The organism is Mesorhizobium sp. M0106, from assembly GCF_040322715.1.
Lineage (GTDB): Bacteria > Pseudomonadota > Alphaproteobacteria > Rhizobiales > Rhizobiaceae > Mesorhizobium.
Genome location: NZ_JAMYUA010000003.1, coordinates 280,789 through 336,746 on the forward strand (window position 1 = coordinate 280,789; position 55,958 = coordinate 336,746).

Sequence of the window (55,958 nt, forward strand, 5' to 3'; positions counted from 1 at the left end):
ATCCCGGCACTGCTGAAGACGCGCTTCAACACCAACGAGATCCTGACCAGCCTGATGCTGGTCTATGTCGCCCAGCTCTTCCTCGATTGGCTCGTACGCGGGCCGTGGCGCGATCCGCAGGGCCATGGTTTCCCGCAGACCATCCAGTTCAACGACTCGGCGATACTGCCGGAACTCCTCCCGGAATCCGGCCGGGCAAACTGGGGATTTGTCTTCGCGCTGATCGCGGCGATACTGATCTGGATCCTGATGAGCCGTATGCTGAAAGGTTTCGAGGTCCGCGTGCTCGGCTCAAGCCCGAGGGCAGGGCGCTTCGCCGGGTTTGGCCTTAACCGCATGGTCTTCTTTGCCTTCCTGCTGTCGGGCGCACTGGCCGGACTTGCAGGGATTTCGGAGGTCTCGGGAGCCATCGGACAATTGCAGCCGGTGATCTCGCCCGGCTACGGATTTACCGCTATCATCGTGGCATTTCTCGGCCGGCTCAATCCGCTCGGCATCGTCGCCGCAGGCCTTGTGCTGGCGCTGACCTATCTGGGCGGCGAGGCAGTGCAAAGCGCGCTCGGCATCTCCGACAAGGTGGCGCGCGTGTTCCAGGGCATGCTTTTGTTCTTCGTGCTCGGCTGCGACACGCTCATCCATTACCGCATTCGCCTGACCGGCTTTTCCGCGCCGAAGCTCGAGGCAGGGCCGAAGCTGGAGGAAGCCCGCTGATGGACATCACCGTCAACATCCTCTTGACCATCGCGACGGCGGCGACGCCGCTGCTGATCGCGGCGATCGGCGAACTAGTGGTCGAACGTTCGGGTGTGCTCAATCTCGGCGTCGAAGGAATGATGATCATGGGTGCCGTCGGCGGTTTCGGCGCCGGCTATCTCACCGGCTCGCCTTGGATAGGGCTGTTGGCGGCAATCACCATGGGGGCAGTGTTCTCGCTGCTGTTCGCCGTCATGACGCTGTCGCTGGCCACCAATCAGGTGGCCACCGGCCTGTCGCTGACACTGCTCGGCCTCGGCCTTTCCGGCATGATGGGAACGAATTTTGTCGGCCAGCCCGGCGAAAGGCTGCCAAACCTCGATATTCCCGGCCTGACCGCAATCCCGGTCGTTGGCAGGCTGCTGTTCGGCCAGGATCCAATCTTCTACATCTCGATCGCGCTGACCGCCGCCGTCATGTGGTTCCTGTTCAAGACCCGCACCGGGCTCACGCTGCGCTCGATCGGCGACAGCCATGCATCCGCCCATGCGCTTGGCATCCACGTCATCCGCTACCGCTATCTCTCAGTGATTTTCGGCGGCGCTTGTGCCGGCCTCGCCGGCGGTCACCTATCGCTGGTCTACACACCGCAATGGGTGGAGAACATGACCGCCGGCCGCGGCTGGATCGCGCTGGCTCTGGTCGTCTTCGCCTCCTGGCGGCCATGGCGGGTGCTGGCCGGCGCCTATATTTTCGGCGCGATCTGGGTTGGCCAGCTTCACGTCCAAGCCATAAATCTGCAGGACTTCGTCGACGCGCCCTGGTTGCTCTACAAGTTAATTGCGTTCTTAAAATCGTTTCCCTCGCAACTGCTTTCTTCGCTGCCCTATCTGGCAACCGTCGTGGTTCTCGTTCTAATCTCGCGCAACAAGCGTTTGACGATGATGAACACGCCGGCCTCCTTGGGCCAGCCATTCGTTCCGGATCGTTGACAACAAAAAGACGGAAGCTCCAAGGCTTAACTCAGAGAGGTAACACAATGAAAAAACTGCTTATTGCCCTGATGGCGGCGACGGCCGCATTGTCGCTGGCGGCATCAGCCGAGGCGGCGGACAAGCTGAAGGCGTGCTGGGTCTACACCGGCCCGATCGGCGATTTCGGCTACTCCTACCAGCACGACCAAGGCCGCCTCGAGGTGGAAAAGGCACTCGGCGACAAGGTCGAGACCGCCTATCTCGAAAACGTCTCCGAAGGCCCCGATGCCGACCGCGCCTTCGAGCGCCTGGCGCGCGAGGGATGCAAGATCATTTTCGGCACGTCCTTCGGCTTCATGGACCCGGAAGTAAAGATCGCCAAGAAATTCCCCAAGGTGATGTTCGAGCACGCCACCGGCTACAAGACGGCCGAAAATCTCGGCATCTACAATGCGCGTTTCTACGAAGGCCGCTACGTGCTTGGCCAGATCGCCGCCAAGCAATCGAAGTCGGGCGTCGCCGGCTACATCGTTTCCTTCCCGATCCCGGAAGTGGTGATGGGCATAAATTCCTTTATGCTCGGCGCACAGTCGATCAACCCGAACTTCAAGGCGAAGATCGTGTGGGTGAACTCCTGGTTCGATCCGGGCAAGGAGGCCGATGCTGCCAAGGCATTGTTCGACCAGGGCGCCGATATCATCGTCCAGCACACCGACTCGACCGCTGCCTTGCAGGTGGCGGAGGAGCGCAAGCTGCACGGCTTCGGGCAGTCCTCCGACATGATCAAGTTCGCGCCGCACGCGCAGCTGACCGCGCTGACCGACGAGTGGGGTCCCTACTACATCAGCCGCGTCCAGGCGGCGCTCGACGGCACCTGGAAGCCCGACAATGTCTGGCTCGGCATTAAGGACGGCGCCGTCAAGCTGGCGCCGTTCACCAACATGCCCGACGACGTCAAGGCGATGGCCGAAGCCACCACCAAGAAGATCGCCGACGGCTGGAACCCCTTCACCGGGCCGATCGCCAAGCAGGACGGCACACCTTGGCTGAAGGAGGGCGAGGTCGCCGACGACGCGACGTTGCTCGGCATGAATTTCTACGTGAAGGGCGTCGACGACAAGCTGCCGCAGTAGGTGGTCGGAAACATATCGAACGAAAGGGCGCCACGCGGCGCCCTTTTCATTTTGGACGGAATATCAGACTGCTGAGCCGTAAAGGTCGTAAGCGTCGGCGCGCTCGATCTTGACCGTGACGATGTCGCCGGCGCGCAGTGGCCGCCGCGACTGGATATGGACCGAACCGTCGATTTCGGGCGCGTCGTATTTGGTCCGGCCCTTGGCCGAATTGCCATGCGCCTCGTCGATCAGGACCGGCAGGCGCTTGCCAATTTTCTTGGTTAGCTGCGTTGCCGAAATCTTCTGTTGGCGCTGCATGAAGCGGTGCCAGCGGGCTTCCTTGATCTCCTGCGGCACTTGCTCGAGGCCGAGCTCGTTGGAGCGGGCGCCTCTGACCGGCTCGTATTTGAAACAGCCGGCGCGGTCGATCTTGGCCTCGTCCAGCCAGTCGAGCAGCATCTCGAAATCGTCGTCCGTCTCGCCGGGGAAGCCGACGATGAAGGTGGAGCGGATGGCAAGGTCCGGGCAGACGTCGCGCCAGCCGCGAATGCGCTCGAGCGTCTTTTCGCCATGAGCGGGCCGGCGCATGTTCTTCAGCACCTGCGGCGAGGCGTGCTGGAATGGGATATCGAGATAGGGAAGAATCTTGCCCTCGGCCATCAGTGGAATGACGTCCGCGACATGCGGGTAGGGATAGACATAGTGCATGCGCACCCAGACACCGAGCTTACCCAGTTCTTCCGATAGATCGAGGAATTTCGCCCGCACTTCGCGATCGCCGAACATGCTGGTCTGGTATTTGATGTCGATGCCGTAGGCGCTGGTATCCTGCGAGATGACGAGGATCTCCTTGACCCCGGCCTTGGCCAGCTTCTCGGCTTCGCGCAACACGTCGGCGGCCGGCCGCGATACCAGGTCGCCACGCAGCGCCGGAATGATGCAGAAGGTGCAGCGGTTGTTGCAGCCTTCCGAAATCTTGAGATACGCATAGTGGCGCGGCGTGAGCTTGACCCCTTGCGGCGGCAAAAGGTCGATGTGGGGATCATGGCTCGGGGGGGCAGCCTCATGCACCGCCGCCATCACGCTTTCATAAGCTTGTGGTCCGGTGATGGCGAGGACGTTCGGATGTCTTTCACGGATGACGTCCGGCTCGGCGCCGAGGCAGCCGGTGACGATAACTTTGCCATTCTCCGAAAGTGCGGAGCCGATGGCGTTGAGCGATTCGTCGCGAGCCGAATCGAGGAAGCCACAGGTGTTGACGACGACCAGGTCGGCGCCGTCGTGCTTGCGGGCGATCTCGTAGCCTTCGGCGCGCAGGCGGGTGATAATGCGCTCGGAATCCACAAGGGCTTTCGGGCATCCAAGGCTGACGAAACTGACGCGAGGGGCGGACATCTAAGCTTTTCCGGATTTTCAGGATTGGCGGCGCAGTATCACACTTGTCGCGGCATTGGTATGGGCAGCGGCTGCGGCGAAACGCAACCGCCAGCGTCGCCGAAGGCTCGCCGAAGCTGAAAGGCCGGCCGATGAGAATTCGAGTCGGCGTGTCAGCTCACCGCACTGCTGACATGCGGCAAGACTTCCACCGCGCCCCGGTAGATCATATCGAGTGCGACATAAAAGATGATCAAAAGGCCGATATAGGCGATCCAGCGATGGCGGTGCAGCAGCTTGGCGATGAAGCTCGCGGCAAGGCCCATCAGCGCGATCGACAGGACGAGGCCTATCACCAGCACCTGGAAGTGATCGCGCGCCGCGCCGGCGACCGCCAGTACGTTGTCGAGCGACATCGACACGTCGGCGATGACGATCTGCAATGCCGCCTGACCCAAGGTCTTCTTGCGCGCCTTGCCGGCCACCATATCATCGCTGTTGATATCGGAATTGGACAGCGCTTCGGTCGCCTCCACCTCGTCGGCATACGACGTGCGCAGCTCGCGATACATTTTCCAGCACACCCACAGCAGCAAGATGCCGCCGGCCAGCAGCAGGCCGACAATCTGTAACAGGGTGACGGTGATCGCAGCAAAACCGATACGCAGCACCGTCGCCGCCACCACGCCGATGAGAATCGCTCTCTTGCGCTGCTCGACCGGCAAGCCCGCCGCGGCCAAGCCGATGACGATGGCGTTATCGCCTGCAAGCACGAGGTCGATGGCGATGACCTGGAGCAGGGCAGAGAAGCCCGCGGCAGTGAAAATTTCCATCGACTGGAAGTCCCTTGCTGGTTGGCCGACCGTTCGCGTCGAATGCCTGGAGGGCCTAACGTGTATGGTTCCTGCGCGTCAAGGGACTGGTTGGAACAAGGTCGGCAAACCGCCCGTTATTGCGGCAATATACAGAGTTTGCGACGATCGGCCCGAACACCGGCAAAATGCGGCCACAGGTCGCGAATGCCTAGTTATAGAGATTGTATTTGGGCCAGTCGCTTTCCGGAATTTCATCACCGATCCGATAGCGGAGCTGCAGGACTTCCATATGGTCCGGCGCTGTTTCGCATTTGAATTTCAGCCGGTACCACTGTCCCTTGCTGCGAAACGCAGCACCCGGGCTCTTGATCGCATCGGCGCCCATTTCGGGCGTCGCAAAAGCGTAGGCGACGACACGATCGGCTTTGTATTTGTGGTCGTCGCGGGTAATCCGGTCGAGAATTTCGGCGTCGCATCGCTGCTCCAGCCGGGTTTGCGGATCGAGTTTCAGCAGGCCGGCGCGCAATGCGCTGTCCATTGCGCTGGCCGGCCAAGCCACTATCGTCCATGCGAGGACCGCAGAAAATAGTTTATTCATGGGCGGGAGAAGCATCATATTCGGGCGGAGAAATCAACCCGACGAAGCGCGGCTGCGCGGCGGGTGACAGTCTTCGCTTTGTGGCAGGTTGTTGATTACGCAATAGTATCACCGGTACTTTGGTATCGTTGCCACGATCAGCACCTGTTGCATTTCAGCGACGCGAGAGGTGGTGCGCTGCATGGGGCAAAGCGGCGGTCGCCCCGAAGCGGACCGGCCTGTTAAACCCAGGCAGTCGAGAATCCGACGAGCGGAAAACTCGACGTCCATGCCTGCAGGATTGAAGACGGATATGGCGGAGGGAGTGGGATTCGAACCCACGGTGGGCTTGCACCCACGCCGGTTTTCAAGACCGGTGCCTTAAACCGCTCGGCCATCCCTCCAAGGTGATTTTTCAATCACTTAGGATATCGCGAGAGGAGCGGGTTCGAGTTGTCGGTACCGGATTGGCACCAGGACGTTCCCCGACCGGTTCGCGCTCCATTCCTGTAAAGCCGCATTCAGCGCCAAGTCAACCGTGGCGGCCGCACCTTTCGGCGCGATCCAGGGCGGTGAGCAGCGTCATGGCGAGCTGTGTTTGTGCTGAGTGTGGAAAATCGTTTTTAAAACCCGCACGGACTATTAATCGTTGAGCGCTGATATGTTGGGCGCGTTAGGCACATGTAAGTAAATCGTATTCTGGAGTTGATTTTGGCCGTACTTGGCGCTCTCCCGCCCGGTCTTCGCTGTAGACCAGTCCGCGAAACCGACTGGGAGGGAGTGGTTGATTGCCTGTGCAGGGGCTTTCCGGCGCGTAATCGGAGTTACTGGATACACGCTCTGACCCGCTTGTCGCAGCGGCCTGTGGTTGCCGAGTTCCCACAATATGGCTTTGCTTTGGAGCATGCCGGTCGGATCGTCGGCGTCGTGCTCACCCTTTATGCTCGCTATCACGGGTCGGAGAGCGAGGAAATTCGCTGCAATCTTTCAAGCTGGTCAGTCGATGCAGATTTCCGTCCCTATGGCGCCATGTTGGTTGCGGCGGTTCTCAAGCGGAAGGACGTGACCTACACGAACATTTCGCCTGCACAAGCGACATTGAAAGCCAACCGGGCGCTCGGCTTTCGGCTCTTCTCCAGCGGACAATTTACCTTCTTGCCGGCTTTAAGTTCGGCGCAGCGGTCATGTCGCGTGGTCGAAGTGCGTCCCGATCTCCCGGAATTGGCGATGCTGCCCGAGAGTGAGAGATACATACTCTCGGAACACGCCGCGCTGGGCTGCCTGTCGTTGATCTGCATTTGCGACGGAGTAGCGTTCCCCCTGGTGTTGATGCCGCGCCGAATGTTGCACGGTGTTATCCGATGCCATCAGGTCATCTATTGCCGCTCGCTTGCGGATTTGGGCCGCTGCGCCGGCGCGATGGGGCGCTTTCTCTTGCGAAGCGGAATCCTGGTTTGCTTTGTCGACGCCAAGGAGCCGATTCCAGGCTTGGTGGGATGGTACCGCCCCAACAAGGGGCTGAAATACTTCAAAGGTCCCAGACCACCCGCACCTGGAGATCTGACGTTCACCGAACTTGTGATCTTCGGTCCCTGAATCTGCGCTCGCAGCCACGCCAAGCCAGGGGCAAAGTGCGCCACCAACGAGCGTTTCTGATCGATAAGCGATGATTTTCATGCCGATCAGCGAAGCGGTCCGTGCCACAATCTCGCCCGGTTCCGACCACAATCGGTTAATACGGTGATAAACAATTCCTGCGCACAAAAAGGATTGGGGTAGGGCGTCGCCGGCGTTTCTGGAGTGGGTGCTTTGGCATCGCTGACGTTCATGCTGCGGTGCCTTCGTCGATGCTATAGGGGACAATCAAAATATGCAGACCACGGCGCGCCCGCGTCTTCGTCGCGCTTCCGCTTTCGCGCTGTTGGCCTTGTCGGCAGCCTTTCTTGCAGCATGTGCCGGGCCGCAGCAAAAGGCGATGGTCAACAAGAAACCTCGCTCCAAGGAATATTTTTCCGAAGCCGAATACGGCGTGAAAGCCAGCCCGCGCGTCATGTTCAAGACGTCTCGCGGACGCGACCAGCTCGGCAAGCCCTATCAGGTGCGCGGCAAGTGGTATTATCCGAAGGAAGACAAACGTTACGCCAAGGTTGGCCTCGCATCCTGGTACGGTGAGGCCTTCCACGGCCGGTTGACCGCCAACGGCGAAGTCTACGACATGGCAGATCTGACGGCGGCGCATCCGACCATGCCGCTGCCGAGCTATGCGCGGGTCACCAACATGAAGACCGGCAGCTCGGTGATCGTGCGCGTCAACGACCGCGGACCCTATCATGATGGACGCATCATCGATGTGTCGAAGCGCGCTGCTGAAATGCTCGATTATGCCAACATCGGTACGGCCGAGGTGAAGGTCGAATATGTCGGCCGTGCGCCGCTCGAAGGCAATGACGGGCAGTATCTTATGGCTTCGTATCGTCCAGGCAACAGGGCGCCGGATCCGTCGGACGGCCTGCCCAGCGATGTCATGGTCGCGATGAATGGGCCGTCGCCAAGCCTGCCGGTGAGCGCTGCTGCCGTGCCGTTCCCCGGTCAGCTGACGAATTCCGGGCAGGGATCCGATGCAGGGCCTGTCACGGCAGTGCAAGCATCTGCTTTGGGAGACATTGTACTGCCCGATTTCGGCCCGATCGTGCCGGAGCGCCCGGAGATCAACCTGCCGGCGCAATCGCCGTTCACCGTGGCGTCGCTGTCTTACGCGGACGAGCGCGTGCAACGCGCCTCCAACGCGTTTGCCGAGCTGGATGGCGCCGGCATGTCGCCCGCCGAAATTCTTCAATCGTGGAAGCGGCAAGCTCCTCCAACCGGGTCGCCCACGGACTATGTCGCGGCGGGTTCGTTCGAGAATGCCGCCGAAGCGGAGCGTGTGGCGGCCCAGCTTTCCAGCTTCGGCAAGACCGAGATCCAGCGCTCGGAACTTGAAGGCAAGGACTGGTACTCGGTCAACCTCTTTGCCGACGGTCGTGGCAGCCTGGACGAGATGCTGCAGGCAGCGTGGTCGCATGGTGCGCCGGATGCGCTTGCTGTACGCAACTGAGCTCGGGCTGCCTGGTTTTTTCGTGCGCGATTGATACGCCAGGCAAAAGCCTGATAGCTTCTGCCAACTTGCAAAAGCGCCGGCTCACTGGTCGAACCTGATGAAATCTTTTCACCCTTTCACCGGGCTTATGGCGCTCGGCCTGCTGCTGCTCTCGCTTGCGCAGGCCTCAGCTCAGCTTTTCGAGACCAAGGCCGCGCAGGCCTTCATGATCGATGCCGAAACCGGAACCGTGCTGTTTTCCAAGGACGCCGACAGGTTGATCCCGCCGGCCTCGCTGGCCAAGCTGATGACGATGGAAGTGGTTTTCGACGCCATCAAATCAGGGCGCATGACGCTCGATGACACCTTCGTGGTGAGCGAGAACGCCTGGCGCAAAGGCGGCGCTCCTTCGGGGACATCGACCATGTTCGCCAAGCTCAAGTCGACGATCCGGCTGGAAGACCTGATCCAGGGCGTGACCGTGCAGGCGGCCAATGACGGCTGTATCGTCATCGCTGAAGGGATGGCCGGGTCCGAAGCAAACTTCGCGGCGCAGATGACCGAGCGTGCCCGCCAGATCGGCTTGCAGAAATCGACTTTCGTCAATTCCACCGGTCTGCCGGCCGATGGGCAGCAAACGAGCGTTCGCGAACTCGCGCTTCTGGCGCTGCATATCTGGCGCAACTACCCGGATCTCTACCGCTATTACGGCCAGAAGGATTTTACCTGGAACAAGATTTCCCAGAGGAACCGCAATCCGCTACTGGCCATGGACATAGGCGCCGACGGGCTCGCGGTCGGTGCCAGCGAGCAATCCGGGTTCGGCATTGTCGGCTCGGTCAGCCACAACGGCACAAGGGTAATCGCGGCGATGAGCGGCCTGGCAAACGACCGTGAGCGTGCTGAGGAAGCGCGAAAGCTGCTCGACTGGGGCGTTCGCTCCTTCGAGAAGACTGAAGTATTCGCCAAGGACGAAGTGGTTGGCGAAGCCCAGGTCTTTGGCGGCGCCAAGTCCGGTGTCGCGTTAAAGGCAAAAGGACCGGTGCAGATCTTCCTGCCGATCACCAACCGCGACAAGCTCACCGCCAGGATCGTCTATGACGGACCGGTGGCAGCGCCGGTGGAGGAGGGGCAGCCGGTGGGTACGCTGCGCGTCTGGATCGGCGATACGCTGAGCCAGGAGACGCCGCTGTTTGCCGCCGAGTCGATCGGTGTCGGTTCGCTGCCGCAGCGCGCGCTCGATGCCGCCAAGGAACTGGCCGTCGGCTGGCTGCGTTAGCACCGTCGCGGTGGACCTTTTTTCCCGCCGGGACTATACGGTCCCCGAAGTATGGACAAAGGCTTTGGCGCGCGGATTTTTCATCACTTTTGAAGGCGGCGAAGGAGCAGGCAAGTCGACGCAGATCGAGCGGCTGGCAAAGAAGATGCGCGCCAAGAAATACGATGTGCTGGTGACGCGTGAGCCGGGTGGCTCGCCGGGCGCGGAGGCGGTCAGGCATGTCCTGCTTTCAGGCGCAGCCGAGCCGTTCGGCCCCAAGATGGAAGCGCTGCTTTTCGCCGCTGCGCGTTCCGACCATGTCGAACAGGTCATCCGGCCGGCAGTCGAGCGCGGTTCGGTCGTGCTTTGCGATCGTTTCATGGATTCCTCGCGCGTCTACCAGGGCGTCACCGGCGGCCTCGACCCGGCATTTATGGACGCATTGGAGAAGGTCGCCATCAACGGCATGGTGCCGGACATGACACTGATCTTCGACATCGACCCCGCCGAGGGCCTGAGGCGCGCTACCGCCCGGCGGGGCAGCAGTGACGGACCGGACCGCTTCGAGAAAGAAACATTGGCCATCCACCAACGCCGGCGCGAGGCGTTTCTCGCGATCGCCTCAGCTGAACCCGAACGCTGCGTTGTCGTCGATGCCTCAGCCGACCTAGATGCGGTGGAGGATGTCGTTACCGCCGCGGTCTTCGCGGCTCTCGAGAGGATGATGCCGGCGCAAAGAAGGCAGGCGGCGCCAGCATGATTTTCGAACGCATCGCGCCCGAACAGCACGATACGCTGGACGGGGTGCCCGAGCCATCCGAGACGCCGCGTCTTGTCGGTCACCTGCAGGCGGCCAACATGCTCGCCACCGCTTACCGCTCGGGAAAGCTGCCGCACGCACTGATCTTTGCCGGACCGGTTGGCATCGGCAAGGCGACGCTGGCCTTTCACCTGGCGCATCATCTGTTGAAGCACCCGGCCTTCGAGCAGGCGCCGGAGAGCCTTGCCGTTCCAGATCCGGCTTCGTCGCTGTTTCGACAGATCGCCACCGGCGCGCATCCTTCGGTGCTGCATCTTACACGCCCGGCGAACGACAAGACCAAGAGCTTCAAGACAGTGGTGACGGTCGACGAAATCCGCAAGGTCAGCCGTTTTCTGTCGCTGACCTCGCACGACGGCAGCTACCGGGTGGTTATCGTCGATCCCGCCGACGACATGAACACCAATGCTGCCAATGCCTTGCTGAAGAATCTTGAAGAGCCACCCGCGCGCACCTTGTTCATCCTCATCGTCCATGCGCCGGGCAGTCTGCTGCCGACGATCCGGTCGCGCTGCCAGATGGTGCGGTTGGCGCCGCTAGATGCCGAGAGCTTGATGACGGTTCTGGAAGGCATCGAGCCGCCGCCACCGGAGGATCCTGGGGCGCGCGCGGCGCTGGCGGAGCGGGCAGGGGGCAGCGCGCGCAATGCGATCCTGTTGACGCAGTATGGAGGGCTCGAAATCGCCGCCACCCTCGACGCCCTGGTGATGTCCAAGAAGATAGATGTCGCAGGCGCCTACCGTCTTGCCGAGGCGGTCGCCGGCCGCGACCAGGCGATCCCGTTCGAGATATTCAATCGCCGCGCGCTTGATCTGCTGTCGGCCGGCGCCAGCCAGGCCGCGCTCGCCGGCGATCTCGCGCGGGCCAAAACGCTGTCGGATACTTGGCACGAGGCTTTGAACGCTATATCTGAAACCGAGACCTACAATCTCGACAAAAAGCAGCACGCCCTGACCATGATCGACCGCCTGAATTCTGCAATGCGAATGTGACGGCCGCCGGCGTGGCTTTGAAGCCCCTGAGTATTGATCCCAATCAATCGCAGGAACTTCGAAGCCACCACATTGGCGTCGGATGGCAATTGCCGTTTCGATGCGATATCTCACCGCGACATCTTTCATTCAGACATTCATGACGGCTCATCCATGGCACGCGAAAAATACTACGTCACGACGGCTATTTCCTATCCGAACGGCAAACCGCATATCGGCCATGCCTACGAGTTGATTGCCACCGACGCGCTGGCCCGCTTCCAGCGGCTCGACGGTAAGGACGTGCTCTTTCTCACCGGCACCGACGAGCACGGCATCAAGATGCTGCAGACGGCGAAGAGAGAAGGTATTTCAGCGCGCGATCTGGCAGACCGCAACTCGGCCGATTTCGAGCGCATGGCCGTCGCGCTCAATGCCTCCAACGACGATTTCATCCGCACCACGGAAAAGCGGCACTACAAGGCCTCGCAGGCGATCTGGAAGGCGATGGCCGCCAATGGCGACGTCTATAAAGGCGGCTATGCCGGCTGGTACTCGGTGCGTGACGAAGCCTATTACGGCGAAGAAGAGACCGAGGTGCGTAGCGACAATGTCCGCTACGGGCCGCAGGGGACGCCGGTCGAATGGGTCGAGGAAGAGAGCTACTTCTTCCGGCTGTCGGCTTATCAGGACAGGCTCCTTGCACTTTACGAAAACCAGCCCGATTTCGTCGGTCCTGCCGAGAGGCGCAATGAGGTGATGAGCTTCGTCAGGTCCGGCCTGAAGGACCTATCGATCTCGCGCACCACGTTCGACTGGGGCATCCCGGTGCCGGGCGACGAGAAGCATGTGATGTATGTCTGGGTCGACGCCTTGACCAACTACATCACCGCCGCCGGCTATCCGGATCCGGCCAATGAGAGATGGTCGTTCTGGCCGGCAAACGCGCACGTCATCGGCAAGGACATCGTCCGCTTCCACGCGGTCTACTGGCCGGCTTTCCTGATGTCGGCTGGCATCGAATTGCCGAAGCGCGTGTTCGCGCATGGTTTTTTGTTCAACCGCGGCGAGAAAATGTCGAAGTCGGTCGGCAACGTCATCGACCCGTTCGCGATGATCGAGCACTACGGCCTCGACCAGGTGCGCTATTTCTTGCTGCGCGAAGTGCCGTTCGGCCAGGACGGCAGCTACAGCCATGATGCGATCGTCAACCGCACCAATGCCGACCTTGCCAATGGCCTCGGCAATCTGGCGCAGCGCTCGCTGAAGATGGTCGCCAAGAACTGCAGCGGCGCGGTGCCAAAGCGCGGCGAACTGACCGAAGCCGACAGCGCCATCCTCGACCAAGCGGTGGGGGCACTCGCCGTCGCGCGAAAGGCGATGGCGGATCAGGGCATCCATTTGGCGCTGGCGGCGATCTTCGGAGTGGTGGCCGAAGCTGACCGCTATTTCGCCTCTCAGCAACCCTGGGCGCTAAGCAAAAGCGATCCGGACCGTATGAAGACAGTTCTGTGGACGACGATCGAAGTCGTCCGGCGCGTGACGCTGCTCTGCCAGCCCTTTGTTCCGGGGTCGGCTGCAAAGCTGCTCGACCTGCTGGCGGTGCCGGCAAACAACCGTGACTTTGCGCATGTCCACGCCGACTATGCGCTGGTGCCCGGCACGGCATTGCCCGCGCCGGAGGCGGTCTTTCCGCGTTACGAAAAGCAGGACGCGAACGCCTGATGCTGGTCGACAGTCACTGCCACCTCGACTTTCCGGATTTCGCCGAAGAGCGGGCGGCCATTGTCGCCCGCGCCCTAGCGGCCGGCATCGGCCGAATGGTGACGATCTCGACGAGGGTTAGGCGATTTAACCAAGTGCTTGAGATTGCAGAGACTTTCGATGAGGTCTATTGCTCGGTCGGCACCCACCCGCATAATGCGGCCGAAGAGCTTGATGTCACTGTCGATGATCTGGTGCGGCTCTCTGCTCATCGCAAAGTGGTGGCGATCGGCGAGGCCGGACTCGACTATTTCTACGATCATGCGCCGCGCGACGCACAGGCGCAGGGCTTTCGCACCCACATCGCCGCGGCGCGCGTGACCGGTCTGCCGCTGGTCATCCATTCGCGCGACGCCGACGACGACATGGCTGATATCCTCGAAGAAGAAACGGGGAAGGGCGCCTTCCCCTTCATCCTGCACTGTTTTTCGTCGGGGCGCCGGCTGGCCGAGATCGGCGTGGCGCTTGGCGGCTACGTCTCGTTTTCCGGCATCCTCACCTTCAAAAACTCCGCCGAGCTGCGCGCCGTCGCCGCCGATGTGCCGCGCGACCGTCTGCTGGTCGAAACCGACGCGCCATACCTTGCGCCGATCCCGTTTCGCGGCAAGCGTAATGAGCCCGCCTATGTCGCGCATACAGCCAAGGTGCTGGCCGAGACGATCGGCTTCAGCGAGGCCGAGATCGCTAATATCACCACGGATAATTTCTTCCGGCTGTTCAGGAAAATGCCGCGCCCGAGCGCGCCGGGCGCCTGACGCATGAGCGACCGGTTACGTCTTACCGTCCTCGGCTGCGGCTCATCGCCGGGCACGCCACGCATCACCGGCGACTGGGGCAATTGCGATCCCGCGAACCCCCGGAACCGGCGCACGCGCACCGCAGCGCTTGTCGAGCGGATCGCGGCGAGTGGCGCCCGGACCACGGTCGTCATCGACACCGGCCCGGATTTCCGCGAGCAGATGCTGCTGGCATCGGTCAAGCGCATCGATGCGGTGGTCTATACACATCCGCATGCCGACCATATCCACGGCATCGACGATTTGCGCGGCTTCGTGCTCGAGCAGCGCCACCGGATCGACATCCATGCGGATCAGGCTACCATGCTGCGCCTACGCGAGGCGTTCCGCTACTGTTTCGAAACACCGAAAGGCAGTTCGTATCCGCCGATCGTCAACGCCCATATCATCGACCACCACAGGCCGGTGGTGATCGCAGGCGAGGGCGGCGCCCTCACCCTCGAACCGCTGCTGCAGCTCCATGGCGACATCACCTCGCTGGGTTTCCGCATCGGCGGGCTGGCTTATTGCCCTGACGTCAGCGACTTTCCGGAGGCGACCGCCAAGCGTTTGCGCGGGCTGGACATGCTGGTCATCGACGCGCTGCAATACACCGTCCATCCGAGCCATCTGTCGCTTGGCCAGGCGCTTGGCTGGATCGAAAGACTGGCGCCGAAGAACGCGGTGCTGACGCATATGCATGTGCCACTCGACTACGCTACGGTAATGGCCGAGACGCCGGCCAACGTCGAGCCTGCTTATGACGGCATGACGATCGAAATCCCTTACGAATCAGCGTGAAAGACTAAGTTTTTACGTCCTGGGTTCCCGAGTTGGATCTCGCGAGGTGCTAGCTTCACGTCACATCCAATCGGCCATGCCAGTTCCATAATCTATCTTATGCGACTACGCCTATAGCATCCGATGGCGGCGAGATCAGGCCGGTCACTCTTAGACATTCGCAACAGCGCTGTGGGGCAACGGGCATGCTAGGGTTGCGAATCATGAAGGCGCTTCCGCTGCTTGCAAGTCTTGCCCTCACCCTCGCCTGCGCGCTCACTGGCGCGCGAGCGCAGGACCTTGATCGTGAGCCAGGCGAGAACGACCTGGCTTTCGCCAAACGTGTTGTTGGATTCGCCGACAATGCTGATCCGCACACCACAGCCGTGAGCTGGAACGGCCTCCAGACACTCTTCGTCGATTACCAGACCGCTGAGGACTATCCGGAACGCCCGCTCGTCGCGCTGCAACGGCTAGCCGACAACAGATATCGCGCAATCCAGGTCACGATCGGTGAACAAGAGGGCGACACACCGGACATGGCGCTCGGCCTCGCCAACGCCGATCACGACCCGGCAAAGGAACTGATCGTGATACTTTCCTGGGCTCAGATGCACTACGATGTCGAAGGGACGCTCTACGAAGTTCGCATCTTCGATGGCCCCAAGCCAGGCCAGAAGGCGCTGACTCAATTGAAAGCGAGCCGGAAGTTCGATGCCACATGCGACTGCCATTGGCGCGACGGCGCAACGAAGCACTTCCGCTTCAAGACGATCGCGGCGGTCAAGGCTGAACTGAAGCGCCTGGGCTATTAGCCGCCGGCGAGGGCTCGCTTCCCGGATGTTGCCCTCGCCATCTCGCCTATGCTGACCCGCAATCGTCCCCAGCGCCGGTACAGGCACAGTCTGGGTCGCTCGTCAGAACTCCATATCACCGAAGTCACCGCCATTGTCGGAGCTGGCATCGCCTGCCTGATCGGCTTCGTCAGGCTGCGGCGTCGGCTGTCCAGCTGTCTTCGCTTCGCTGCCGCCAAACATGCCTGCGATCGCGTTGCCGAGCAGCACGCCGCCGGCCACGCCCATCGCGGTCTGCGCAGCGCCGGCAAGAAAACCACCGCCTGCCCGCTGTGGCGTGTCCTGCGGCCCTTCAGTTGCAACGGAGGCGGTGCGCCCTACCCGCGGAACCGAGCCTGAGCGCCTGCCGCCGCTGCGGCCGAAGAAGCCGCTGAGCGGTCCACCGCCGGCCGGCTGCCGCGCCTGCTCCTCCAGTTCTTCTATGCGCGCCTGAGCTGCGTTCAGGGCCTGCTCCTGCACCACGATCGTCTGGGCCATGTAATATGGCGCCCCAGGCTGCTGGGTGATCTGGTTCTGGATGAAGCGCTCTGCTTCGGCATCGCGCGGCGGCGCTTGGCGCTCGGCGCTTGCCAACTTCTCGAAGAGCTGTCCGATCGCTTGCCGATCGTTTCTGTCCATGATGTCCAACTCCGGTCTTGGTTCAACGCCGGCTATTCGCGCTCGCCAGTGAAGTTCAACAGCAGTTGGAAGATGTTGATGAAGTTCAGATAGAGCGAGAATGCCCCGAAGACAGCGAGTTTCTGCTGTGATTCCGCGCCGAAGTTTTCCGCATACTGCTCCTTGATCGTCTGGGTATCCCAGGCGGTGAGGCCGATGAAGACGGCAATGCCGATCACCGAGATCGCGAATTGGAGCGCGGTCGAGCCCAGGAAGATATTGACGATGCTGGCGATCACCACGCCGATCAGGCCCATGATCAGGAACGACGAAAACTGCGTCAGGTCGCGTTTGGTCGTGTACCCGTAAAGGCTGGTTGCGCCGAACATGGTGGCGGCGATGAAGAAGGTGCGTGCGATGCTGGTGCCGGTAAAGACCAGGAACACGGAAGCCAGCGACAGGCCCATGACCGCGCAGAATGCCCAGAACATCGCCTGGGCGCCGGCTGCCGACATCGCCTGCATCCGAAACGAGAACAAGAGCACAAAGGCCAGCGGGGCCAGCATCACCACCCATTTCAGCGGTGTGGAGAAGATCGGCACGTAAAGAGCGGGCGTGGAAGCCACCACGAACGCGATCACGCCCGTAACGACGAGGCCAAGGCCCATATAGTTATAGACGCGCAGCATGTGCCGGCGCAGGCCTTCATCGTAGACGGCTCCGGCTCGGGCTCCGGCCCCGATATATCCGAGATTGTTCATGTGGTTCTCCTTCTTGCAGGTCGATCAGTAAAGCGTTTTGGCGAGCGCTTCGGCCGTGCGATCGAGACCGCCGACATCGCTGCGTCCGACGACCGCGTAGGCGACCTCGCCGATCTGGAAATAAGCCGAGGAAACTTCGCCCGAGGGAACGACGGTCGGCTTGACGACGTCGAATGTTCCGGGCCTGATCGCGAACAACGAGACCAGCCCCATCTCTTTCGTCTCGACAGCCATCTCGACGCTCGGTCCGAATTGCGATGGATAGATCTGCACGTCACGGACCGTCCAGTCCGCTGGCAGCGATGGCATCACGATCGCCGTCGCGGCGCGGATTTCGTCGGCATTGTAGCCGGGTGCTTCGGGTTGCGACGACATCGCCTCACGCACGAGCGTCGTGCGGTGCGCCCGGACCGCGTCCTCCACATAGGCCGGCGGATGGGTCGAAGCGACGACTTCCGTCACCGATATCGGTCCGATGAGCCCGTTCGCAAGCCAGCCGGCAGCGACGAAGACAGCGACTGCCGCAGCTCGCTGCAAAGCACCAAGGACGCGGCCGCGCGCCAATCCCCGCTCCAGCCGCCGTGCAGCATCGGCCGTCGCGGGCCGCGCCATGCCTTTCGATCCGGCAAGCGCCACGCGCAATTCGTCACGCATCCGTAAGTCGGACATCACCCGCGCGGCCGCGTCCGGGCGGGCCGAAAGGAACGCCTCGACCTCGATGCGACGAGCCACGTCCAGCTGATCGTCGACATAGGCGTCGAGATCGGCGTCGGTCACGGGATCGCGCAGTTGGTTCATGATCCACCTCCGACGATCTTCAGATGGCCTTTCGCGCGTGCCGGCACCGCGTCCTCCATCTCGCGCAGGGCCGCACGCGCCCTGCCGATGCGCGACATCAGCGTGCCAAGCGGCACGCCACTCACCTCAGCGGCCTGGCTGTAGCTAAGCCCCTCGATGGCGACGAGATGCAACGCCGAACGCTGCTCCTCCGGCAATTCGAAAAACGCTTCGCGCACCTGCGCCAGACGGACCGAATGTTCCTGCGGCGCCGGGACATTCGCCTCGGCGAGATAGCCGGCCTGTTCGATGCGCATTGCTTCGGATTTGCGGGACCGCAGACCGTCGATGAATGCATTATGGACGATCGACAGCAGCCATACGCGAAGATTTCCGCCGGAGCGGAAGCTGCCGCGTCGCTCATAGGCACGCACCAGCGCATCATGCACCAGATCCTCTGCATCGGCGCTGTCGCGCGTCAGCGAGCGTGCATAGCGGCGCAGCGAACCGAGCTGTCCCAGAATATCGAAGCGTGGCATCGGCCGTTTCATGTCCTGTTTACGGAGCAGGTCGGGATGTTAATCCCGCTCTCCCCGAAATTTTCTTACGGCTCGCCGCGTTCTCGTCCTGGGAGGTATCGGGCCCGCTCTCGCCCGCCAGATAGTATCGGCCGCCTTCGAGGCAAACCGGCGCCGAGTTGGCGCATATGAAACTGCTGGCAAAGCACGGCCGGTTTGCGTATCACTCCGCCGCCAACGGAACCTTATCGATGTTCGAAAATCTCCAGCCCGCGCCTGCCGACAAGATCCTGGCCTTGATCGGCCTCTATCGCGCCGACCCGCGTCCCGACAAGGTCGATCTTGGGGTCGGCGTCTATAAGGATCGCGACGGCAAGACGCCGGTGATGCGCGCGGTGCGCGAAGCCGAAAAGCGGCTGCTGCAGGGCCAGGATACCAAGACCTATCTCGGCCTTGCCGGCGATACCGCCTTCAACGCGGCGATGGCCAGGTTGGTGTTCGGCCCAGCCGCCGACATGACGCGCATTCGTGCGGCGCAGGCGCCAGGCGGCTCCGGCGCGCTGCGGCTGGTAGCAGAGCTGCTGAAAAGGACCCGCACCGACGCGATGGTCTGGCTGTCGGATCCGACATGGCCGAACCACATGCCGGTGATGCGCGCCGCTGGCCTGCAGACACGCGAATATCCCTATTTCGACGCTGCTTCTGGTGCGGTTCGCTTCGACGACATGCTGAATGCATTGAGAACCGCGAATCCTGGCGACGTCGTATTGTTGCATGGCTGCTGCCATAACCCGACAGGCGCCAATCTAGACATCTCGCAATGGGCTGCCATTGCCGATCTTGTCGTTGAGCGCGGCCTGCTGCCCTTTGTCGACATCGCCTATCAGGGCTTTGGCGAGGGACTTGATGCGGATGCCGCCGGCTTGCGCCTTCTGGCGGCAAAAGTTCCGGAAATGGTCGTTGCCTCCAGCTGCTCGAAGAACTTTGCCGTCTATCGCGACCGAGTCGGTGCAGCGCTGATCATGGCGAAAGGTGGCGCGCAGGCGGATTTGGCGATGGGCCAGATGCTGTCGGCGGCGCGCGCCATGTATTCGATGCCGCCGGACCACGGCGCGGCGGCGGTGCGCATCGTGCTTGAAGACCCCGTATTGCGTTCCGACTGGGAGGCAGAGCTTGAAGAGATGCGGCTGCGCATGCTGCGGCTGCGCGTCCAGTTCGCCGAGGCGCTGCGGCGGCAGTCCAACTCCGACCGTTTCGATTTCGTCGCCAGCCATCGCGGCATGTTTTCCCGGCTTGGCCTGTCGGAAGCGCAAGTCGAGCGGCTGCGCGCCGAGCATGCCATCTATATGGTCGGCGACAGCCGCATCAACGTTGCCGGCCTGCCCGAGGACGGCATGGATGCGCTCGCCAAGGCGATAGTCTCCGTGCTCGACTGATGCTTTTGCTAACTAGGATCTTCCGGAAACCGGCTTCCACTTTCGTATCATGGTCTGGCGGCCCGTCTGTGGACAAGGCGCCCTCACCGGCTGAAGCCGTTGGCCGCACAGCCGTGTACAGGATAGCGTTTCCCAGATGAAACCCTCGAAAGACATTTCCCGACTGATCGAGATCATGGCAGCGCTGCGGGCGCCGGAAACCGGCTGCCCGTGGGATATCGAGCAGGACTTTTCGACAATCGCGCCGTACACGATCGAGGAAGCCTACGAAGTGGCGGACGCCATTGCGCGCGGCGATCTGGACGATCTGCGGGATGAACTCGGCGATCTCCTGCTGCAAGTGGTCTACCACGCGCAAATGGCCGAGGAGGCCGGCGAATTTTCATTCGGCGATGTGGTCCTGGCCATCACCACAAAACTGATCCGCCGCCACCCCCATGTCTTCGGCGACGACAAGGCGCGCAGCGCCGGCATGGCCAAGGGCATGTGGGAAAAGATCAAGGCAGAGGAAAAGGCGGAGAAGCGCAGTGCGCGCCTCGCCCGAGGGCTCGACCCGGAAGACCATGGCAAGGGCTTTCTCGACAGTGTGCCGGTCGCCCTGCCCGCACTGACCCGAGCGCTCAAGCTGCAGGAAAAGGCCGCCCGCGTCGGCTTCGACTGGAGCGAGGCGGCACCGATCCTCGAAAAGATCGAGGAGGAGATCGGCGAATTGCGAGAAGCGCTGGCCAAAGGCGACAGCGCGCCGATCAAGGATGAGTTCGGCGACATGCTGTTTGCGGTCGTCAATCTCGGCCGGCACCTCAAAATTGGTTCCGAAGCGGCACTCAGCGGCACCAACGAAAAATTTCGGTCGCGCTTCCACTATGTCGAGCGGACGCTGCAAGCGTCGGGAAACAGCCTTGAAGAGGCAACGCTGGACGAGATGGAAGCGCTCTGGCAGCAGGCAAAAAGCGCGAAGTAAACGCCTCTACCCGTTGTTTTGACGGCGCAATCGGCTTTCGATCTCCTGCCGAGCGCTGTGTGTAGCCTTGAGCGCGACGGTTACGCTGCCATCCTCATTGTCGTCGCGCGAGACGATGTCGCCGTTGCGGTAAAGCCAGTCGACGACGCCGAGTTGGTCGGGCTTGAGTGTGACGGTGAACGTCTCCAGTTCGCCCGACATCATCGTCTCGATGATCGCCTTCAGCGCATCGATGCCCTCGCCGGTTACCGCCGATATGGCGATCGGCGGTGCCTTCTTGCCGTCAGCACCATCGGCAAGCAGCCGCGCCCGGTTGCCCTCGTCGAGCCGGTCGATCTTGTTCCATACTTCGATGACACGCTTGCTATCGCGGGCATCGACGCCGAGATCGGCAAGGATGCGCTCGACATCTTCGGCCTGCGCGGCCGTATCGGGATCGGAGATGTCGCGCAGATGAATGACGAGGTCTGCCTCGACCACTTCCTCCAGCGTCGCCCTGAAGGCCGCGACCAGATGCGTTGGCAGGTCGGAAATGAAGCCGACCGTATCGGAAAGGATGATCGGCGTGCCGTGCGGCAGGCGCACGCGGCGCAGCGTCGGGTCGAGCGTGGCAAACAGCATGTCTTCGGCCAGCACCCCTGCTCCGGTCATCCGGTTGAACAGAGTTGACTTGCCGGCATTGGTGTAGCCGACGATCGCCACCACCGGAAATGGCACCTTCTTGCGCTTGGCGCGGTGCAGGTCGCGGGTGCGGCGCACAGTTTCGAGCTCGTGCTTCAGCTTGGTGATCTTGTCCTGCAGCACACGCCGATCCGACTCGATCTGGGTCTCGCCAGGGCCGCCGAGAAAGCCGGCGCCGCCACGCTGGCGCTCGAGGTGGGTCCAGCTCCGCACAAGGCGGCCTTTCTGGTAGTTGAGATGGGCAAGATCGACCTGCAGCGTGCCTTCCTTGGTGCGGGCGCGCTCGCCGAAAATCTCCAGGATCAGCCCGGTGCGGTCGAGCACCTTGGCGTTCAACTCTTTTTCGAGGTTGCGCTGCTGTACCGGGGTCAGCGGATGATCGACAATGACCACTTCCGCGTGGCCCTCTTTGACGATCTCAGCGAACTCCGCCACCTTGCCGCTGCCGAGCAAGGTCGCCGGGCGTGGATCGTTGACGGTCACCACCGCCGTGTGGACCAGGTCGAGGTCGATTGCGCTGGCGAGGCCGACGGCCTCGTCGCGACGAGCCTCGGCGGAACGGGTCAGGCGGGGGCGGTTGGTGTCGTCGTCGCCACGAGGCTGCCGGGTAAGCACCGGCACGATAACCACCGCCCGGGTCGGGCCGTTGGCCTCTGTCCCGGTCTGATGTGCTGGTTTTCCGCGAACGCTGCGGTCCGCGTCTTTCTCACGTGCCAATCAGGCGCCCTGGCTTTCCTCACCATCGAACATCTGAACCGGCTGGCTCGGCATGATCGTGGAAATAGCGTGCTTGTAGACAAGCTGGGAATGGCCGTCGCGACGCAGCAGAACGCAGAAATTGTCGAACGAAGTGACCACGCCGGTCAGCTTCACGCCGTTGATGAGAAAGATGGTGAGTGGATTTTTGCTCTTGCGAACTGAATTCAGGAACAGGTCCTGAAGATTTTGCGATCGTTCCGCCATTGTTCTTGTCTTTCGCCGATCCCCTTCGGTTTGCAGGCCAATGCGCCAAATTAGCCGGCACATGTCAAGCACGCAAACACCATCTTGCCGTCAGTAACGACAAGCAGAACGAGATATATTGATGTTCATTCCATCTGTGCGGTTATCAGGCTGGACTTTTTTCCGCAACGTCAAAAAAGGCCTGCCGTAATGAAACTGTTATCGAGCCCGGGTGGCCGTTGGCGACGGGAGCGCCATCGATCGCCACCACCGGCATGGCAATCGTGGTCGCGGAGCTGATGAAAACCTCGCGCGCGGCCTTGGCTTCGGCCACCGAAAAACCGCGCTCCTCGATCTTCAGGCCGAGCTTGGCGGCCACGTCGAACAGCGTCGTACGAGTGATGCCGCGCAGGATGCCGTGCTCGGCCGGCCGCGTCACCAGCACGCCATCCCCGGTGATGATCCAGGCGTTCGACGATCCACCTTCCTTGACGGTGCCGTCGACATCGACGAACCAGGCCTCCTGAGCGCCGGCTTCCTTGGCTTTCTGCTTGGCCAGCACGTTCGGCAGCAGGCCGACCGACTTGATATCGACCCGATCCCACCGGTTCTCCGGCACCGTGATAACCCGGATCCCGCTCTCGGCCCGCTTCGCGGCAGCTGCAGGATCGGCTTTTTTGGCAGTCACCACCAGCGACGGCTTCGTCTCCGCCGGCGGGAAGAAAAACTCGCGGCTGGCGACGCCGCGTGTCACCTGGACATAGACCAGGCCGTCGACGACATGGTTGCGGCGCACCACCTCGCGCATGACGAGCGGCAGCACGCCGCGCGTGATCGGCCAATCGATCGAGAGTTCGGCAAGTGAGCGGTTCAATCGGGCGAGATGGCGGGGCATGTCGACGATGAAGCCTCGTGCCACCTCGCAGACCTCGTAGACGCCGTCGGCGAATTGATAGCCACGGTCCTCGATATGCACGGAAGCTTCGGCGTGAGCGACGTAGCGCCCGTTCACATACGCAATGCGCGGCATGGCTAATCCCTGAGAGAAGTCCAGCTTTCTTATGCGATTCCAAGACCGCCGTAACCGATAATTGCGTGGGCCACGACTGGTTTGGCTGTCAGACGCCCAGCGACTTCAGCTTGCGGTGCAATGCAGAGCGTTCCATGCCGATAAACTCTGCCGTCTTCGAGATGTTGCCGCCAAAACGGTTGATCTGGGCGATCAGATAGTCCTTCTCGAATTGTTCGCGCGCTTCCCGCAGCGGCAGCGCCATTATGTGCTGATCGGATTTGTTTGGAGTGCGCGGCATGACGTCGCCGATCTCGGCAGGCAGGAGATCGGCGGTGATCGGCGCATCGACATCGTCGCCGCGCGCCAGGATCATCAGCCGCTCGACATTGTTGCGCAACTGGCGAACGTTGCCCGGCCAGTTATGCGCCTGCAGCACCGCCAGCGCGTCGTCGCCGATGCGGCGCGGCTTGATGCCGGCCTGGCGAGCGATCTGCTTCATGAAATTGTCGACCAGATAGGGAATGTCCTCGCGACGCTCGGCCAGTCCCGGCACCATGACCGGAACCACGGCCAGGCGATGATAAAGGTCCTCACGGAAACGGCCGTCGGCGATCATGGCTTCCAAGTTCTGCGAGGTCGACGAGACGATGCGCACGTCGACCTTGACCCGCTTGGTGCCCCCTACCCGCTCGAACTGCTGTTCGACCAGCACGCGCAGGATCTTGTTTTGCGTCTCGCGCGGCATGTCGGCCACTTCATCGATGTAGAGAATGCCGCGATGGGCTTCCTCCAGCGCGCCGACCTTGCGTTCGACGCCGTTCGATTCGGTGCCGAACAGCTCGATCTCCATACGCTCAGGCGTGATGTTGGCGGCGCTCAGCGTCACAAACGGTGCACTCTTGCGCGCCGACAGTGCGTGGATGGCGCGCGCCGCCAGTTCTTTGCCCGAGCCGGAGGGGCCAATGATCATGACGCGGCTGTTGGTCGGCGCGACGCGCTCGATGGTCTGGCGCAATTGGCTCATTGCCGACGACATGCCGATGAGGTCGAAAGTCTCGCCGCTGCGCAGCTTGAGATCCGAAACCTCGCGTCTCAATTTGGAGGTTTCGAGCGCCCGTTCGGCAATGAGGATCAGCCTGTCGGCCTTGAATGGCTTTTCGATGAAATCATAGGCGCCGCGGCGGATGGCCGAGACTGCCGTTTCGATATTGCCGTGGCCCGAGATCATCACCACCGGCAGGTTCGGGTGCATCGTCTTGATCTCGTCCAGCAGGGCCAGGCCATCGAGCCGCGAGCCCTGCAGCCAGATGTCGAGGAAGACCAGCCTGGGTGCCCGGTCGGCAACCGCCGCAAGCGCGCTGTCGGCGTCAAACGCCGTGCGTGTTTCGTGACCTTCGTCGCTCAGGATACCGGCGACGAGTTCGCGGATGTCTTCCTCGTCATCGACGATGAGAATATCAGACGCCATTACCGACCTTTTCAGTTTCTTTTTCGTGTTCCGTCTTGTCCTTGCCGCGTACCGGAACGGTGGCGGCAACCGGCAGGATGATGCTGATCATTGCACCCCGCCCATCGTGGAAGTCCGCTGGTGCATCGTGCAATTCGAGTCGCCCGCCATGGTCCTCCACGATCTTCTTGACGATAGCGAGGCCAAGCCCGGTGCCTTTCTCGCGTGTCGTCATGTAAGGCTCGAGCAAGCGCTGCCGGTTTTCGCGCGGCAAGCCCCTGCCGTTGTCGATGACGTCGATTCGAATCGCGCCATTCTGACGCCCGGCTTGAATCCGGATTATGCCGTGCGGTCGATCCTCTGCATCAAGTCCGTCGATGGCTTCGGCAGCATTCTTGATGACGTTGCCGAACGCCTGCGCCATCAGCCGGCTGTCGAACGTGCCTTTGAGCGGCTCATTGCCGAAGACGCGCTCGAAGGTGATGTCGGCGCGGCTCACTTCGACCAGGAACGAGGCCTCGCGCAACGAATCGCGCAGATCGATTGCCTTCATTTCCGGTTTCGGCATGCGGGCGAACGCCGAGAACTCGTCGACCATGCGGCCGATGTCCTCCACTTGCCGGATGATGGTGTCGGTGCATTGATCGAAAACCTCACGGTCCTCGGTGATGACCTTGCCGTAACGGCGCTTGATGCGCTCGGCCGAAAGCTGGATCGGCGTCAGCGGGTTCTTGATCTCGTGGGCGATGCGCCGCGCCACGTCGGCCCATGCAGAGGAACGCTGTGCCTGGACCAGATCGGTAATATCGTCGACTGTCACGACGTAGGATTTATCCTCCGAACCGTCGTCGCCGGCTTCGATCGTGATCTGCACGTTGAAGGTCCGTTCGGTGCCGGCACGATAGAAGGTGACTTGTTCGCGATAGACCGGCTTGCCCGACTTGCGGCCGATCTCGAAGACGCGGCCGACATGCGGCAGCACGGCCGAAAGGTTCTGCCCAAGCGCTGCCGTGGCGGATATGGCCAGCATCGTTTCGGCCGAACGGTTGACGATGGTGACGATGCCATATGGATCGACGCCGATGACCCCGGCGGTGACGCCGGCAAGCACCGCCTCCGAAAAGCGTCGCCGCTCGTCGATCAAATCCTTGGCCGACAGGATCTCGTTACGCTGCGATTTCAGCTCCATCAGCATCTTGTTGAAGGTGTCGCCGAGCGAGGCGACGTCGCCGTCGGAGGGGCGGACTGGCACGGCCACATCGAGATTGCCGGTGGCGACCTCGTCGGCCGCGCCGATGAGCTGACGAATCGGCCGCACCAGGCGGTCGGCCACCGCAATGCCAGTCCAGATGGCGGACAGGATGATGATCAGCGTCAGCGACAGATAGGGAAGCGCGAAAGCCACTTGCGAGGTGCGGCGATTGTCTTCGAGACCGCGATATTCGGCGGTGTTGGATTTGACGATCTGCCGTGCCTTGATCACCTCGGGATCGACGAGGCGGATGGTGTAGAGATAGAGGCCGTCGATCTCGCGCAGCTTGACGATCGCACCCATGATGTTGCGGGTGCGCGGCTCTATCAGCACCGGCTTGCCGTCGGCAGCGCTTGCCACGGCGCCCTCCGGCGGCTCTGGCATGGCAAAGTCCGCGTCGGTCTTGGCGCTCATAACGAAGGAACCATCGGGCTTGATGAGTGCTGCGTGTGCCAGCGAACGTCCCACCGCCTCCTTGTTCATGAGATCGAGGAACCCGGTGCGATCGAGGCCGTAGAGCGTGCGCGAAGCGTCGAGGTCGTAAGCCATCGACAACGTCGTGCCCTGAAGATTTCGCGCGTTTTCCTGCACATAGGCGTCAGCGATCGACAACGACGAATTGACGATCGTCTTGGTGCGGATCTCGAACCAGCGATCGAGGCCGATGTCGAGCGTGATCGACGCGATGATCGCCACCATGATCGCGGGGATGGCGGCGACCAGCGCAAACATCGCCACTATGCGCACATGCAGGCGCGACGCAGCCTTGCCGTGCCGGCGTGCCATCAGGATGCGATGCACCTCGCGGCCGACCAGCAAGATCAGAAACAGGACGAACGCCGCATTAAGCGCAATCAGCGCCAGCGTCGTCCTCGCGTCGGGCGTGATCGGCGTCGCGCCGACCAGAATGGCGAAGGAGATCGCCGCCGTCACCAGCGCACCGGCAACGGCGATCACGCCGGGCAGCGCAAGCAGCCGGCGACCGTCTCGCGCGCCCGTATTGCTGAAAAGCGATTTGCTCAGTGTCGGTGCGTGCAGGGCCATGTCGCCGTCTAGAGCCAGTGATTGCGTCGGATGTATGCAACGCATTGTGGCGATTATGCAACAAGTGTGGCCGAGACGGAAATCTTTCGGCAATCGATCCCCTGGAAAGCGCTCGTAAAGGGATTCGTCTAGACCTGCCTGGACGATTTGTAGACGTTGACGCCGAGTTCGCGAATCTTTTTGCGCAGCGTGTTGCGGTTGAGCCCCAGCAATTCCGCAGCCTTGATCTGGTTACCGCGCGTTGCGGTCATCGAGGCGAGGACCAGCGGGTATTCGACCTCGGAGAGGATTCGCTGATAGAGCCCGGCCGGCGGCAAGTCGCCGGCAAACGAGGCAAAATAGCGCTGCAGGAAATGCTCCACCGCCTGGCCGATGGAAAGGTCGTCGGGAATGAGGTTGCCGCCACCTGGAACGACAGGCCTTTCACCGGTCTTCAACTCCGCCTCGATGATCTCGGCGGAAATCTCGTCCTGCGAATACAGTGCGGCCAGCCTGCGGATGAGGTTTTCGAGTTCGCGCACGTTGCCCGGCCATGGGTAGCGCTTCATCAGCTCGATGCCGCCGGTGGAAATGCGCTTGGTCTGCAGGCCTTCACTGGCGCCGAGCTTGAAGAAGTGGCGGACGAGGTCCGGAATGTCCTCCGATCGCTCGCGCAGCGCCGGCAGCCTGAGCGGCACAACGTTCAAGCGGTAGAACAGGTCCTCGCGGAAAAGCCCCTGATTGATCAGCGTGCGCAGGTCCTTGTTGGTGGCAGCGACGATGCGCACGTCGGTCTTGATCGGCGTGCGGCCGCCGACCGTGGTGTATTCGCCCTGCTGCAGCACACGCAGCAGCCGCGTCTGCGCTTCCATCGGCATGTCGCCGATCTCGTCGAGGAACAGCGTGCCGCCTTCGGCCTGCTCGAAACGGCCAGTGGAGCGGTTCTGTGCGCCGGTAAAGGCGCCCTTCTCGTGCCCGAATAGTTCCGATTCGATCAGGTCGCGTGGGATCGCCGCCATGTTGATGGCGACGAAGGGGCCACCACGACGACGGCCATATTCATGCAGCGCGCGCGCCACCAGTTCCTTGCCGGTACCCGATTCGCCCGAGATCATCACCGTCAGGTCGGTCTGCATCATGCGCGCCAGCATGCGGTAGATGTCCTGCATGGCCGCCGAGCGGCCGACCAGCGGCATCGTTTCAGGCGGCTCGTCGGCACGCGTATCGATCTTGGGCCGCCGCGGCTCGGAAAGCGCGCGGTTGACGATGTTGAGCAGCTCCGTCAGGTCGAACGGTTTCGGCAGATATTCATAGGCTCCGGTTTCGGAGGCCCGGATCGCAGTCATGAACGTGTTCTGCGCACTCATGACGATGACCGGCAGTTCCGGTCGCGCCTTCTTGATGCGCGGCAGCATGTCGAAGGCGTTCTCGTCGGGCATGACAACGTCGGTGATGACCAGATCGCCCTCGCCCGCCGCCACCCAGCGCCACAGCGTCGAGGCATTGGAGGTGACGCGCACGTCGTGGCCGACGCGCGAAAGCGCCTGGTTGAGGACAGTGCGGATGGCCGCATCGTCGTCGGCGACGAGAATATTGCCGCGAACGGTCATTTGCGGTCTCCTTCACCGTCGTCGTCGGTGCCAAACTGAGTTTCTTTCCACGCCGGCATCAGGATGCGGAAGGTGGTCCCGCGCGGCGTCGATTCGCATTCAATGATGCCGCCATGCTCGCCGACGATCTTTGCGACCAGCGCCAGACCGAGACCGGAGCCGTTCGGCTTGGTGGTGATGAAGGGATCGAACAGGATCGGCAGGATATCCTCGGAGACACCCGAACCGTTGTCGCGCACGCAGAATTCCAATGGCAGCGACACGCGGTCCTGCGTTCCGGGCACGGAAACACGGATGCCCGGGCGGAAGGCGGTCGACAGCATGATCTCGCCCTGCGGATCGCTGCCGATCGCCTCGGCGGCATTTTTTACCAGATTGAGGAATACTTGGATGAGCTGGTCGCGATTGGCAAAGACCGGAGGCAATGATGGATCATAATCCTCTAATATCTTGATCCTCTTGGCAAAACCGTTCTTGGCGATTGCTTTGACATGGTCGAGCACGACATGGATGTTGACAGGGTAGCGGTCGATCGGCCGCTCGTCCGAAAACACCTCCATGCGGTCGACCAGCGAGACAATGCGGTCGGTCTCGTCGGTGATCAGCCTGGTCAGTGCGCGATCCTCGTCGGACGCCGACAGTTCAAGCAGCTGCGCGGCACCACGAATGCCGGACAGCGGGTTCTTGATCTCATGGGCAAGCATCGCGGCAAGGCCGGTGACCGAGCGCGCCGCACCGCGATGCGTCATCTGCCGGTCGATCTTGTCGGCCATTGAGCGTTCCTGGAACATTACCACGACGGAGCCTGGAAATTCCGTCACAGGCGCGACGTAGAGATCGACCACCTTCTCGATGCCGAGCCGCGGCGACGACACGTCCACCCGGTATTCGTTGACCGGCGCCCGGCGCTCGCGCACCTGGTCGACAAGCGTCAGCAGCGGACTGCCGAAAGGAATGAGCTTGTGCAGCGTGTTGCGGGCGAGCATCGTGGCGCTCGACCGGAAAAAATCCTCGGCATCGGCATTGGCGAAGGTGATGAAACCTTGCGGATCGACCATGATCACCGGCCGGCGAATGGTGTTGAGCACAATATGCGCGGCGTCCGCCATATCCGTGCTCTGTGTGACGGTGGCGTTCATGCCGCACTCCGCAGGTTCGCCGCTTCGGGAGCGGTTGAAAACATGTCGCGCAGCAACGCAATGACACGCCCAGGCTCGAAAGACGTGAGTATGGCCTTGCGCCGGTCATCGCTTGTGGCGGCGTGGCGGTCGAGATACCAGCCGAGATGCTTGCGCGCCTGGCGCAATCCGCTTTCCACGCCATAGAACGTCAGCATGTCTTCGTAATGGGCAATGACGTAATCGGACAGCGCTTGCGGGCTTTCCGGCATGCCGGATACCGGCTCGGCCAGCGCGGCCGCTACAATGCTGCCGGCGGTCCACGGCGCGCCATAGTGCGCACGGCCGACCATCACCGCGTCGGCGCCGGACTGGTCAAGGATCGACGCAGCCTCTGCCGGCGAGCCGACATCGCCATTGGCAACGACCGGGATCGAGACGGCCTGCTTGACGCGTGCGATGGCACGCCAGTCGGCCGTGCCCTGATAGAACTGGCACCGTGTGCGGCCGTGCACCGTCACCATCATCACCCCGGCCTGCTCGGCGCGTCGCGCCAGCATCGGCGCGTTGAGCGCGCCTTCGTCCCAGCCGAGCCGCATTTTGACCGTGACCGGCACGTCGACCGCGCCGACTACCGCTTCGATCAGCGACAGCGCGTGGTCGAGGTCTCGCATCAGTGCCGAACCGGCATAGCCGCCCGTCACCTTTTTGGCCGGACAGCCCATGTTGATGTCGACGATGTCGGCGCCTTCGCCGACCGCGATTCGCGCGCCCTCGGCCATGTGCATCGCCTCGCGGCCGGCAAGCTGGACCATGTGGACAGGCAGCCCGGAATGACGGATGCGCAGGCCCGAGCCAGCCCTGCCCTTTGCAAGCTCACCGCTCGCCACCATTTCCGACACGACCAGCCCGGCGCCATGGACATAGGCGCGCTGCCGGAACGGCTCGTCGGTGATGCCCGACATCGGCGCGAGAAACACGCGGTTGCGGATTCTCACGCCACCCACATCCAGCGGCGAAGCCAATTTGGTCACATCAGGCATGCACAAAAACCAAGCACCTTGGGTTGCTGCACATTCTCTAGCCAGAACGACGGCAATGTGCAACGCGCAATGTCGTGACATTAAGGCGCATTTGGGAAAAAAAGGATCGCCGGACAGCATCAATCCTGGGTCTTCCGAAAGCGATACCACTTTTCGGGATCATGCGCTAAGCGTCTCGGCATGAGAGATGTAAGCGAAAAGCAAGCTGCGGACGACAAGGTCGCGGTGGTCATCGTTGCCGCCGGCCGCGGCGCGCGCGCCGGACAGGCCAATGGACCGAAGCAGTACCAGCAGATTGGCGGCGGCGCCGTTATCGCACGCACGCTCGACGCCTTTCTGACGCATCCGAAAATTGGAGCTGTCGTCGTTGCTATACATGCCGAAGACGACGCGCTTTTCCGCCGCGCCGCCGGCGCGAACGCCGACCGTGTCGTCGCGGTGATCGGCGGTACGTCACGGCAGGAGTCCGTCCGGCTTGGACTGCTGGCGTTGAGAAGCCATGCGCCGAGCCGGGTGCTGATCCATGATGCGGCTCGGCCGTTTGTCGACGCGGAACTGATAGACCGCACGATCGCCGCCATTGGCGAGCGCCAGGGAGCACTGCCTGCCTTGCCCGTTGCCGATACGCTGAAGCGCGAAACGGCCGAAGGCATGATAGGCGAAACCGTGTCCAGGGCCGGGCTTCATGCCGCACAGACACCGCAAGGCTTTCCGTTCTGGCCGATCCTGGCTGCGCACGAAAAGGCTCATCATCTGGGCAAAGCGGATTTCACCGACGATGCGGCAATCGCCGAATGGGCGCATATTCCGGTGAAGATCGTTCCCGGCTCGCCGGACAATGTCAAACTGACCTGGGCACGGGATATTGCAATGGCGGATCAGCGACTTTCCAGCGCCCCACGTTTTCCCGACATCCGAACCGGCAATGGCTATGACGTGCATGCCTTCGAGCCCGGCGACCATGTCACCCTGTGCGGCGTCGCCATTCCACACGACAGGAAGTTATCCGGCCATTCGGATGCCGATGTCGGTCTCCATGCCTTGACCGACGCCCTGCTGGCCACCTGCGGCGCCGGTGACATCGGCACGCATTTCCCGCCCTCCGACCCGCAGTGGAAAGGGGCCGCTTCACGCATCTTCGTTGAACACGCGGTGAAGCTGGTGCGCGCGCGCGGCGGGCGCATCGCCAACGCCGACATCACCCTGATCTGCGAGGCGCCGCGCGTCGGCCCACATCGCGAGGCAATGACCGAAGCGCTTTCGGCAATGCTGCGAATTTCGCGCGATCGCATCTCGATCAAGGCGACAACCAATGAGAAGCTCGGCTTCGTCGGCCGTGAGGAAGGCATAGCGGCCATCGCGACCGCCAACGTTGTGTTTCCAGGGGATGTCCCCGAGTGAGCAATAGCGATCTCGCAGATGCCCTGCTTCAGGCCTGCCAGCAGCGCGGCATCATGCTGGCGACGGCGGAGAGCTGCACCGGCGGCATGATCATCGCCGCGCTGACCGACATCGCCGGCTCTTCCGCGGTGGTCGATCGCGGCTTCATCACCTATTCCAACCAGGCCAAGACCGAGATGCTCGGCGTCTCGGCCGCTACACTCGAGGCGCACGGCGCGGTCTCGCGCGAGACTGCGGTGGAGATGGCGGCCGGAGCCTTGGCGCATTCGCCGGCCGGGCTCGCCCTGGCGGTGACTGGCATCGCCGGTCCGGACGGCGGCTCTGCGGAAAAACCTGTCGGCCTGGTCTGGTTCGGCGTTGCCGTGGCTGGCCGGCCGGCAGTCAGCGAATGCCAGCTGTTCGCCGACAAGGGCCGTGATTTCATCCGCCGGGAGACGGTCCGACATGCGCTTGAACTGGGTCTACGCGCGCTCGCCGCGGATCAGGCTGCCGATGGCGCGCCGTAGATGATTTCGGCACGTTTCTCGAACGCCTCGGAGAACATGCGGAAGGCGCGGTCGAACATGGTTCCCATGAGCGCACCCAGAATGCGGCTCTTGAACTCGTAGTCGATAAAGAAACAGACGTTGCAACCGCCGCCGTCCGCCGGGTCGAAGCGCCAGACATTGCTGAGATATTTGAACGGGCCGTCGATATATTTGACGTCGATGGCGTTCTCGTCAGGCTTCAGCAGCACCTGCGTGGTGAAAGTCTCGCGGATCGCCTTGTAGCCGATGCTCATGTCGGCGATGAGCAAGGTGCGTCCGTTGCGTTCCTTGCGCGAGCGAACCGTAAGTGCCTCGCAAAGCGGCAGGAATTGCGGATAGGATTCGATATCGGCAACCAGAGCGAACATCTGTTCCGGCGTATGCGCAACGCGGCTATGGGCTTCGAATTGTGGCATGAAACCAGTGGGTTAGGCGGACTTTTTGAGAAACGCTTCGCGCGCCGCGCGCAACCTGGCAAAGTCGTCCCCGGCATGGTGCGACGAGCGCGTCAGCGGGCTCGACGCCACCAGCAGGAAGCCCTTGGTCCTGCCGATCGTCTCAAAGGACTTGAATTCCTCCGGCGTGACGAAGCGGATCACCGGATGGTGCTTCTTCGACGGCTGCAGATATTGGCCGATGGTCATGAAGTCGACATTGGCCGAACGCAAATCGTCCATCAGCTGCAGGATTTCGTTCCGCTCCTCGCCAAGGCCGACCATGATGCCGGACTTGGTGAAGATCGAGGGGTCGAGTTCCTTGACCCGCTGCAAGAGCCTGATCGAGTGGAAATAGCGCGCACCCGGCCGAACAGTCAGATAGTTCGACGGAACGGTCTCGAGATTATGGTTGAAAACGTCCGGCTTGGCCGCCACGACGATCTCCAGCGCACCGTCCTTGCGCAGGAAGTCGGGCGTCAGGATTTCGATCGTAGTCGATGGGGTCGCTGCCCTGATCGCACGGATGACATCGGCAAAATGCTGGGCCCCGCCGTCGGCGAGATCGTCGCGATCGACGGAAGTGATGACGACATGGCTCAAGCCCATTTGCTTGACCGCATGCGCGACACGCGCCGGCTCGTCGGGATCGAGTGCGGTCGGGATGCCGGTGGCGACATTGCAAAAGGCGCAGGCCCGCGTGCAGATCTCGCCCATGATCATGAAGGTGGCGTGCTTCTTCTCCCAGCACTCGCCGATATTGGGGCAGCCCGCCTCTTCGCAAACCGTCACCAGTTTGTGAGACTTCACGATTTCGCGCGTCTCGGCATAGCCTTTCGACATCGGCGCCTTGACGCGGATCCAGTCAGGCTTGCGCAGTACGTCCTGATCCGGCTTGTGCGCCTTTTCGGGATGCCGCAGGCGCGGCGCATTGGCAATCGTGTCGAGGACGGTGACCATGTGAAACCCGGCTCATTGGCAAGCGCTTGTCCAGCGCTCGCTCTACCCACGTCATCTAGGACTTTTCGGCGAAAAGAAAAAGGCCGCGATCACGCATGCCGCGGTGGCCTTTTTCGCATAGCAAGTGCCGACAGAGGTTAGCGGCGCACCAGTCGTCCGACCGCAATCAGAATGCAGGCACCGATGAAGCCGGTGATCAGATAGGCGATCCAGCCGACGCCGAAGATGCCGATGTTCAGGGCCTGCAGGATGGCGTTCAACACGATTGCGCCGACAATGCCGAGAACGATGTTCATGAGGATGCCGGTGTTGCTCTTCATGAACATTTCGGCGAGCCATCCCGCCAGGCCGCCGATGATGATGGCTGCAACCCAGCCCACGCCGTTCATTTCCATATGCCCTCTCCTTGTATGATGGATGATGCCTGCGAAACGAATTGCTCTGCCGTCGAGTTCCTTTGTGTCTTCCGTGTGAGACTCGCCCAACTAATTTATCATGCATTCAGTGCGCGGCCATAGGCGTCGAGTACACTCTCCTTCATCATCTCCGACAGCGTCGGGTGCGGGAAGATCGTGTGCATCAGCTCTTCCTCGGTGGTCTCCAGATTCATCGCCACGACGAAGCCCTGGATCAGTTCGGTTACTTCTGCGCCGACCATATGGGCACCCAGCAACTGGCCGGTCTTCTTGTCGAAAATGGTCTTGACGAAGCCTTGGTCCTCGCCGAGCGCAATCGCCTTGCCGTTTGCCGCGAACTGAAAGCGGCCGACGCGGATGTCCTTTCCGTCGGCTTTCGCTTTGGCTTCCGTCAGTCCGACCGAGGCGACTTGCGGATTGCAATAGGTGCAGCCCGGGATCTTCAGCTTGTCGATGGCATGCACGCCGGGGAAATTGGCGATCTTTTCCACACAGACCACGCCCTCATGCTCGGCCTTGTGGGCGAGCATCGGCGGTCCGGCAACGTCGCCGATGGCGTAAACGCCCGGCACATTGGTCTTGCCGTAGCCGTCGACGACGACGCAACCGCGGTCCGTCTTCACGCCGAGCGTCTCGAGGCCGAGGTTCTCGATATTGCCTTGTACGCCGACGGCCGAGATCATGCGATCGGCGGTGATCTTCTCGATCTTGCCGTCCTTCATCTCGACATGCGCGGTGACCGAGTTAGTGCCCTTCTCGACCTTGGTCACCTTGGCTTCTAGGATGATCTTCATGCCCTGCTTCTCGAACTGCTTCTGCGCGAATTTCGAGACCTCGGCGTCCTCGACCGGCATCACAGCCGGCAGCAGTTCGACCACCGTCACCTCGGCGCCCATGGTGCGGTAGAACGAGGCGAACTCGATGCCGATGGCGCCCGAGCCCATCACCAGCAGCGATTTCGGCATCTCTTTCGGCACCATCGCCTCGAAATAGGTCCAGATCAACTTGCCGTCAGGCTCGATGCCGGGCAGCGCGCGCGGCCTGGCGCCGGTCGCCAGGATGATGTGCTTGGCGCTATAGGTGCCCTCGCCCTTGACGCCCTTGGGCGCCGGCGGCTGCGGCTCCATCGGCTTCTTCGACGATTTCGACACGACGATCTCGCCGGGTTTCGTCAGCTTGGCTTCGCCCCAGATGACGTCGACCTTGTTCTTCTTCATCAGGAAGCCGACGCCGCCGTTGAGCCGCAGCGAGACCTTTCGCGAGCGATCGACGACGGCGGCTGTGTCGACGCCGACCTTGCCATCGATCTTCAGGCCGTAGTCCTTCAGATGATCCGAATAGTGCATGATCTCGGCGGAGCGCAGCAGCGCTTTGGTCGGAATGCAGCCCCAGTTGAGGCAGATGCCGCCCAAGTGCTCGCGCTCGACGATCGCCGTCTTGAAGCCAAGCTGGGCCGAACGCACTGCAGTGACATAGCCGCCGGGGCCGGAGCCGATGATGATGACGTCGTAGTTCTCAGCCACGGCTTTCTCCTTCACAATTCCAACATGAGGCGCACGAGCGGCGCCAGCGCTTGCCCGACGTTCCGCGTGTTTTCTGCGTCGAGGTGGACGCCGTCGAGCGGCGTGGTTTTGGCCACCGTGCCGGCATCGAAGAAGCCGCAGCCGGCCTCGTCGGCAAGGGCGGAATATTGCGGCGCCAGCCGCTTTGACGCGTCATCGCCGCCAGCGAACATTTCCTTGAACTCGGCGTTTTCCGTGCGGCTGACTACGGGCGGCGCGACGATCAGGATCTGCGGAGCCGGCCAATCGAACGGGTAATCGTGACCGCGCACGATATCGATCAGGCGTTGCATGCCTTGCTTGGCCGCGACCGGATTACCATGAATCCACGGTTTCATATCGTTGGCGCCGAGCATGATGATGATCAAGTCGATCGGTGCGTGCGTCGTCAGGATTGTTGGCAACAGCCTTGCGCCATTGCGGTCCGCCCCGGCCAAGTGATCGTCGAAGGCGGTGGTTCGGCCATTCAGGCCTTCGGCGATGACCTCGACGCCGCTGCCCAATGCTGCCTGCAGCACGCTCGGCCAGCGATCTTCCAGCGGATGCCGGCCGAGGTTTGCCGCGTCATAGCCCCAGGTAAGCGAATCGCCGTAGCAGAGGACCGTCTTCATGTGCCTGCCCCGCCGAAACCTGGTTGCGAGCGCGCTAGTCGCCAGCGCACGAAAAGCCACTGGACCAGCACCGTAGCGATGCCCGGCAGGACGAGACCGGCGACTACGGGAAGATCGCCCGACCACTGGCTCTTGCCTGGGGGCTGGGAGAAAGTCCAGCCGATCAGGGCAACTCCAACGAGCACAAAAAACGCTACCCCTATGGTCGCCGTCAGCTTTGTTGCCCGTCGTGGGTCCGACATGAATTGTGCGATGAAGAACGCGACCGTCACGAGGACGGTGACGAGAACCGAGATCATGAACACAAGGATGTACTCTACGTCGGCATTGGTGGCGACGGCGAGCCACTGCGCCACCAATCCGCCCGCCAAACCGGAAAGAAAGAAGGCAAAAAGGCTGGTGAAGAATTTCCGCACCGCCCTGTTCCCCTCTCTTAAACCAGCATGCCCATCGGGTTTTCGACCATGCGTTTGAAGGCGACGAGCAGCTCGGCGCCGAGCGCACCGTCGACGGCGCGGTGATCGGTCGACAACGTCACCGACATGATCGTGGCGATCTTGATCTCGCCGTTCTTGACCACCGCGCGTTGCTCGCCGGCGCCGACCGCCAGGATCGTCGCATGCGGCGGGTTGATGACGGCAGAAAAATCCTTGATGCCGAACATGCCGAGATTGGACACCGCCGTGGTGCCACCCTGATATTCTTCCGGCTTCAGCTTGCGGCTGCGGGCGCGGCCGGCAAGATCCTTCATCTCGTTGGAGATGACGGACATCGTCTTTTCGTCAGCACGCCGGATGATCGGGGTGATCAGGCCGCCGGGGATCGATACGGCAACGCCGACATCGGCGTGCTTGTGCTTGATCATGGCGTTTTCTGTCCATGACGCATTGGCATCCGGAACCGCCATCAGCGCCATGGCAAGAGCCTTGATGACCATGTCGTTGACCGACAGCTTGTAGGCCGGCGTTTCGCCCTTCTCGGTCTTCTTCACCGGCGCGGCCGCATTGATCTGCGTGCGCAGGGCCAGAAGTGCGTCGAGCTCGCAGTCGAGCGTCAGATAGAAATGCGGGATGGTGGTCTTGGCTTCGACCAGCCGCCTCGCAATGGTCTTGCGCATATTGTCGTGCGGGATCAGCTCGTAGGAGCCTTCGGCAAACAGTTTGAGCACCTGCTCGTCCGACATCGCCTTGGGTGCTGCGGCCGCAGGTGCCGGAGCGCCGGCGGGCGCCGCTTTTGCTGCTGGTGCCGCCTTGGCGCCGCCACTGGAAATTGCGGCATCGACATCGGCCTTTACTACGCGGCCGCGGGGGCCGGAGCCTGTCAGCGCCGCGACATCGACGCCGGCTTCCCTGGCAATGCGCCGGGCCAGCGGCGAGGCGAAGATGCGCTCACCGCTTGCGTGGCCGTTGGCGACCGGCACCGCTTCCGCCTTAGGCGCAGGTGCGGCAGGCTCCTGCTTCGACGCTTCGGGCTTTGATGTTTCAGCTTTGGGGGCTTCCGCTTTCGGAGCCTCAGCCTTGGCCGGCGCAGCGCCATCACCGCTTTTGGCGGCAGAAGCAGCATCCTCGCCCTCGGCAGCCAGCACCGCGATCAGCGCATTGACCTTGACGCCTTCTGTGCCGGCCGGAACCACCAGCTTGGCGACCGTGCCCTCGTCGACGGCTTCGACTTCCATCGTCGCCTTGTCGGTCTCGATCTCGGCAATCACGTCGCCGGGCGAAACTTTATCGCCTTCCTTGACCAGCCACTTGGAAAGATTGCCCTCTTCCATTGTGGGCGACAGCGCCGGCATGGTGATGTTGATCGGCATTTTGTCCTCCCGCCCTGCTCAGCGATACGTGACGGCTTTGACCGCCTCGACGACCTCGCCGACATTGGGCAGCGCCAGCTTTTCGAGGTTCGCCGCATAGGGCATCGGCACGTCCTTGCCGGCAATTGTAATGACCGGTGCATCGAGGAAATCGAAGGCGCGCTGCGAGACCTGATTGGCGATATGGTCGCCGACCGAGTTCTGCGGAAAGCCTTCCTCGACCACCACGAGGCGATTGGTCTTTTTGACCGAGGCGATGATCGTGTCGAAGTCGAGCGGGCGGATGGTGCGCAAGTCGATGATCTCGGCATCGATGCCCATGCCGCGCAACTCCGCCTCCGCCTTGAGCGCGTAGGTCATGCCGATGCCGAACGAGACGATGGTCACGTCCTTGCCGGATTTGTGAATGCGCGCCTTGCCGATCGGCAACACGAAATCGTCCATCTTCGGCACGTCGAAGGAGTGGCCGTAAAGGATTTCGTTTTCGAGGAAGATGACCGGGTTCGGATCGCGGATCGCCGCCTTGAGCAGACCCTTGGCGTCGGCGGCGGTATAAGGCATCACCACCTTCAATCCAGGAATATGGCTGTACCAGGCGGCATAGCACTGCGAATGCTGCGCGGCGACGCGGGCAGCAGCGCCGTTCGGACCGCGAAAGACGATCGGGGCGCCCATCTGGCCGCCGGACATGTAGAGCGTCTTGGCGGCTGAATTGATGATCTGGTCGATCGCCTGCATGGCGAAGTTGAAGGTCATGAATTCGACGATCGGCTTCAGGCCGGCCATCGCCGCGCCAACACCAACGCCGGCAAAGCCGTGCTCGGTGATCGGCGTGTCGACCACGCGTCTCGGACCGAATTCCTGCAACAGGCCCTGTGTGATCTTGTAGGCGCCCTGGTACTCGGCGACTTCCTCGCCCATGACGAAGACGTCGCCGTCGCGGCGCATTTCCTCCGCCATTGCGTCGCGCAAGGCTTCACGCACTGTGGTCGAGACCATTTCGGTGCCGGCCGGGATGTCCGGATCGGCGGCAATTTCCAGCTTGGGCGAGGCGGCAACAGGTGCTGCCGCTTCGTTCTTGGCCGGAGCAGCCGCGGGCGGCGGAGCCGCCGCGGGCGCTTCCGCTTGCGACTCAATAGCCTCCTCGCCGATACCTTCGCCTGCCTCGTCGATGTCTTCGCCATCGACGGCCAGCACAGCGATCAGTGTGTTGACCTTGACACCCTCGGTGCCGGCAGGAACCACGATCTTGGCAAGCGTGCCGTCGTCCACGGCTTCGACTTCCATCGTTGCCTTGTCGGTCTCGATCTCGGCAATGGCGTCACCGGCCGCAACCTTGTCGCCCTCTTTCTTCAACCACTTGGAAACGTTACCCTCTTCCATGGTCGGCGAGAGGGCGGGCATGAGAATTTCGATCGGCATGTCCTTGCCCTCTCGTTAAAGTACGATGTCGGTCCAGAGCTCGGACAGATCCGGCTCCGCGTCGTTCTGGGCAAATTCTGCGGCGTCGGCGACAACGTCGCGGACTTCCTTGTCGATGGCCTTGAGCTCGTCCTCGCTTGCCCATTTCTTGTCGAGCAGCCGCGCTTTGACCTGCTCGATCGGGTCACGTTCGGAGCGCATTTTCTGCACTTCTTCCTTGGAGCGGTATTTTGCCGGATCCGACATCGAATGGCCGCGGTAACGATAGGTCTGCATTTCGAGAATGAGCGGCCCGTTGCCGGCGCGGCACCATTCGGCGGCGAGGTCGCCGGCTGCCTTTACAGCGCGCACATCCATGCCGTCGACCTGGATGCCTGGAATCTTGAAGGACGCGCCGCGGTGCGAGAAATCCGTCTCGGCCGACGAGCGCGAGACCGAGGTGCCCATGGCGTAGCGGTTGTTCTCGATAATGTAGATCACCGGAAGCTTCCACAGCGAGGCCATGTTGAAGCTTTCGTAGACCTGGCCCTGGTTCGCCGCGCCATCGCCGAAATAGGTCAGCGTCACATTGTTGTTGCCGCGATAGCGGTTGGCGAAGGCAATGCCGGTGCCGAGCGACACTTGCGCGCCGACGATGCCGTGGCCGCCGTAAAAATGCTTCTCCTTGGAGAACATGTGCATGGAGCCGCCCTTGCCTCTCGACAGGCCGCTACGGCGCCCGGTCAGTTCGGCCATGACGCCGCGCGGTGACAACTCCATGGCCAGCATATGACCATGGTCGCGATAGGCGGTGATCATCTGGTCGCCGTCGATCAGCGCCATCTTCATGCCGGTAACGACCGCTTCCTGGCCGATGTAGAGGTGGCAGAAACCGCCGATGAAGCCCATGCCGTAAAGCTGGCCGGCCTTTTCCTCGAAGCGGCGGATGAGCAGCATGTGCCGGTAGGCGGCAAGCTCCTGGTCTTTGGTGAATTCAACAGGCTTCGGGGTGGAAAGGCCCGGCATCTTGCCGTCTGATTTGGATTTGGCAGGCGCTTTTCTGGTGGCGGTGGCCATGCATCACTCCCTGTTGGCGTCTCTTGGCGGACAGCGAGGGAGATCAGTTCTCCCACCGATTTGAGACAGGCTAACATGCAGGGAAGGCTTTCGCCATGCCGAAAACGCATGGCTGTCATGCATCTAAGCAATTAAAATCATTGCAAATATCGCTGATTAACTGAGATCAGGTTATCTTGCGACCGGCAGCATGATGGTGATCTCGTCGGCGTGGGACAGATTAAGCGCCTTGCGCGCCTGCTCGTCCAGCATGTCCTTCTCCAGCGTGCCCTCATGCATCAGCTGAACGCGGCGCTCGAGATCGATCCGGCGCGCCCTGACGGCATCGAGCCTGCCCTGCAATTCGGCAGTCTCAGCTTCGAGCTGATACTTGGAATAGATGCCGAACTCGCCATGATAGGCATGGAAACCGAAATAAGTCAGGAACACCACGCAGAGCGAGGGGATGATCAGCCGGCCGGTGTTTCTTTGCTTGTGCTGGCGTGTCCACATGGTCCGAATCCTCTACGCCGCCTTTGTCGCCCGATTGTGCTTAATGGACGGTTACAGCCTGTTGGATTCAGAGCCTGGAAGCAAAAAAGGGCGGGAATGTCCCCGCCCTCGTCGCCACGGTTTTTCTCTCGAAATCAGATTTTCACGATCGACTTGCCGGCATATCGCGCCTGCTTGCCGAGCTCCTCCTCAATGCGGATGAGCTGGTTGTACTTGGCCATGCGATCCGAGCGCGACAGCGAGCCCGTCTTGATCTGCCCGCAATTGGTGGCAACGGCGAGGTCGGCGATGGTCGAATCCTCGGTCTCGCCCGAGCGGTGCGACATCACCGCGGTATAGCCGGCCTTGTGCGCGGTCTCGACGGCGTCGAGCGTTTCGGTAAGCGAGCCGATCTGGTTGACCTTGACCAGGATCGAATTGGCGACACCCATGCGGATGCCGTCGCGCAGCCGCGCCGTGTTGGTGACGAACAGATCGTCGCCAACCAACTGCGTTTGCTTGCCGATGAGATCAGTCAGCATTTTCCAACCGTCCCAATCATCCTCGGCCAGGCCGTCCTCAATGGTGATGATCGGGTAGTCGGCAGCGAGTTTGGCCAGATATCTGGCCTGCGCCTTCGGGTCGCGGGTTTTCCTCTCGCCTTCATAGACGTAGTTGCCATCCTTGAAGAATTCGGTCGCCGCGCAGTCGAGGCCTAGGGCAACCTCCTCGCCGGGCTTGAAGCCAGCCTGCTCGATCGATTCCATGATGAAGTCGAGCGCGGCCGGCGCGCTCTTCAGGTTGGGGGCAAAGCCGCCCTCGTCGCCGACATTGGTGTTATGGCCGGCGTCCTTCAGCTTCTTTCGCAGCGTATGAAAGATCTCCGAGCCCCAGCGCACGCCGTCGCGCAGCGTCGGCGCGCCGATCGGCAGGATCATGAATTCCTGGAAATCGATCGGGTTGTCGGCATGCGCGCCGCCATTGATGATGTTCATCATAGGCACCGGCAGCACATGGGCCTTGGTGCCGCCGACATAACGATAGAACGGCAGGTCGGCCGCTTCGGCTGCGGCCTTGGCCACAGCCAGCGACACGCCGAGGATGGCATTGGCGCCGAGCCGGCTCTTGTTGGGCGTACCATCGAGCTCGATCATGGTCTGGTCGATATGGATCTGATTCTCTGCCTCCATGCCGCCGATCGCCTCGAACAGCTCGCCGTTCACCGCCTCGACCGCCGTGAGCACGCCCTTGCCGAGATAGCGGGGGCCGCCATCGCGCAGTTCGACCGCCTCATGCGCGCCGGTCGAGGCGCCGGACGGCACCGCGGCGCGACCCATCGAGCCGTCTTCAAGCACGACGTCGACCTCGACGGTCGGATTTCCGCGGCTGTCCAGGATTTCACGCCCGACAATGTCGATGATGGCCGTCATTGCGATGTCCCCGATTGATCGATTGAAGCGTCGCGCACCTCTTAGCCAAAGCGCCGCAAAACGCAATCGGGGCACTTGCAAATATTGCCCGTGCGCTACGGGATTCACGAAGCACGAAGCGCTGTCATCATTTGTCATACGCGGCATGCCGGTTTCTGATTTATGGCTGTTGTCGCGCGGGGCGAAACAGGAGGAGTTTCGCCATGTCCCAGTTGAGCGGTATTGTGAGTTTGTTCCTGATCGCGGCTGCGTTCCTGACGTCGTGCGACAATCAGCAACCCCCGCAGGGATCGTCGCCTTTGCCGGCCCTGCAGATTGCGCAGTAGCATCCCGCCACATCGAAAGGCCCCCGATTTCCAGGGGGCCTTTTTGATTCCAGGAGACTTAGTCAGTGCCAGTAAGGTCAGTGCCAGTAAGGCTCGACCTTGTAGTAGTTGTATGAGGCGTCACGCGCGGCCTCGCCGTCGGCGCCGGTCAGCTCGTTGATCGAATAGGAAGGAGCGGCCATCAGCTGGTCTTTGGTGAACGGCACGACATAGCCGCCTTTGTTCTCATCGTAGTCAAGGCTCGCCCACGGAATGGCGTGGTATTTCTCGCCGATGCCGAGAAATCCGCCAAAACCGATCACGGCAAACATGATTCCGTTCGACAGTTTGTCGAGCATGACGTCCTCGATGTCGCCGATATGAGTGCCTTCAGTATTGTAGACCGATGTGCCGATAACCCGCGAAGCGGCGATGGCTTCGGTGTGTCCCGTCTGGGTCGTCATGGTGTGCTCCTCGTCGTCGTTGACATTAGATTTTGACAATGAGGGCCGCGGGCTAAGGTTCCAGGCGGGTTCGAAATTCTTCAAAGTTTTCTTGGCCGCGCTGCTGTGGCGCAACTGCTGGTTCAACCCACGCTTTTGGCAATGCGATCGAACGCCATCAGCCGTTCAAGCAATGCGGGAAGATCCTTTAGCGGCACCATGTTGGGACCGTCGGAAGGCGCGTTGTCGGGGTCCTGGTGCGTCTCGATGAAGACGCCGGCGACGCCAACCGCGACGGCCGCGCGCGCCAGCGTCTCGACAAAGCGCCGGTCGCCTCCAGACGAACCGCCCTGCCCACCCGGCTGCTGCACGGAATGGGTGGCATCGAAAATCACCGGCGCGCCGATCTCGGCCATGATCGGCAGCGCCCGCATGTCGGACACCAGGGTGTTGTAACCAAAGGATGCGCCGCGCTCGGTGACCAAGACATTGGCGTTGCCGGAGCCGATGATTTTGGCGACGACGTTCTTCATGTCCCACGGCGCGAGGAATTGCCCCTTCTTCACATTGACCACCTTGCCGGTTCTTGCCGCAGCAATCAGCAAATCGGTCTGGCGGCTGAGGAAGGCAGGAATCTGCAGGATATCGGCATGCAGAGCGACGATCGCGCATTGTTCCTCAGTGTGGACGTCGGTCAGGATCGGCAGCGAAAAATTCTTGCGCAAGTCGTCGAAGATCGGCATTGCCGCTTCAAGTCCCGCACCGCGCGTGCCGCCGAGCGAGGTGCGATTGGCCTTGTCGTAGCTGGTCTTGTAGACGAGTCCGATGCCGAGCCTTTCAGTCAATTCCTTTAGCGCACCAGCCATGTCGAAAGCGTGCTGCCGCGATTCCAGCTGGCATGGACCGGCGATCAGCGATAGGGGCGCGCTGTTGCCGAAAATGACCTTGCCGATCGCAATGGAAGAATTTGGCATCAGAGGATTGAGCTTGTTCATGCGATCTCCCGGAAAATGAAGGCTGCGCCCTGCCCTGGCGCCGGCGGCACGATGGTATCACCGCCGCGCATGTGGTGTTCGACGGAATTGGCTGCAAGCAGCTTGGCGACGGCATCGCCGTGCCTAATCGAAAAGACGATCCCAGCAAAGCGGAGTTCAGATGGTGCGCCGGCAGGAATGCCGAAGCGTGCCGAATAGGCTGCAGGATCCAGAACGGTCACGACGGCATTCGGCAGCTCATAGACAGTGCGGCCGCCCTGCGCCTCGATTCCGGCTGCGATCGAAATCAAACGGCCTTGTTCGAAAGGTTCGCCAGTGACTGCCACGACTTCGACAATGCCGGTTGCGCCATTAGCGTGGGCCTGCAACGCAGTGCGGTCGACGTTCGGCGCATTGATCCGCTCGCAGGCGAAGAGAAAAGCGTCCGTTGCCTTGCCTGTAGCCGCGAAGGCCAGTTTGAACGATGCGGTGTCGCTCTTTCCCGTCGCATCGGTGAAGGCGCGCGAAAAGCTTAGCGCGTCTCCCGCCGACAGACCGGCTTCCATGTAGCGCGCGTGGTCCGCGGCGGCGCTTTCGGTGCCCAGCGCCACGGCAGAAAATCCTTCATCGCCGTTTTCTTCGCGATACGTGCGATCACGCACGACAAAGACATTGCGGTTCGCGATCGCCGTCGCCGCGGCCTGCCGGTCAGCGACCGCGAGCGGCTCGAGATAGGTGCCGTCGGTGAGAAAGACACAGCAGTTTTCCGTTCCGAAGGGATGGATACCCGTCGGCGCAACGGTAAAGCCGAGCAAGGTCAAGCGCGCCCGCGCAACATCGAGGCTCGCGGTCGGCAACACCAGGTGATCGAGCGGATGAGGGCTTGCGGAGGTGTTCTCGGTCATGTCCCGCGCGGTGTGCCTCATTCCTTAAAATCGTTCAAGGGCTTGGCCGGCGCCTCAGCGGAAAGACCACATCAGCGCGTAGGAGACGGCGGGTCGTCAACTTGCCACGATATCGGCCGAATAACGCAATTCGCGCAGCGGTTTTACCCGGCTGGTGGTCTCTGCATAGAGCGGATGCGCCTTGTAGGCGGCGAGCGCTGCCTCGTCCTCGAACTCGGCATAGACGACCACATCGATTTCATCCGAGAGTGGGTCGACCTTGGTGTTGAGCATCACCTCGAAATGGCGCGAGTGGGGTATCTCGCCGAGCGCCAGCAGACCCGTACGCACTGCCTCGACGTCCGCTTTACGCCGCGCGCTGAAGAAAACGATATGCCGGATCAACCCAGCCTCCTGGACCGTTGGACCGGCGTTCTTTTGTGTCAGCGGGAGCGTGCCGTCAATCGGCAGGATGTCGCGTCGCGAACCGTGACGAAGAAGAGAAACTACACCATGCTGGTTACATAGTGCACGACGCGGGTCACCTCCCTGATGGTCCTGTCGAGATAGCGGCCTTGGTTGTAAATGCCGTCCCAGATCAGGAAAAAGGTGACGGTCGTGATGATGATGACATAACGCATGGCTAAAACTAGCGTATATGGATGCTTGCAACCATAGTGATTCCGGCCCTGCTGGGACCCTCCCCGAATTTTAACGGCCTTTGGTCTGTCCGCTGCGATGCTTGCTGGCCAGAATGGCGCTACCGCTGCAGGGCGCCTTGGAAAGATAACCCCGCTCGGCTTCGACGACCGCTTCCCGCCTCGATCGACCAACTGCCACACGATTATTCCGGTGGGATTTCGACGGACGCGCTGGATCTGGTCATGCCGCCGTCAAGCGGCGTTTCGCACCACCTGCTTGAAGAGGCCCCCTGTCTCAAACGGATTGGCCGTATCGGGACAGTATCTTAACGCTGAGACAGTTTCGAGCCGACGCTCAAATCCTTGCCTCAAAGCGTGATGCGGTATTTTGCAAAGCCCGCTTCGCCCTCGCCCGCCGGCTCGATCTTCAGCGACTTCACTTGCGCAATAAACTCCTTCGCCTTGGCGCCGGTCTCGAATACGACGCTGGTTCCCGGTAGTGGCGCAAACGACCAGTTGGCGTCCGCCGACGGGTTGATGGTGCCTTTGCTGACGATATAGCGCACGATCACGTCGCGGTTGGTGTCGGGCGCTTCGTAGATGACTTTCGAGGCATTGATCTCCGGGAAATTGCCGCCGCCGCCGGCTCGGTAGTTGTTGGTGGCGACGACGAATTTCCGCATGGGACCAATTGGTTTGCCGTCGAACATCAAGTCAATGATGCGGGTCGAGCCGGTGTTCACCAGCCCGCCCTTCGAATCATATTTCGGTGGCTGCGACAGATCGATCTTGTATGTGACGCCGTCGATCACGTCGAAATTATAGGATGGGAAGTCAGTGTTGATGAGCGCCTGGTCGGCTTTGCCCGGTTCGATCCGGTTGAAGATGCCGGCCGACATTTCCAGCCATTCCTTCACCTCTGCCCCGGTGATTTCGACGGCGCGCACCGTGTTTGGATAGAGGTAGAGGTCGGCGACGTTCTTGATGGCGATATCGCCCACCGGCACGTCGGTGTAATAGTCGGCGCCGTTGCGCCCGCCCGCCTTGAACGGTGCCGCCGCCGACAACAGCGGCATATCCTTCCACTCTGTGTTCTTCAGGATGTCCTTCAAGTACCAGGTCTGCGCCTGGCTGACGATCTGCACCGATGGATCGTCGGCGACCAGCGCAAAATAGGAATAGAGCGGCGCCGAGGTTTTGCCGACCGGCCGGCGCACATAGGCAAGCGTCGCCTCGTGGTCCTGTTTGAGCGCGTCGACGATGCGCTGGTCGTCCGCGACGGTCGGCTTGTTCGTCTTGTCGACCCGCTCAAAGATCGGCCTGGCCTCAGAGGTCGTCGAAACGATTTTCCACGTTGATCCGTCGCGCTCCAGCAACAGATCGATCAGCCCCATGTGCGCGCCCCAGAAGCCGGCCATGACGGCGGGCTTGCCTTGCAACGTGCCTTTCGCCGTATCGACGGCGCCCAGCGACTGAAAGTCCTTCTTGCCGGGGAAGACCAGATGCTGGTGACCGGTGAACACCGCATCGATACCTTCGACACCGGCAACGAAGAAGGAGGCGTTCTCCATCATGTCACTTTGCTTCACGTCGATGCCGGAATGGGAGAGCGCAATGACGATGTCGGCGCCTTCTTCCTTCATTTGCGGCACCCACGCCTTGGCCGCCTCGACGATGTCGCGTGTTTTGACGCTGCCCTCGAGATTTTTCAGGTCCCAGACCATGATCTGCGGCGGCACGAAGCCGATGATGCCGATCCTGATCGGTTGCTCGGCGCCCGACCCGTCTTTGATCTTCCTGTCGAGGATGACGTAAGGCTTGAGATAAAGCCTGTCGTCGCGCGGGTTCGCGGCGAGCTCCGTGCCGCGGATCAAATTCGCGCAGACAAACGGGAAATTGGCACCGGCCAGCACCTTGTCCATGAACGACAGGCCGTAGTTGAACTCGTGGTTGCCGAGCGTCGAGCATTCGTAGCCGAGCAGGTTCATGCCCTTCATGACCGGATGCAGATCGCCATCCTTCATCCCCCTCTCGTAGGCGATGTAGTCGCCCATCGGGTTACCTTGCAGAAGGTCGCCATTATCGATCAGCATCGCGTTGGTTGCTTCCTTGCGCACGGCTTCAATCAACGATGCCGTTCGCGACAGCCCCATCGTGTCGTTAGCTTTGTCGGCGTAGTAGTCGTAAGGCAGCACATTCACGTGGATGTCGGTCGTCTCCATAATCCTCAGATGCGCCTGATTGGCTTGAGCCCGGGCGGAGAACGGGTGCAGCATGATCAGCGCTCCGCTGGCGGCGACGCTGGCGAGGAAATCGCGGCGTGAGACGAGGTGGCGCAATTGGGACATTCGTTTTCTCTTTCTTCCACGACGTGACAAGTCCTGCCCGAAGCAAAGCTTCGCGCCGAAATCCAGTCGAGTCCAGAAGCCGATTCCATCAAGAGGAGGTGACGCGCCGATGAATGTCCGGCAGCGAACAATCAGCCCTTGTCGTCGTCGCCCTGCGTGATCAGCCGCGCGCTGCGCTGACCGGTGAAGTAGATCCATAGCCAACTCAGGGAAACCGCAAGCCGGTTACGAAAGCCGATCAGGAAGTAGATATGCGCCAAGCCCCATAGCCACCAGGCAAGCCGGCCGGTAAGCTTGATCCAGCCGAAATCGATGGCCGCGGCGCGCTTGCCGATCGTCGCCAGGTCGCCGTCATGCCTGTAGCTGAAAGGACGCGGTGTCGTGTCACCGGTAAGCCTTGCCTTGATCGTCGCGGCGACGTGCCGTCCCTGCTGCTTGGCGGCGGGCGCGACGCCCGGCACCAGCCGGCCATCCGGCCGCAGGACGTGCGCTGCGTCACCGATGACGAAAATCTCCGGGTTTCCCGGTACAGTGAGGTCGGGCTCGACAAGCACCCTGCCCGCGCGGTCCGCTGCCGCGCCGAGCCATTCGGCGGCCGGCGAAGCGGCGACGCCCGCCGCCCACAGGATTGTCCTGGCCGGCAAATGTGTGTCGCCGAAGACGACACCCTCGGCATCGCAGCGCGTAACCGCCCGGCCGAGTTCGACGGTCACGCCGAGCCGTTCGAGCGCCTTCGTTGCATAATCGGAGAGTTCCGGCGCGAAATTGGCAAGGATGCGTTCGCCGGCCTCAATCAGCACCACACGCGTCTCGCGCGTGTCGATGTTGCGGAACTCGCCGCGCAGCGTGTCATGCGCCAGTTCGGCAATCGTGCCGGCCAATTCCACGCCGGTCGGCCCGCCGCCGACGATCGCCAGGGTCAGCAATGCCTGGCGCTGGGCGGGATCGGTTTCCCGCTCGGCCTGCTCGAAAGCCAAAAGAATACGCCGTCGAATGGTGGTGGCGTCCTCCAGTGTCTTCAGGCCCGGCGCGAACGGCTTCCATTCGTCATGGCCGAAATAGGCGTGCCGCGCACCGGTGGCCAACAGCAACGTGTCGTAGGCGACCGCTCCGCCATCCTGCAGCAGCACGCGCTTGCCGGTGCGGTCGGTGCCAGTCACAGTGGCAAGCAGCGTCGTCACGTCCTTGCGTTTGCGCAGGAGATGGCGGATCGGCCAGGCGACTTCGGAGGTTGCCAGCGCCGTCGTCGCCACCTGGTAGAGCAGCGGCTGAAAGAGGTGATGATTGCGCCTATCGATCATGGTGATGCGCACCGGCGCGCTGGTAAGTGCGCGGGTGAATTCGAGGCCGCCGAAACCGGCGCCTACGACGACGACGTGATGGTTGGCTGTATTCATCTCACTCATCCCTCTCGCCAAGGGTGATGTAAGTATCCTTGTGCAGTGCAGCAATGCCTGCGCTGCAACTGCGTGGGAGTCGTCGCTTGATGTCGTGAATACGCATGCTGCAGACTCATTCCCGGATATAGCCTACGTCCCGGATATGGCTTGGTCGGAACAGTATATTGCAGGTGAAGCATGGCTAAGAATGAAGACGAAAGCTCAGCGCAATACGCCTCGCCGCCTTGTTTTATGCACGAGCTCGATCCGGAGTTCCAAGCGCCGCTATCCGACTGGACCGACGTAAGGCGCTGGCGCAAGGCCGAGCGCGAGCGGTTGATCGTATCCCGCCTTGTCGTTTCGGCCGACACGCGCGCAGCCATGTCGCAGCGCATTGCCGAAGGGCTCGACGCGGTGATCGGCGACATCGCCGGCCGCATGGTCAGCCTCTATTGGCCGTTTCGCGGCGAGCCGGACCTGCGCCCGTGGATGGAAACCGTTAACGCGCGGGGCGGGCGCACGGCGTTGCCCGTCGTTGTCGAGAAAGACCGGCCGCTTGTCTTTCGCGCCTATACCCACGGAGACCGGCTGGAGAAGGGCGTCTGGAATATCCCGATACCGGCCGACGGTGATCCGGTGTTGCCCGACATCGTCATTTCGCCGATTGTCGGCATCGATCCTGGGCAGTTTCGCCTGGGTTATGGCGGCGGCTTCTTCGATCGCACGCTTGCCGCGATGCCCTTCAAACCGCTGGTCATCGGCGTCGGCTACGAACTGCAGCGCATCGCCACCATCTACCCGCAGCCGCACGACATTCCGATGGACCGTGTGGTGACCGAGGCAGTCAACACCTAGGCGAGTTCGGGCCTAGGCGAGTTCAGGCTTCATTCCCACGGCCGTGCGATCGACGATTTCGCGCAAGGCAAAAGACGAATTGATCTTCGTCACATGCGGCATTGCCGACAGCCACTCCTTGTGGATACGTTCGTAGTCGACGAGATCCTTTGCCGCTATGCGCAGGATGTAGTCATATTCGCCCGACATCAAATGGCAGGATAGGACGTTCGGGCAGCGCTTTATCGCTGCCTCGAAATCCGACAACGTCTTCTCGAATTGCCCGGACAGCGATATATGCACGATCGCCGTCATCTGGTGCCCAAGTGCAGCGTTGGACAGCCGTGCGTGATAGCCGCGGATGGTTCCGGATTTCTCCAGATTGTCCAGCCGCCGCGAACAGGCCGACTGCGACAGGCCAACCTTCTCGGCGAGCGCTGCGTTGGGTATCCGCCCGTCTTTCTGCAGCGTCTCGAGAATGGCGATATCAATCCTGTCGAGCGGCATTTTTGCGGGTTCCTGCGATAATTCTAATGTTTTGCGCAACGATTATCGAACAGTGGACTCTCTGGCAAGCGCATTCGCAAACACTTACCGAACGATTCGTGGTTCACTATCTCTAGACAGGGAACGAGCCCCAAAGGGCCGGATCAGGAGAAAACAATGCGCGTCGGTTGCCCCCGGGAAATCAAGAACCATGAATACCGCGTCGGCCTGACACCGGGTTCGGTCCGTGAATATGTCGCGCATGGCCATGAAGTGCTGATCGAGACCGGCGCCAGCGCCGGCATCGGCGCCGATGACAACGCGTATCGCGCCGCCGGCGCCACGATTGCCAAAACGGCCGCCGACGTTTTTGCCAAGTCTGACATGATCGTGAAGGTCAAGGAGCCGCAGCCCAACGAATGGGTTCAGCTCCGCGACGGCCAGATCCTCTATACCTATCTGCATCTTGCCCCGGATCCGGAGCAGACCAAGGGTCTGCTGGCCTCCGGCGTGACCGCAATAGCCTACGAGACCGTCACCGACGAGCGCGGCGGTCTGCCGCTGCTAGCACCGATGTCGGAAGTCGCCGGCCGCCTGTCGATCCAGGCGGGCGCAACGGCGCTGCAAAAGGCCAATGGTGGCCGCGGCGTGCTACTTGGCGGCGTGCCCGGCGTGCTCCCCGGCAAGGTAACCGTGCTCGGCGGCGGCGTCGTCGGCCTGCATGCTGCACGGATGGCCGCCGGCCTTGGCGCCGACGTCACCATCATTGACCGCTCGATCCCGCGCCTGCGTCAGCTCGACGACATCTTTGGCGGCCGCGTCCACACCCGCTACTCGACCGTAGAGGCGCTGGAGGAAGAATGTTTTTCGGCTGACATCGTCGTCGGCGCCGTGCTGATCCCGGGGGCAGCAGCGCCCAAGCTGGTGACGCGCGAAATGCTGTCGGGCATGAAGAAAGGCGCCGTGCTGGTCGACGTCGCCATCGACCAGGGCGGCTGCTTCGAGACCTCGCACGCCACCACCCATGCCGAGCCGACCTATGAGGTCGACGGCGTCATCCACTATTGCGTCGCCAACATGCCGGGTGCGGTGCCGGTCACCTCGGCCCACGCGCTCAATAATGCGACGCTGCATTATGGCCTGCAGCTCGCCGACAAGGGCATAAAGGCGCTGGTAGACGACCACCATCTGCGCAACGGGCTGAACGTCCACAAGGGCAAGATCACGAATCGCGCAGTGGCCGAAGCGCTCGGTTACGACCTGGTCGAGCCGAAGGCCGTTCTCGCCGCCTGAGCTGTCCGAATCTGCCTCTCCAGTGCCCGTCGGATTCGTCCGACGGGTTTTTTCTTATGTCGAAAAACTGAAAAGTGTCGGGCGCGCGGAATAACCGGACAACAAAAAAGCGGAGCCAAAGCCCCGCTTCCTCGGTTGTCGAAAATTCCCGCCGGTTCATCCGCGGTCGGCAAATCGATCGACAGTGTCTTTCTACCGCTTGTATGCGACGGGAGTACGACAGCCCCAAGCCGGTGCAGCCTGTCCGGTTACGCGCGGTCGATCCGGCACTGATAACAATTGTTGCGCGCCGAGCGGATGTGGACGTAAGCGATGTCGTCGCGTTCGAACAACGTCTCTGCCCGTGCGGCAATGGCGTCGGTCGGAATGACGCCGCCGCTGCCGTAAACGATGCGGTCGTCCTTGCCATAACCGCGCACAATGTAATCGCTGCTTTCGAGCATTTCGGGAAGCATTTTCCCCTCGGCGGCGCGTTCGCATTCTTTCGCATGCAGAAAGATCGGCCCCGTTTCGGCATAAGGCTGCAGCTCCGGAAAAGGCCGATAGGCCAAAACAAGATAGGCTTCTCCCACAGCAATATTTTTCAAGCAATGACGGCAAGGCACGCCGTCGCCATCCGAAAGTTGCCGCTCTGGCTTCAAGCCATAAGCATCCGGCCCGCCGCGCTGAAGTGCCCGGACAGCATTGGTTGGCAAGGCTTTGAATTTTAGCGTCATGGCAAAATCTCCGGTGTCGTCGACCGGAAATTATGCTCGCAAGGCAGAGCTTCCCACCCGATTCTTGCCGAAATGGATCAATCCATCAGCGCGTCGAGACCACGAACCAGACCTTTGATCTGCTGTACCCGTCTGATGGCGAGCAGCGTGCCCGCCACGTAAGGCGCCGCGGACGAGCCGGCGTCGTGGCGTATGGTCAGCCGCTCGTCTGGCAGACCGAACAGCGCCTCGCAGGACAGGATGTAGGACGGCAGGCGAAGCGCGTGCACTTGCACCCCCTCGCCTGCGCCGACCGCACCACCGCGTGTGGCCGGCACGCCGGAGACCTCGGAGACCGGCTTTGCCGTTGAGGCCTTGCGGATGTCGGCCAGCGCTTCAGCAAGCTCTCGTGCGGTTCCGGAGGGCGCGTCGGGCTTCTTTGCACTAGCATAATCGATGACCTCGACATCCGGCACGTATTTTGCCGCCATAAGTGCAAACCGCTTCATCAGCGTGGCGGTGATGGAAAAGTTGCCGGCGGCAACGACGCCGACGCCATTAGCGCGCGCCGCGGCGTCGATCTCGGCATAATCGGCAGCTCCCAGTCCCGACGTGCCGATCACCGTATGCCGTCCGTTGTCGATGGCGAGCAGCACATGGTCTTTCACGACATGCGGCTTGGTGAAGTCGACCAGCACGTCCGACGGCGCCTCCAGCGCCTCGGCCAGCGAGGCCGAAACGGCAATACCATTAGCCGGCATACCAACCAGCAGACCGGAATCCTGCCCCGCGCCGCTGCGTGATACAGCCCCGGCCAGCGCCATGTCGCCCTGCGCCCCGATCGCCGGAACCAGCGCTTTGCCGACCCAGCCGGTCGCGCCGGCCATTACCACGCGTATTGCCATCGTGCGATCCTCCATCACCCATCGGGTTTTTAGACGATAGCGATATGGAAAGAGCCAAGCTCATTCAAGTCGAGCTCGCCTTTGAGTGTTGATCCAGAGACTCTGGGACATTGCAAAGACAAGCTGAAGCGCGGATGAACGGGCCTGAAAATCAGGGCCGCATGACGCTGGCCGCGCGCTCGGCAAAAGACATCGGATGTACGACCTCCTTTTTTTGCGCCACTGGCGTAAAGCCGAGTTTTTGATAGAGCGGCAGTGCTGCTGGGTGATCGAGGGTGCAGGTCTGCACCGTCACCCGCTTTGGCCCGTGCGACCATGCCGCGGCGATTGCCGCACCGAGGAACCAGCGGCCGATGCCTTGCCCGGTCGCGTGCTCCATCATTCCGAAATAAGCGAGTTCCACTTCCTCCGGCAAATGCGGCTTGAGGTCGAAGAAGCCGGCCGGCGCACCATCCAGATAAAGCACCCTGATGTCGCGGTCCTCGCGGTGGATGCCCGCCGCAAGCTCCTCGTCGCTCAGCCTCAGCACATTGACCCAGTGCCATTTGCGGCCCACCCGATCCATCAAATAGCGGTAGAAATGCAGCGGAATGTCTTTGGTCTTGAGCAGCGCGATCTGGCGGTTGTACGGCAGCGGCGGCGAATACGCAGGCGGCACATGCATTTCGAGAAACGTCACGGTGACGTCGATGTCTTCCAGCGATCCGTCTTCCATCCCCGTCAGTCCTTGCCCGTCACGACGGGCGTGTCGGAAAGCCCGCCCCATTCGGTCCATGAACCGTCATAAAGCCTGTCGTCGGCATGGCCGAGCGTCTCCAAAGCCAGCGTGACAGCTGCCGCGGTGACGCCCGACCCGCAGGAGGTGACGACCGGCTTCGACAGGTCGATGCCGGCTCCTTCGATCACTTTGCGCAGCCTGTCCTTCGGCAACAATTCGCCGTTTTCCGAAAGCGCCGAAAATGGCACGTTGTGCGCGCCCGGCATATGGCCGGAGCGTATGCCGGGGCGCGGCTCCGGCTCGGTGCCGGCAAAACGGCCAGGCGAGCGCGCGTCGGCGATCTGGCTCTCCCCCGTCTCGACGATCCGGCGCATGTCGGCAAGGCTGGCGACGCGGGCGGCATCGAAGTTGGCATAAAACACGCAAGGCGCGATCTTCGTCGGCTCCGCCGTCACCGGCCGTCCGGCGGCTTTCCAACGATCGAAGCCGCCGTCGAGTATATAGACCTGGAACACGCCCATGACGCGAAACAACCACCAGGCGCGCGGTGCAGAAAAGAACCCTGGCCCGTCATAGACAACAATCGTGTCATCGGCCGAAATACCCATCGCGCCGACATATTGCGCGAAATGCTGCGGCGACGGCAGCGTGTGCGGCAGAGCCGCGTCAGGATCCGAAACCGCATCCTGGTCGAGGAAGCGGGCGCCTGGAATATGCGCTACGTCGTACTCGGCGCGCGCGTCACGCTTTTGCGCCGGCAGATACCAGGACGCGTCGACAATCGTCAGGCCGGGTTCGCCGAGCCGCTTCTGTAACCAATCGGCATCGATGGTGAAAGGACTGTCGTCGGCCATCTTTTCTCTCCTGTCCCGTCCGTCGCAGTCCTATATCAGGCTGGCGGCATAGGACCAAAGCGAATGCGGAAGCG

General features: G+C 61.8%; 58 protein-coding genes and 1 tRNA gene (2 of these 59 only partly in view). 19 read left to right on the plus strand and 40 right to left on the minus strand.

The window, feature by feature from the left end:
• The 3 genes in view from NKJ55_RS04910 to NKJ55_RS04920 are tightly spaced (at most 47 nt apart) and all read left to right on the plus strand, a layout consistent with a single transcriptional unit that may run on beyond the window.
• On the plus strand, positions 1-711 hold the 3' portion of the coding sequence (locus NKJ55_RS04910) for an ABC transporter permease (RefSeq protein WP_352448966.1). It extends 402 nt beyond the left edge of the window; the window shows 711 of its 1,113 coding nt (coding positions 403-1,113); the start codon falls outside the window, past its left edge; its stop codon occupies positions 709-711.
• Entirely contained in the window at positions 711-1,685 is a 975-nt protein-coding gene (locus tag NKJ55_RS04915) for an ABC transporter permease (RefSeq protein ID WP_352448916.1), read from the plus strand. Before NKJ55_RS04910 ends, NKJ55_RS04915 begins: the two co-directional genes overlap by 1 nt.
• Before the next feature lie 47 nt (positions 1,686-1,732).
• Positions 1,733-2,800 carry a BMP family ABC transporter substrate-binding protein gene (locus NKJ55_RS04920; protein WP_352448917.1) on the plus strand — a complete coding sequence of 356 codons (1,068 nt, stop codon included), beginning with the start codon at positions 1,733-1,735 and terminating at the stop codon, positions 2,798-2,800.
• Positions 2,801-2,863: 63 nt separating this feature from the next.
• Here NKJ55_RS04920 and rimO read toward each other — a convergent pair whose 3' ends face one another.
• The 4 genes from rimO to NKJ55_RS04940 form a co-directional block, all read right to left on the minus strand.
• Entirely contained in the window at positions 2,864-4,177 is a 1,314-nt protein-coding gene (gene rimO / locus NKJ55_RS04925) for a 30S ribosomal protein S12 methylthiotransferase RimO (RefSeq protein WP_352448918.1), read from the minus strand.
• A gap of 152 nt (positions 4,178-4,329) precedes the next feature.
• A complete protein-coding gene (locus NKJ55_RS04930) occupies positions 4,330-4,989 on the minus strand; it encodes a TerC family protein (protein WP_023675054.1) in 660 nt (219 codons plus the stop codon).
• A gap of 190 nt (positions 4,990-5,179) precedes the next feature.
• Entirely contained in the window at positions 5,180-5,587 is a 408-nt protein-coding gene (locus NKJ55_RS04935; protein ID WP_036238130.1) for a DUF930 domain-containing protein, read from the minus strand.
• A 275-nt stretch (positions 5,588-5,862) separates the two neighbouring features.
• A tRNA-Ser gene (locus NKJ55_RS04940) sits at positions 5,863-5,952 on the minus strand.
• Between the two features lie 460 nt (positions 5,953-6,412).
• Here NKJ55_RS04940 and NKJ55_RS04945 point away from each other — a divergent pair.
• The 9 genes from NKJ55_RS04945 to NKJ55_RS04985 all read left to right on the plus strand — a co-directional run bounded on the left by NKJ55_RS04945 (position 6,413) and on the right by NKJ55_RS04985 (position 15,808).
• A complete protein-coding gene (locus tag NKJ55_RS04945) occupies positions 6,413-7,144 on the plus strand; it encodes a hypothetical protein (RefSeq protein WP_352448919.1) in 732 nt (243 codons plus the stop codon).
• Positions 7,145-7,418: 274 nt separating this feature from the next.
• The gene (locus NKJ55_RS04950) at positions 7,419-8,642 is read left to right on the plus strand and encodes a septal ring lytic transglycosylase RlpA family protein (protein WP_352448920.1); all 1,224 of its coding nucleotides are present in this window, start codon (positions 7,419-7,421) and stop codon (positions 8,640-8,642) included.
• A 130-nt stretch (positions 8,643-8,772) separates the two neighbouring features.
• Positions 8,773-9,903 carry a D-alanyl-D-alanine carboxypeptidase family protein gene (locus tag NKJ55_RS04955; RefSeq protein ID WP_352448967.1) on the plus strand — a complete coding sequence of 377 codons (1,131 nt, stop codon included), beginning with the start codon at positions 8,773-8,775 and terminating at the stop codon, positions 9,901-9,903.
• 64 nt (positions 9,904-9,967) lie between these two features.
• Positions 9,968-10,642 (plus strand): dTMP kinase, encoded by a 675-nt coding sequence (tmk, locus tag NKJ55_RS04960; RefSeq protein ID WP_352448921.1) that lies wholly within the window; start codon positions 9,968-9,970, stop codon positions 10,640-10,642.
• On the plus strand, positions 10,639-11,694 hold the full coding sequence (locus tag NKJ55_RS04965; RefSeq protein WP_352448922.1) for a DNA polymerase III subunit delta': 1,056 nt from the start codon (positions 10,639-10,641) through the stop codon (positions 11,692-11,694). Before tmk ends, NKJ55_RS04965 begins: the two co-directional genes overlap by 4 nt.
• A 153-nt stretch (positions 11,695-11,847) precedes the next feature.
• Entirely contained in the window at positions 11,848-13,398 is a 1,551-nt protein-coding gene (metG, locus tag NKJ55_RS04970) for a methionine--tRNA ligase (protein WP_352448923.1), read from the plus strand.
• The gene (locus NKJ55_RS04975) at positions 13,398-14,192 is read left to right on the plus strand and encodes a TatD family hydrolase (RefSeq protein ID WP_352448924.1); all 795 of its coding nucleotides are present in this window, start codon (positions 13,398-13,400) and stop codon (positions 14,190-14,192) included. Before metG ends, NKJ55_RS04975 begins: the two co-directional genes overlap by 1 nt.
• 3 nt (positions 14,193-14,195) lie before the next feature.
• Complete coding sequence (locus tag NKJ55_RS04980; RefSeq protein ID WP_023675062.1) at positions 14,196-15,014, plus strand: MBL fold metallo-hydrolase; 819 nt, start codon at positions 14,196-14,198, stop codon at positions 15,012-15,014.
• 203 nt (positions 15,015-15,217) lie between these two features.
• Positions 15,218-15,808: a hypothetical protein gene (locus NKJ55_RS04985; protein WP_352448925.1), complete on the plus strand. Its 591-nt coding sequence runs from the start codon at positions 15,218-15,220 to the stop codon at positions 15,806-15,808.
• A gap of 102 nt (positions 15,809-15,910) precedes the next feature.
• Here the strand turns inward: NKJ55_RS04985 and NKJ55_RS04990 are convergent, their stop codons facing one another.
• Genes NKJ55_RS04990 through NKJ55_RS05005 form a run of 4 tightly spaced genes read right to left on the minus strand, consistent with a single transcriptional unit; the run spans position 15,911 to position 18,533 of the window.
• A complete protein-coding gene (locus NKJ55_RS04990) occupies positions 15,911-16,465 on the minus strand; it encodes a DUF2076 domain-containing protein (protein ID WP_352448926.1) in 555 nt (184 codons plus the stop codon).
• A 32-nt stretch (positions 16,466-16,497) separates the two neighbouring features.
• On the minus strand, positions 16,498-17,205 hold the full coding sequence (locus tag NKJ55_RS04995) for a Bax inhibitor-1/YccA family protein (protein WP_352448927.1): 708 nt from the start codon (positions 17,203-17,205) through the stop codon (positions 16,498-16,500).
• A 24-nt stretch (positions 17,206-17,229) separates the two neighbouring features.
• Positions 17,230-18,003 (minus strand): anti-sigma factor family protein, encoded by a 774-nt coding sequence (locus NKJ55_RS05000; RefSeq protein ID WP_352448928.1) that lies wholly within the window; start codon positions 18,001-18,003, stop codon positions 17,230-17,232.
• Entirely contained in the window at positions 18,000-18,533 is a 534-nt protein-coding gene (locus NKJ55_RS05005; protein WP_502896504.1) for a sigma-70 family RNA polymerase sigma factor, read from the minus strand. The genes NKJ55_RS05000 and NKJ55_RS05005 overlap by 4 nt, the downstream gene beginning before the upstream one ends.
• Positions 18,534-18,751: 218 nt before the next feature.
• Here NKJ55_RS05005 and NKJ55_RS05010 point away from each other — a divergent pair, with 218 nt between their 5' ends.
• Entirely contained in the window at positions 18,752-19,936 is a 1,185-nt protein-coding gene (locus NKJ55_RS05010) for an amino acid aminotransferase (RefSeq protein ID WP_352448930.1), read from the plus strand.
• Between the two features lie 136 nt (positions 19,937-20,072).
• On the plus strand, positions 20,073-20,897 hold the full coding sequence (gene mazG / locus NKJ55_RS05015) for a nucleoside triphosphate pyrophosphohydrolase (RefSeq protein WP_352448931.1): 825 nt from the start codon (positions 20,073-20,075) through the stop codon (positions 20,895-20,897).
• Between the two features lie 6 nt (positions 20,898-20,903).
• On the opposite strand, the gene hflX is transcribed toward mazG, so the two are convergent.
• The 8 genes from hflX to dusB all read right to left on the minus strand — a co-directional run bounded on the left by hflX (position 20,904) and on the right by dusB (position 31,025).
• Positions 20,904-22,295: a GTPase HflX gene (gene hflX, locus NKJ55_RS05020; protein ID WP_352448932.1), complete on the minus strand. Its 1,392-nt coding sequence runs from the start codon at positions 22,293-22,295 to the stop codon at positions 20,904-20,906.
• The gene (gene hfq, locus NKJ55_RS05025; RefSeq protein ID WP_006202172.1) at positions 22,296-22,541 is read right to left on the minus strand and encodes an RNA chaperone Hfq; all 246 of its coding nucleotides are present in this window, start codon (positions 22,539-22,541) and stop codon (positions 22,296-22,298) included.
• A 145-nt stretch (positions 22,542-22,686) separates the two neighbouring features.
• Positions 22,687-23,550, minus strand: coding sequence for a D-amino-acid transaminase (locus NKJ55_RS05030; RefSeq protein WP_352448933.1), 864 nt, complete (start codon positions 23,548-23,550; stop codon positions 22,687-22,689).
• Positions 23,551-23,638: 88 nt separating this feature from the next.
• Positions 23,639-25,000, minus strand: a complete 1,362-nt coding sequence (gene ntrX, locus NKJ55_RS05035; RefSeq protein WP_023675072.1) for a nitrogen assimilation response regulator NtrX — start codon at positions 24,998-25,000, stop codon at positions 23,639-23,641.
• Entirely contained in the window at positions 24,990-27,275 is a 2,286-nt protein-coding gene (locus NKJ55_RS05040) for a sensor histidine kinase NtrY-like (RefSeq protein WP_352448934.1), read from the minus strand. Before NKJ55_RS05040 ends, ntrX begins: the two co-directional genes overlap by 11 nt.
• Before the next feature lie 128 nt (positions 27,276-27,403).
• Positions 27,404-28,864, minus strand: a complete 1,461-nt coding sequence (gene ntrC, locus NKJ55_RS05045; protein ID WP_023675074.1) for a nitrogen regulation protein NR(I) — start codon at positions 28,862-28,864, stop codon at positions 27,404-27,406.
• A complete protein-coding gene (locus NKJ55_RS05050; RefSeq protein WP_023675075.1) occupies positions 28,861-30,003 on the minus strand; it encodes a two-component system sensor histidine kinase NtrB in 1,143 nt (380 codons plus the stop codon). The genes ntrC and NKJ55_RS05050 overlap by 4 nt, the downstream gene beginning before the upstream one ends.
• Positions 30,000-31,025: a tRNA dihydrouridine synthase DusB gene (gene dusB / locus NKJ55_RS05055; RefSeq protein WP_352448935.1), complete on the minus strand. Its 1,026-nt coding sequence runs from the start codon at positions 31,023-31,025 to the stop codon at positions 30,000-30,002. The genes NKJ55_RS05050 and dusB overlap by 4 nt, the downstream gene beginning before the upstream one ends.
• A gap of 180 nt (positions 31,026-31,205) precedes the next feature.
• Between dusB and NKJ55_RS05060 the strand changes: the two genes are divergently transcribed.
• Both NKJ55_RS05060 and NKJ55_RS05065 read left to right on the plus strand, forming a co-directional pair.
• Positions 31,206-32,426, plus strand: coding sequence for a bifunctional 2-C-methyl-D-erythritol 4-phosphate cytidylyltransferase/2-C-methyl-D-erythritol 2,4-cyclodiphosphate synthase (locus NKJ55_RS05060; RefSeq protein WP_352448936.1), 1,221 nt, complete (start codon positions 31,206-31,208; stop codon positions 32,424-32,426).
• Positions 32,423-32,932, plus strand: coding sequence for a CinA family protein (locus tag NKJ55_RS05065; RefSeq protein WP_352448937.1), 510 nt, complete (start codon positions 32,423-32,425; stop codon positions 32,930-32,932). The genes NKJ55_RS05060 and NKJ55_RS05065 overlap by 4 nt, the downstream gene beginning before the upstream one ends.
• On the opposite strand, the gene NKJ55_RS05070 is transcribed toward NKJ55_RS05065, so the two are convergent.
• The 11 genes from NKJ55_RS05070 to eno form a co-directional block, all read right to left on the minus strand.
• Positions 32,908-33,369, minus strand: coding sequence for a type II toxin-antitoxin system RatA family toxin (locus tag NKJ55_RS05070; protein ID WP_023675079.1), 462 nt, complete (start codon positions 33,367-33,369; stop codon positions 32,908-32,910). The genes NKJ55_RS05065 and NKJ55_RS05070 overlap by 25 nt on opposite strands.
• A gap of 12 nt (positions 33,370-33,381) precedes the next feature.
• Positions 33,382-34,347 carry a lipoyl synthase gene (lipA, locus tag NKJ55_RS05075; protein ID WP_352448938.1) on the minus strand — a complete coding sequence of 322 codons (966 nt, stop codon included), beginning with the start codon at positions 34,345-34,347 and terminating at the stop codon, positions 33,382-33,384.
• A gap of 137 nt (positions 34,348-34,484) precedes the next feature.
• Positions 34,485-34,742 (minus strand): GlsB/YeaQ/YmgE family stress response membrane protein, encoded by a 258-nt coding sequence (locus NKJ55_RS05080; protein WP_352448939.1) that lies wholly within the window; start codon positions 34,740-34,742, stop codon positions 34,485-34,487.
• Positions 34,743-34,840: 98 nt separating this feature from the next.
• Complete coding sequence (gene lpdA, locus NKJ55_RS05085; RefSeq protein ID WP_352448940.1) at positions 34,841-36,286, minus strand: dihydrolipoyl dehydrogenase; 1,446 nt, start codon at positions 36,284-36,286, stop codon at positions 34,841-34,843.
• A gap of 11 nt (positions 36,287-36,297) precedes the next feature.
• Positions 36,298-36,936 (minus strand): SGNH/GDSL hydrolase family protein, encoded by a 639-nt coding sequence (locus tag NKJ55_RS05090; RefSeq protein ID WP_352448941.1) that lies wholly within the window; start codon positions 36,934-36,936, stop codon positions 36,298-36,300.
• On the minus strand, positions 36,933-37,352 hold the full coding sequence (locus tag NKJ55_RS05095; RefSeq protein ID WP_352448942.1) for a hypothetical protein: 420 nt from the start codon (positions 37,350-37,352) through the stop codon (positions 36,933-36,935). Before NKJ55_RS05095 ends, NKJ55_RS05090 begins: the two co-directional genes overlap by 4 nt.
• A gap of 17 nt (positions 37,353-37,369) precedes the next feature.
• On the minus strand, positions 37,370-38,746 hold the full coding sequence (locus NKJ55_RS05100; RefSeq protein WP_352448943.1) for a pyruvate dehydrogenase complex dihydrolipoamide acetyltransferase: 1,377 nt from the start codon (positions 38,744-38,746) through the stop codon (positions 37,370-37,372).
• 18 nt (positions 38,747-38,764) lie between these two features.
• On the minus strand, positions 38,765-40,168 hold the full coding sequence (locus NKJ55_RS05105; RefSeq protein WP_352448944.1) for a pyruvate dehydrogenase complex E1 component subunit beta: 1,404 nt from the start codon (positions 40,166-40,168) through the stop codon (positions 38,765-38,767).
• Positions 40,169-40,183: 15 nt separating this feature from the next.
• Entirely contained in the window at positions 40,184-41,173 is a 990-nt protein-coding gene (pdhA, locus tag NKJ55_RS05110) for a pyruvate dehydrogenase (acetyl-transferring) E1 component subunit alpha (protein WP_352448968.1), read from the minus strand.
• Positions 41,174-41,395: 222 nt separating this feature from the next.
• Positions 41,396-41,716 carry an FtsB family cell division protein gene (locus NKJ55_RS05115; protein WP_023675088.1) on the minus strand — a complete coding sequence of 107 codons (321 nt, stop codon included), beginning with the start codon at positions 41,714-41,716 and terminating at the stop codon, positions 41,396-41,398.
• A gap of 134 nt (positions 41,717-41,850) precedes the next feature.
• Positions 41,851-43,125, minus strand: coding sequence for a phosphopyruvate hydratase (gene eno, locus NKJ55_RS05120; RefSeq protein ID WP_352448945.1), 1,275 nt, complete (start codon positions 43,123-43,125; stop codon positions 41,851-41,853).
• 203 nt (positions 43,126-43,328) lie between these two features.
• On the opposite strand from eno, the gene NKJ55_RS05125 reads away from it, so the two are divergent.
• Entirely contained in the window at positions 43,329-43,451 is a 123-nt protein-coding gene (locus NKJ55_RS05125; RefSeq protein WP_084642452.1) for a hypothetical protein, read from the plus strand.
• 77 nt (positions 43,452-43,528) lie between these two features.
• Here NKJ55_RS05125 and NKJ55_RS05130 read toward each other — a convergent pair whose 3' ends face one another.
• The 7 genes from NKJ55_RS05130 to NKJ55_RS05160 form a co-directional block, all read right to left on the minus strand.
• On the minus strand, positions 43,529-43,894 hold the full coding sequence (locus NKJ55_RS05130; protein WP_023675091.1) for a PRC-barrel domain-containing protein: 366 nt from the start codon (positions 43,892-43,894) through the stop codon (positions 43,529-43,531).
• Between the two features lie 122 nt (positions 43,895-44,016).
• On the minus strand, positions 44,017-44,868 hold the full coding sequence (kdsA, locus tag NKJ55_RS05135) for a 3-deoxy-8-phosphooctulonate synthase (RefSeq protein WP_352448946.1): 852 nt from the start codon (positions 44,866-44,868) through the stop codon (positions 44,017-44,019).
• Positions 44,865-45,752, minus strand: a complete 888-nt coding sequence (locus NKJ55_RS05140; RefSeq protein WP_352448947.1) for a VOC family protein — start codon at positions 45,750-45,752, stop codon at positions 44,865-44,867. Before NKJ55_RS05140 ends, kdsA begins: the two co-directional genes overlap by 4 nt.
• 96 nt (positions 45,753-45,848) lie before the next feature.
• Positions 45,849-46,136, minus strand: coding sequence for a Dabb family protein (locus NKJ55_RS05145; protein WP_023675094.1), 288 nt, complete (start codon positions 46,134-46,136; stop codon positions 45,849-45,851).
• 101 nt (positions 46,137-46,237) lie between these two features.
• Entirely contained in the window at positions 46,238-46,372 is a 135-nt protein-coding gene (locus NKJ55_RS05150) for a hypothetical protein (protein WP_023675095.1), read from the minus strand.
• 368 nt (positions 46,373-46,740) lie between these two features.
• Positions 46,741-48,720 carry a bifunctional 2',3'-cyclic-nucleotide 2'-phosphodiesterase/3'-nucleotidase gene (locus NKJ55_RS05155; RefSeq protein ID WP_352448948.1) on the minus strand — a complete coding sequence of 660 codons (1,980 nt, stop codon included), beginning with the start codon at positions 48,718-48,720 and terminating at the stop codon, positions 46,741-46,743.
• Positions 48,721-48,851: 131 nt separating this feature from the next.
• Positions 48,852-50,117, minus strand: coding sequence for an NAD(P)/FAD-dependent oxidoreductase (locus NKJ55_RS05160; protein WP_352448949.1), 1,266 nt, complete (start codon positions 50,115-50,117; stop codon positions 48,852-48,854).
• 180 nt (positions 50,118-50,297) lie between these two features.
• Here NKJ55_RS05160 and NKJ55_RS05165 point away from each other — a divergent pair, with 180 nt between their 5' ends.
• Positions 50,298-50,954 carry a 5-formyltetrahydrofolate cyclo-ligase gene (locus NKJ55_RS05165; protein ID WP_352448950.1) on the plus strand — a complete coding sequence of 219 codons (657 nt, stop codon included), beginning with the start codon at positions 50,298-50,300 and terminating at the stop codon, positions 50,952-50,954.
• Positions 50,955-50,966: 12 nt separating this feature from the next.
• Here the strand turns inward: NKJ55_RS05165 and NKJ55_RS05170 are convergent, their stop codons facing one another.
• The gene (locus NKJ55_RS05170) at positions 50,967-51,440 is read right to left on the minus strand and encodes an Lrp/AsnC family transcriptional regulator (protein ID WP_023675099.1); all 474 of its coding nucleotides are present in this window, start codon (positions 51,438-51,440) and stop codon (positions 50,967-50,969) included.
• A 156-nt stretch (positions 51,441-51,596) separates the two neighbouring features.
• On the opposite strand from NKJ55_RS05170, the gene ald reads away from it, so the two are divergent.
• Entirely contained in the window at positions 51,597-52,712 is a 1,116-nt protein-coding gene (gene ald / locus NKJ55_RS05175) for an alanine dehydrogenase (protein WP_352448951.1), read from the plus strand.
• Between the two features lie 248 nt (positions 52,713-52,960).
• Here ald and NKJ55_RS05180 read toward each other — a convergent pair whose 3' ends face one another.
• The 5 genes from NKJ55_RS05180 to NKJ55_RS05200 form a co-directional block, all read right to left on the minus strand.
• Positions 52,961-53,428, minus strand: a complete 468-nt coding sequence (locus NKJ55_RS05180) for a DUF1203 domain-containing protein (RefSeq protein ID WP_023675101.1) — start codon at positions 53,426-53,428, stop codon at positions 52,961-52,963.
• 77 nt (positions 53,429-53,505) lie between these two features.
• Complete coding sequence (dapB, locus tag NKJ55_RS05185) at positions 53,506-54,312, minus strand: 4-hydroxy-tetrahydrodipicolinate reductase (RefSeq protein ID WP_352448952.1); 807 nt, start codon at positions 54,310-54,312, stop codon at positions 53,506-53,508.
• 151 nt (positions 54,313-54,463) lie between these two features.
• The gene (locus tag NKJ55_RS05190) at positions 54,464-55,027 is read right to left on the minus strand and encodes a GNAT family N-acetyltransferase (RefSeq protein WP_352448953.1); all 564 of its coding nucleotides are present in this window, start codon (positions 55,025-55,027) and stop codon (positions 54,464-54,466) included.
• A 5-nt stretch (positions 55,028-55,032) separates the two neighbouring features.
• Entirely contained in the window at positions 55,033-55,884 is an 852-nt protein-coding gene (gene sseA, locus NKJ55_RS05195; RefSeq protein WP_352448954.1) for a 3-mercaptopyruvate sulfurtransferase, read from the minus strand.
• Positions 55,885-55,919: 35 nt separating this feature from the next.
• On the minus strand, positions 55,920-55,958 hold the end of the coding sequence (locus tag NKJ55_RS05200) for an alanyl-tRNA editing protein (RefSeq protein ID WP_023675105.1). 705 nt of this gene lie beyond the right edge of the window; only the last 39 of its 744 coding nucleotides appear in the window; its start codon lies beyond the right edge, outside the window; the stop codon is at positions 55,920-55,922.

Bases quoted from the DNA above. Each gene is read 5' to 3' on its own strand.
- NKJ55_RS05080 (WP_352448939.1), bottom strand. From the start codon at position 34,742: ATGGAAATGAACGGCGTGGGCTGGGTTGCAGCCATCATCATCGGCGGC.
- NKJ55_RS05100 (WP_352448943.1), bottom strand. From the start codon at position 38,746: ATGCCGATCAACATCACCATGCCGGCGCTGTCGCCCACAATGGAAGAG.
- NKJ55_RS04980 (WP_023675062.1), top strand. From the start codon at position 14,196: ATGAGCGACCGGTTACGTCTTACCGTCCTCGGCTGCGGCTCATCGCCG.
- ald (WP_352448951.1), top strand. From the start codon at position 51,597: ATGCGCGTCGGTTGCCCCCGGGAAATCAAGAACCATGAATACCGCGTC.
- dusB (WP_352448935.1), bottom strand. From the start codon at position 31,025: ATGCCTGATGTGACCAAATTGGCTTCGCCGCTGGATGTGGGTGGCGTG.
- NKJ55_RS04995 (WP_352448927.1), bottom strand. From the start codon at position 17,205: ATGAACAATCTCGGATATATCGGGGCCGGAGCCCGAGCCGGAGCCGTC.
- NKJ55_RS05190 (WP_352448953.1), bottom strand. From the start codon at position 55,027: ATGGAAGACGGATCGCTGGAAGACATCGACGTCACCGTGACGTTTCTC.
- NKJ55_RS04915 (WP_352448916.1), top strand. From the start codon at position 711: ATGGACATCACCGTCAACATCCTCTTGACCATCGCGACGGCGGCGACG.
- NKJ55_RS04930 (WP_023675054.1), bottom strand. From the start codon at position 4,989: ATGGAAATTTTCACTGCCGCGGGCTTCTCTGCCCTGCTCCAGGTCATC.
- NKJ55_RS05010 (WP_352448930.1), top strand. From the start codon at position 18,752: ATGTTCGAAAATCTCCAGCCCGCGCCTGCCGACAAGATCCTGGCCTTG.
- NKJ55_RS04950 (WP_352448920.1), top strand. From the start codon at position 7,419: ATGCAGACCACGGCGCGCCCGCGTCTTCGTCGCGCTTCCGCTTTCGCG.
- metG (WP_352448923.1), top strand. From the start codon at position 11,848: ATGGCACGCGAAAAATACTACGTCACGACGGCTATTTCCTATCCGAAC.
- NKJ55_RS05090 (WP_352448941.1), bottom strand. From the start codon at position 36,936: ATGAAGACGGTCCTCTGCTACGGCGATTCGCTTACCTGGGGCTATGAC.
- mazG (WP_352448931.1), top strand. From the start codon at position 20,073: ATGAAACCCTCGAAAGACATTTCCCGACTGATCGAGATCATGGCAGCG.
- NKJ55_RS04975 (WP_352448924.1), top strand. From the start codon at position 13,398: ATGCTGGTCGACAGTCACTGCCACCTCGACTTTCCGGATTTCGCCGAA.
- dapB (WP_352448952.1), bottom strand. From the start codon at position 54,312: ATGGCAATACGCGTGGTAATGGCCGGCGCGACCGGCTGGGTCGGCAAA.
- NKJ55_RS05050 (WP_023675075.1), bottom strand. From the start codon at position 30,003: ATGAACGCCACCGTCACACAGAGCACGGATATGGCGGACGCCGCGCAT.
- NKJ55_RS05125 (WP_084642452.1), top strand. From the start codon at position 43,329: ATGTCCCAGTTGAGCGGTATTGTGAGTTTGTTCCTGATCGCGGCTGCG.
- NKJ55_RS05180 (WP_023675101.1), bottom strand. From the start codon at position 53,428: ATGACGCTAAAATTCAAAGCCTTGCCAACCAATGCTGTCCGGGCACTT.
- lipA (WP_352448938.1), bottom strand. From the start codon at position 34,347: ATGGTCACCGTCCTCGACACGATTGCCAATGCGCCGCGCCTGCGGCAT.
- NKJ55_RS05165 (WP_352448950.1), top strand. From the start codon at position 50,298: ATGGCTAAGAATGAAGACGAAAGCTCAGCGCAATACGCCTCGCCGCCT.
- ntrC (WP_023675074.1), bottom strand. From the start codon at position 28,864: ATGACCGTTCGCGGCAATATTCTCGTCGCCGACGACGATGCGGCCATC.
- NKJ55_RS05070 (WP_023675079.1), bottom strand. From the start codon at position 33,369: ATGCCACAATTCGAAGCCCATAGCCGCGTTGCGCATACGCCGGAACAG.
- NKJ55_RS05170 (WP_023675099.1), bottom strand. From the start codon at position 51,440: ATGCCGCTCGACAGGATTGATATCGCCATTCTCGAGACGCTGCAGAAA.
- NKJ55_RS05060 (WP_352448936.1), top strand. From the start codon at position 31,206: ATGAGAGATGTAAGCGAAAAGCAAGCTGCGGACGACAAGGTCGCGGTG.
- sseA (WP_352448954.1), bottom strand. From the start codon at position 55,884: ATGGCCGACGACAGTCCTTTCACCATCGATGCCGATTGGTTACAGAAG.
- rimO (WP_352448918.1), bottom strand. From the start codon at position 4,177: ATGTCCGCCCCTCGCGTCAGTTTCGTCAGCCTTGGATGCCCGAAAGCC.
- kdsA (WP_352448946.1), bottom strand. From the start codon at position 44,868: ATGAACAAGCTCAATCCTCTGATGCCAAATTCTTCCATTGCGATCGGC.
- NKJ55_RS05115 (WP_023675088.1), bottom strand. From the start codon at position 41,716: ATGTGGACACGCCAGCACAAGCAAAGAAACACCGGCCGGCTGATCATC.
- NKJ55_RS04955 (WP_352448967.1), top strand. From the start codon at position 8,773: ATGGCGCTCGGCCTGCTGCTGCTCTCGCTTGCGCAGGCCTCAGCTCAG.
- NKJ55_RS05105 (WP_352448944.1), bottom strand. From the start codon at position 40,168: ATGCCGATCGAAATTCTCATGCCCGCCCTCTCGCCGACCATGGAAGAG.
- pdhA (WP_352448968.1), bottom strand. From the start codon at position 41,173: ATGCCGGGCCTTTCCACCCCGAAGCCTGTTGAATTCACCAAAGACCAG.
- hfq (WP_006202172.1), bottom strand. From the start codon at position 22,541: ATGGCGGAACGATCGCAAAATCTTCAGGACCTGTTCCTGAATTCAGTT.
- NKJ55_RS05130 (WP_023675091.1), bottom strand. From the start codon at position 43,894: ATGACGACCCAGACGGGACACACCGAAGCCATCGCCGCTTCGCGGGTT.
- NKJ55_RS05150 (WP_023675095.1), bottom strand. From the start codon at position 46,372: ATGCGTTATGTCATCATCATCACGACCGTCACCTTTTTCCTGATCTGG.
- NKJ55_RS04920 (WP_352448917.1), top strand. From the start codon at position 1,733: ATGAAAAAACTGCTTATTGCCCTGATGGCGGCGACGGCCGCATTGTCG.
- NKJ55_RS04965 (WP_352448922.1), top strand. From the start codon at position 10,639: ATGATTTTCGAACGCATCGCGCCCGAACAGCACGATACGCTGGACGGG.
- NKJ55_RS05140 (WP_352448947.1), bottom strand. From the start codon at position 45,752: ATGACCGAGAACACCTCCGCAAGCCCTCATCCGCTCGATCACCTGGTG.
- NKJ55_RS05040 (WP_352448934.1), bottom strand. From the start codon at position 27,275: ATGGCCCTGCACGCACCGACACTGAGCAAATCGCTTTTCAGCAATACG.
- NKJ55_RS05160 (WP_352448949.1), bottom strand. From the start codon at position 50,117: ATGAATACAGCCAACCATCACGTCGTCGTCGTAGGCGCCGGTTTCGGC.
- NKJ55_RS04935 (WP_036238130.1), bottom strand. From the start codon at position 5,587: ATGATGCTTCTCCCGCCCATGAATAAACTATTTTCTGCGGTCCTCGCA.
- NKJ55_RS04985 (WP_352448925.1), top strand. From the start codon at position 15,218: ATGAAGGCGCTTCCGCTGCTTGCAAGTCTTGCCCTCACCCTCGCCTGC.
- NKJ55_RS05030 (WP_352448933.1), bottom strand. From the start codon at position 23,550: ATGCCGCGCATTGCGTATGTGAACGGGCGCTACGTCGCTCACGCCGAA.
- eno (WP_352448945.1), bottom strand. From the start codon at position 43,125: ATGACGGCCATCATCGACATTGTCGGGCGTGAAATCCTGGACAGCCGC.
- NKJ55_RS05000 (WP_352448928.1), bottom strand. From the start codon at position 18,003: ATGAACCAACTGCGCGATCCCGTGACCGACGCCGATCTCGACGCCTAT.
- NKJ55_RS05005 (WP_502896504.1), bottom strand. From the start codon at position 18,533: ATGAAACGGCCGATGCCACGCTTCGATATTCTGGGACAGCTCGGTTCG.
- NKJ55_RS04990 (WP_352448926.1), bottom strand. From the start codon at position 16,465: ATGGACAGAAACGATCGGCAAGCGATCGGACAGCTCTTCGAGAAGTTG.
- NKJ55_RS05155 (WP_352448948.1), bottom strand. From the start codon at position 48,720: ATGTCCCAATTGCGCCACCTCGTCTCACGCCGCGATTTCCTCGCCAGC.
- ntrX (WP_023675072.1), bottom strand. From the start codon at position 25,000: ATGGCGTCTGATATTCTCATCGTCGATGACGAGGAAGACATCCGCGAA.